Source organism: Ruegeria sp. CL3 (assembly GCF_056536505.1).
Genome location: NZ_JBQFPT010000012.1, coordinates 56085 through 111620, shown reverse-complemented (window position 1 = coordinate 111620; position 55536 = coordinate 56085). Strand labels below are relative to the sequence as shown.

58 protein-coding genes and 1 pseudogene (2 of these 59 running past the window's edge) are annotated in these 55536 nt (G+C 57.8%); 25 read left to right on the top strand and 34 right to left on the bottom strand.

What is annotated here, in order from left to right; all coding sequences use genetic code 11:
- The 4 genes from ACR0NO_RS17785 to ACR0NO_RS17770 form a co-directional block, all read left to right on the top strand.
- Positions 1-933: the 3' portion of a glycosyltransferase family 2 protein gene (locus ACR0NO_RS17785; protein ID WP_480724919.1), read on the top strand. It extends 114 nt beyond the left edge of the window; only the last 933 of its 1047 coding nucleotides appear in the window; the start codon falls outside the window, past its left edge; its stop codon occupies positions 931-933.
- A gap of 160 nt (positions 934-1093) precedes the next feature.
- Positions 1094-2080, top strand: coding sequence for a glycosyltransferase family 2 protein (locus ACR0NO_RS17780; RefSeq protein WP_480724918.1), 987 nt, complete (start codon positions 1094-1096; stop codon positions 2078-2080).
- The gene (locus tag ACR0NO_RS17775) at positions 2077-3777 is read left to right on the top strand and encodes a DUF5927 domain-containing protein (RefSeq protein WP_480724917.1); all 1701 of its coding nucleotides are present in this window, start codon (positions 2077-2079) and stop codon (positions 3775-3777) included. The genes ACR0NO_RS17780 and ACR0NO_RS17775 overlap by 4 nt, the downstream gene beginning before the upstream one ends.
- Positions 3778-3783: 6 nt before the next feature.
- Positions 3784-5205, top strand: a complete 1422-nt coding sequence (locus ACR0NO_RS17770; protein WP_480724916.1) for a nodulation protein NodH — start codon at positions 3784-3786, stop codon at positions 5203-5205.
- On the opposite strand, the gene ACR0NO_RS17765 is transcribed toward ACR0NO_RS17770, so the two are convergent.
- The 8 genes from ACR0NO_RS17765 to hslO all read right to left on the bottom strand — a co-directional run bounded on the left by ACR0NO_RS17765 (position 5202) and on the right by hslO (position 14432).
- On the bottom strand, positions 5202-5720 hold the full coding sequence (locus ACR0NO_RS17765) for a L,D-transpeptidase family protein (RefSeq protein ID WP_170380233.1): 519 nt from the start codon (positions 5718-5720) through the stop codon (positions 5202-5204). The two genes, ACR0NO_RS17770 and ACR0NO_RS17765, sit on opposite strands and share 4 nt — an antisense overlap.
- 57 nt (positions 5721-5777) lie before the next feature.
- Complete coding sequence (locus tag ACR0NO_RS17760; RefSeq protein ID WP_480724915.1) at positions 5778-6563, bottom strand: ion transporter; 786 nt, start codon at positions 6561-6563, stop codon at positions 5778-5780.
- 14 nt (positions 6564-6577) lie between these two features.
- Positions 6578-7807 (bottom strand): class I SAM-dependent RNA methyltransferase, encoded by a 1230-nt coding sequence (locus tag ACR0NO_RS17755; protein WP_480724963.1) that lies wholly within the window; start codon positions 7805-7807, stop codon positions 6578-6580.
- Positions 7808-7845: 38 nt separating this feature from the next.
- Entirely contained in the window at positions 7846-9678 is a 1833-nt protein-coding gene (locus ACR0NO_RS17750; RefSeq protein WP_480724914.1) for an ABC transporter ATP-binding protein, read from the bottom strand.
- A complete protein-coding gene (locus ACR0NO_RS17745; RefSeq protein WP_480724913.1) occupies positions 9675-11513 on the bottom strand; it encodes an ABC transporter ATP-binding protein in 1839 nt (612 codons plus the stop codon). Before ACR0NO_RS17745 ends, ACR0NO_RS17750 begins: the two co-directional genes overlap by 4 nt.
- A 192-nt stretch (positions 11514-11705) precedes the next feature.
- Complete coding sequence (locus ACR0NO_RS17740) at positions 11706-12860, bottom strand: CCA tRNA nucleotidyltransferase (protein ID WP_480724912.1); 1155 nt, start codon at positions 12858-12860, stop codon at positions 11706-11708.
- Complete coding sequence (locus tag ACR0NO_RS17735) at positions 12857-13453, bottom strand: CoA pyrophosphatase (protein ID WP_480724911.1); 597 nt, start codon at positions 13451-13453, stop codon at positions 12857-12859. The genes ACR0NO_RS17740 and ACR0NO_RS17735 overlap by 4 nt, the downstream gene beginning before the upstream one ends.
- A complete protein-coding gene (gene hslO, locus ACR0NO_RS17730) occupies positions 13446-14432 on the bottom strand; it encodes an Hsp33 family molecular chaperone HslO (protein ID WP_170480022.1) in 987 nt (328 codons plus the stop codon). Before hslO ends, ACR0NO_RS17735 begins: the two co-directional genes overlap by 8 nt.
- A gap of 76 nt (positions 14433-14508) precedes the next feature.
- Here hslO and ACR0NO_RS17725 point away from each other — a divergent pair, with 76 nt between their 5' ends.
- Complete coding sequence (locus tag ACR0NO_RS17725) at positions 14509-14952, top strand: NUDIX hydrolase (RefSeq protein WP_170667590.1); 444 nt, start codon at positions 14509-14511, stop codon at positions 14950-14952.
- 99 nt (positions 14953-15051) lie between these two features.
- Here ACR0NO_RS17725 and ACR0NO_RS17720 read toward each other — a convergent pair whose 3' ends face one another.
- Positions 15052-16323, bottom strand: a complete 1272-nt coding sequence (locus ACR0NO_RS17720) for a SpoIIE family protein phosphatase (RefSeq protein ID WP_170667588.1) — start codon at positions 16321-16323, stop codon at positions 15052-15054.
- A gap of 157 nt (positions 16324-16480) precedes the next feature.
- On the opposite strand from ACR0NO_RS17720, the gene ACR0NO_RS17715 reads away from it, so the two are divergent.
- Positions 16481-16810 (top strand): Hpt domain-containing protein, encoded by a 330-nt coding sequence (locus ACR0NO_RS17715; protein WP_170667586.1) that lies wholly within the window; start codon positions 16481-16483, stop codon positions 16808-16810.
- Here the strand turns inward: ACR0NO_RS17715 and ilvA are convergent.
- On the bottom strand, positions 16807-18033 hold the full coding sequence (gene ilvA / locus ACR0NO_RS17710) for a threonine ammonia-lyase IlvA (RefSeq protein WP_480724910.1): 1227 nt from the start codon (positions 18031-18033) through the stop codon (positions 16807-16809). The two genes, ACR0NO_RS17715 and ilvA, sit on opposite strands and share 4 nt — an antisense overlap.
- A 56-nt stretch (positions 18034-18089) precedes the next feature.
- Complete coding sequence (locus ACR0NO_RS17705; RefSeq protein ID WP_480724909.1) at positions 18090-18908, bottom strand: hypothetical protein; 819 nt, start codon at positions 18906-18908, stop codon at positions 18090-18092.
- A gap of 91 nt (positions 18909-18999) precedes the next feature.
- Here ACR0NO_RS17705 and ACR0NO_RS17700 point away from each other — a divergent pair, with 91 nt between their 5' ends.
- Both ACR0NO_RS17700 and ACR0NO_RS17695 read left to right on the top strand, forming a co-directional pair.
- On the top strand, positions 19000-20226 hold the full coding sequence (locus tag ACR0NO_RS17700; protein WP_170380221.1) for an argininosuccinate synthase: 1227 nt from the start codon (positions 19000-19002) through the stop codon (positions 20224-20226).
- Between the two features lie 139 nt (positions 20227-20365).
- Positions 20366-20647, top strand: a complete 282-nt coding sequence (locus ACR0NO_RS17695; protein WP_170380220.1) for an SCP2 sterol-binding domain-containing protein — start codon at positions 20366-20368, stop codon at positions 20645-20647.
- Here the strand turns inward: ACR0NO_RS17695 and ACR0NO_RS17690 are convergent.
- The 3 genes from ACR0NO_RS17690 to ACR0NO_RS17680 are packed head-to-tail and all read right to left on the bottom strand — an operon-like array spanning position 20644 to position 22505.
- Positions 20644-20985: a carboxymuconolactone decarboxylase family protein gene (locus ACR0NO_RS17690; RefSeq protein WP_170462857.1), complete on the bottom strand. Its 342-nt coding sequence runs from the start codon at positions 20983-20985 to the stop codon at positions 20644-20646. The genes ACR0NO_RS17695 and ACR0NO_RS17690 overlap by 4 nt on opposite strands.
- Positions 20986-20996: 11 nt before the next feature.
- Positions 20997-21755, bottom strand: a complete 759-nt coding sequence (locus ACR0NO_RS17685) for an amino acid ABC transporter permease (protein WP_170380218.1) — start codon at positions 21753-21755, stop codon at positions 20997-20999.
- 9 nt (positions 21756-21764) lie between these two features.
- Positions 21765-22505 (bottom strand): amino acid ABC transporter ATP-binding protein, encoded by a 741-nt coding sequence (locus ACR0NO_RS17680; protein ID WP_170380217.1) that lies wholly within the window; start codon positions 22503-22505, stop codon positions 21765-21767.
- A 122-nt stretch (positions 22506-22627) separates the two neighbouring features.
- Between ACR0NO_RS17680 and ACR0NO_RS17675 the strand changes: the two genes are divergently transcribed.
- Together ACR0NO_RS17675 and msrA are read left to right on the top strand one after the other, a co-directional pair.
- Complete coding sequence (locus tag ACR0NO_RS17675) at positions 22628-23398, top strand: transporter substrate-binding domain-containing protein (RefSeq protein WP_170380216.1); 771 nt, start codon at positions 22628-22630, stop codon at positions 23396-23398.
- 160 nt (positions 23399-23558) lie between these two features.
- Complete coding sequence (msrA, locus tag ACR0NO_RS17670; RefSeq protein ID WP_170643425.1) at positions 23559-24230, top strand: peptide-methionine (S)-S-oxide reductase MsrA; 672 nt, start codon at positions 23559-23561, stop codon at positions 24228-24230.
- Here the strand turns inward: msrA and ACR0NO_RS17665 are convergent.
- Both ACR0NO_RS17665 and ACR0NO_RS17660 read right to left on the bottom strand, forming a co-directional pair.
- On the bottom strand, positions 24227-25099 hold the full coding sequence (locus tag ACR0NO_RS17665; RefSeq protein ID WP_170689554.1) for a ribokinase: 873 nt from the start codon (positions 25097-25099) through the stop codon (positions 24227-24229). The two genes, msrA and ACR0NO_RS17665, sit on opposite strands and share 4 nt — an antisense overlap.
- On the bottom strand, positions 25096-27357 hold the full coding sequence (locus ACR0NO_RS17660) for an NADP-dependent malic enzyme (protein ID WP_480724908.1): 2262 nt from the start codon (positions 27355-27357) through the stop codon (positions 25096-25098). The genes ACR0NO_RS17665 and ACR0NO_RS17660 overlap by 4 nt, the downstream gene beginning before the upstream one ends.
- 161 nt (positions 27358-27518) lie before the next feature.
- Between ACR0NO_RS17660 and mutS the strand changes: the two genes are divergently transcribed.
- Positions 27519-30131, top strand: a complete 2613-nt coding sequence (mutS, locus tag ACR0NO_RS17655) for a DNA mismatch repair protein MutS (protein WP_480724961.1) — start codon at positions 27519-27521, stop codon at positions 30129-30131.
- A gap of 58 nt (positions 30132-30189) precedes the next feature.
- Here the strand turns inward: mutS and ACR0NO_RS17650 are convergent, their stop codons facing one another.
- A complete protein-coding gene (locus ACR0NO_RS17650) occupies positions 30190-30753 on the bottom strand; it encodes a nucleotide exchange factor GrpE (RefSeq protein WP_170470713.1) in 564 nt (187 codons plus the stop codon).
- Between the two features lie 10 nt (positions 30754-30763).
- Complete coding sequence (gene hrcA / locus ACR0NO_RS17645) at positions 30764-31828, bottom strand: heat-inducible transcriptional repressor HrcA (protein ID WP_480724907.1); 1065 nt, start codon at positions 31826-31828, stop codon at positions 30764-30766.
- Between the two features lie 112 nt (positions 31829-31940).
- Between hrcA and rph the strand changes: the two genes are divergently transcribed.
- From rph to ACR0NO_RS17625, 4 genes are read left to right on the top strand one after another with little or no spacing between them, the layout of a single operon-like run.
- On the top strand, positions 31941-32654 hold the full coding sequence (gene rph / locus ACR0NO_RS17640; protein ID WP_170412685.1) for a ribonuclease PH: 714 nt from the start codon (positions 31941-31943) through the stop codon (positions 32652-32654).
- Positions 32651-33265, top strand: a complete 615-nt coding sequence (gene rdgB / locus ACR0NO_RS17635; protein ID WP_475217086.1) for an RdgB/HAM1 family non-canonical purine NTP pyrophosphatase — start codon at positions 32651-32653, stop codon at positions 33263-33265. Before rph ends, rdgB begins: the two co-directional genes overlap by 4 nt.
- Positions 33255-34409, top strand: coding sequence for a radical SAM family heme chaperone HemW (gene hemW / locus ACR0NO_RS17630; protein ID WP_480724906.1), 1155 nt, complete (start codon positions 33255-33257; stop codon positions 34407-34409). The genes rdgB and hemW overlap by 11 nt, the downstream gene beginning before the upstream one ends.
- A gap of 3 nt (positions 34410-34412) precedes the next feature.
- On the top strand, positions 34413-34766 hold the full coding sequence (locus ACR0NO_RS17625; protein ID WP_170660972.1) for a YbaN family protein: 354 nt from the start codon (positions 34413-34415) through the stop codon (positions 34764-34766).
- Here the strand turns inward: ACR0NO_RS17625 and ACR0NO_RS17620 are convergent.
- From ACR0NO_RS17620 to ACR0NO_RS17590, 7 genes are all read right to left on the bottom strand, one after another.
- The gene (locus ACR0NO_RS17620) at positions 34756-35652 is read right to left on the bottom strand and encodes a ParB/RepB/Spo0J family partition protein (protein WP_480724905.1); all 897 of its coding nucleotides are present in this window, start codon (positions 35650-35652) and stop codon (positions 34756-34758) included. The two genes, ACR0NO_RS17625 and ACR0NO_RS17620, sit on opposite strands and share 11 nt — an antisense overlap.
- A gap of 20 nt (positions 35653-35672) precedes the next feature.
- Entirely contained in the window at positions 35673-36476 is an 804-nt protein-coding gene (locus ACR0NO_RS17615) for a ParA family protein (protein WP_170380205.1), read from the bottom strand.
- Positions 36469-37080 carry a 16S rRNA (guanine(527)-N(7))-methyltransferase RsmG gene (gene rsmG / locus ACR0NO_RS17610; RefSeq protein WP_480724904.1) on the bottom strand — a complete coding sequence of 204 codons (612 nt, stop codon included), beginning with the start codon at positions 37078-37080 and terminating at the stop codon, positions 36469-36471. The genes ACR0NO_RS17615 and rsmG overlap by 8 nt, the downstream gene beginning before the upstream one ends.
- Positions 37077-38945 (bottom strand): tRNA uridine-5-carboxymethylaminomethyl(34) synthesis enzyme MnmG, encoded by a 1869-nt coding sequence (gene mnmG / locus ACR0NO_RS17605; RefSeq protein ID WP_480724903.1) that lies wholly within the window; start codon positions 38943-38945, stop codon positions 37077-37079. The genes rsmG and mnmG overlap by 4 nt, the downstream gene beginning before the upstream one ends.
- A 12-nt stretch (positions 38946-38957) precedes the next feature.
- The gene (gene mnmE, locus ACR0NO_RS17600) at positions 38958-40244 is read right to left on the bottom strand and encodes a tRNA uridine-5-carboxymethylaminomethyl(34) synthesis GTPase MnmE (protein ID WP_480724902.1); all 1287 of its coding nucleotides are present in this window, start codon (positions 40242-40244) and stop codon (positions 38958-38960) included.
- A gap of 30 nt (positions 40245-40274) precedes the next feature.
- Complete coding sequence (gene rho / locus ACR0NO_RS17595) at positions 40275-41546, bottom strand: transcription termination factor Rho (RefSeq protein WP_170462843.1); 1272 nt, start codon at positions 41544-41546, stop codon at positions 40275-40277.
- 135 nt (positions 41547-41681) lie between these two features.
- On the bottom strand, positions 41682-42131 hold the full coding sequence (locus tag ACR0NO_RS17590; protein ID WP_480724901.1) for a CopD family protein: 450 nt from the start codon (positions 42129-42131) through the stop codon (positions 41682-41684).
- A 404-nt stretch (positions 42132-42535) separates the two neighbouring features.
- Here ACR0NO_RS17590 and ACR0NO_RS17585 point away from each other — a divergent pair, with 404 nt between their 5' ends.
- The 4 genes from ACR0NO_RS17585 to dnaQ are packed head-to-tail and all read left to right on the top strand — an operon-like array spanning position 42536 to position 45270.
- Entirely contained in the window at positions 42536-43135 is a 600-nt protein-coding gene (locus tag ACR0NO_RS17585) for a Maf family protein (protein WP_480724900.1), read from the top strand.
- Positions 43132-43965 (top strand): shikimate dehydrogenase, encoded by an 834-nt coding sequence (locus ACR0NO_RS17580; RefSeq protein ID WP_480724899.1) that lies wholly within the window; start codon positions 43132-43134, stop codon positions 43963-43965. The genes ACR0NO_RS17585 and ACR0NO_RS17580 overlap by 4 nt, the downstream gene beginning before the upstream one ends.
- On the top strand, positions 43962-44555 hold the full coding sequence (gene coaE / locus ACR0NO_RS17575; protein WP_480724898.1) for a dephospho-CoA kinase: 594 nt from the start codon (positions 43962-43964) through the stop codon (positions 44553-44555). Before ACR0NO_RS17580 ends, coaE begins: the two co-directional genes overlap by 4 nt.
- On the top strand, positions 44548-45270 hold the full coding sequence (dnaQ, locus tag ACR0NO_RS17570; RefSeq protein ID WP_480724897.1) for a DNA polymerase III subunit epsilon: 723 nt from the start codon (positions 44548-44550) through the stop codon (positions 45268-45270). Before coaE ends, dnaQ begins: the two co-directional genes overlap by 8 nt.
- A gap of 25 nt (positions 45271-45295) precedes the next feature.
- Here the strand turns inward: dnaQ and secB are convergent, their stop codons facing one another.
- Both secB and ACR0NO_RS17560 read right to left on the bottom strand, forming a co-directional pair.
- Entirely contained in the window at positions 45296-45805 is a 510-nt protein-coding gene (gene secB / locus ACR0NO_RS17565) for a protein-export chaperone SecB (protein WP_170380195.1), read from the bottom strand.
- Between the two features lie 54 nt (positions 45806-45859).
- Positions 45860-46360, bottom strand: coding sequence for an FxsA family protein (locus tag ACR0NO_RS17560; RefSeq protein WP_480724896.1), 501 nt, complete (start codon positions 46358-46360; stop codon positions 45860-45862).
- Between the two features lie 108 nt (positions 46361-46468).
- Here ACR0NO_RS17560 and ACR0NO_RS17555 point away from each other — a divergent pair, with 108 nt between their 5' ends.
- Genes ACR0NO_RS17555 through ACR0NO_RS17545 form a run of 3 tightly spaced genes read left to right on the top strand, consistent with a single transcriptional unit; the run spans position 46469 to position 48749 of the window.
- Entirely contained in the window at positions 46469-47128 is a 660-nt protein-coding gene (locus ACR0NO_RS17555) for a Tim44/TimA family putative adaptor protein (RefSeq protein WP_170380193.1), read from the top strand.
- Positions 47125-48162, top strand: a complete 1038-nt coding sequence (gene mltA / locus ACR0NO_RS17550) for a murein transglycosylase A (RefSeq protein WP_480724895.1) — start codon at positions 47125-47127, stop codon at positions 48160-48162. The genes ACR0NO_RS17555 and mltA overlap by 4 nt, the downstream gene beginning before the upstream one ends.
- Positions 48162-48749 carry a Smr/MutS family protein gene (locus tag ACR0NO_RS17545; protein ID WP_480724894.1) on the top strand — a complete coding sequence of 196 codons (588 nt, stop codon included), beginning with the start codon at positions 48162-48164 and terminating at the stop codon, positions 48747-48749. The genes mltA and ACR0NO_RS17545 overlap by 1 nt, the downstream gene beginning before the upstream one ends.
- Positions 48750-48801: 52 nt before the next feature.
- Here ACR0NO_RS17545 and ACR0NO_RS17540 read toward each other — a convergent pair whose 3' ends face one another.
- On the bottom strand, positions 48802-49830 hold the full coding sequence (locus ACR0NO_RS17540; protein ID WP_480672962.1) for an alpha/beta hydrolase: 1029 nt from the start codon (positions 49828-49830) through the stop codon (positions 48802-48804).
- A gap of 181 nt (positions 49831-50011) precedes the next feature.
- A complete protein-coding gene (gene hslU / locus ACR0NO_RS17535) occupies positions 50012-51319 on the bottom strand; it encodes an ATP-dependent protease ATPase subunit HslU (protein WP_480672960.1) in 1308 nt (435 codons plus the stop codon).
- Positions 51320-51522: 203 nt separating this feature from the next.
- Between hslU and ACR0NO_RS17530 the strand changes: the two genes are divergently transcribed.
- Both ACR0NO_RS17530 and ACR0NO_RS17525 read left to right on the top strand, forming a co-directional pair.
- Positions 51523-51921, top strand: coding sequence for a DM13 domain-containing protein (locus ACR0NO_RS17530; protein WP_480668747.1), 399 nt, complete (start codon positions 51523-51525; stop codon positions 51919-51921).
- A 105-nt stretch (positions 51922-52026) separates the two neighbouring features.
- Positions 52027-53268, top strand: coding sequence for an MFS transporter (locus tag ACR0NO_RS17525; protein ID WP_480724893.1), 1242 nt, complete (start codon positions 52027-52029; stop codon positions 53266-53268).
- Here the strand turns inward: ACR0NO_RS17525 and hslV are convergent.
- The gene (hslV, locus tag ACR0NO_RS17520; protein ID WP_480724892.1) at positions 53257-53817 is read right to left on the bottom strand and encodes an ATP-dependent protease subunit HslV; all 561 of its coding nucleotides are present in this window, start codon (positions 53815-53817) and stop codon (positions 53257-53259) included. The two genes, ACR0NO_RS17525 and hslV, sit on opposite strands and share 12 nt — an antisense overlap.
- 197 nt (positions 53818-54014) lie before the next feature.
- Here hslV and ACR0NO_RS17515 point away from each other — a divergent pair, with 197 nt between their 5' ends.
- Positions 54015-54209, top strand: coding sequence for a DUF1127 domain-containing protein (locus ACR0NO_RS17515; RefSeq protein ID WP_170380185.1), 195 nt, complete (start codon positions 54015-54017; stop codon positions 54207-54209).
- A gap of 58 nt (positions 54210-54267) precedes the next feature.
- Here ACR0NO_RS17515 and ACR0NO_RS17510 read toward each other — a convergent pair whose 3' ends face one another.
- From ACR0NO_RS17510 to addA, 4 genes and pseudogenes are all read right to left on the bottom strand, one after another.
- Entirely contained in the window at positions 54268-54630 is a 363-nt protein-coding gene (locus tag ACR0NO_RS17510; protein WP_480724891.1) for a Lin0512 family protein, read from the bottom strand.
- Entirely contained in the window at positions 54627-54977 is a 351-nt protein-coding gene (locus ACR0NO_RS17505; RefSeq protein ID WP_170470648.1) for a Lin0512 family protein, read from the bottom strand. The genes ACR0NO_RS17510 and ACR0NO_RS17505 overlap by 4 nt, the downstream gene beginning before the upstream one ends.
- Positions 54978-55057: 80 nt before the next feature.
- Positions 55058-55399: pseudogene (gene trxA / locus ACR0NO_RS17500) on the bottom strand (thioredoxin); the annotation flags it as partial.
- Between the two features lie 39 nt (positions 55400-55438).
- Positions 55439-55536, bottom strand: partial view of a double-strand break repair helicase AddA gene (gene addA / locus ACR0NO_RS17495; RefSeq protein WP_480724890.1) — the end only. The gene runs 3262 nt beyond the window's last position; the window shows 98 of its 3360 coding nt (coding positions 3263-3360); its start codon lies off the right edge, out of view; its stop codon occupies positions 55439-55441.

Below are 55536 nucleotides of genomic sequence, written 5' to 3'. Positions count from 1 at the left end.
TGTTTGCAGAACAGGACCGCGGATATTCAACTCGGAGGTATTCTGGCCTTCATCACCCTGCGCAACGAACTGGAACGTCTGCCGTGGTTCTTCCGGCACTACCGCGGCTTGGGTGTCGATCATTTTCTGATCGTGGATAACGGCAGCGACGACGGATCGACCGAGTTTTTGGCGCAGCAATCTGACGTATCGCTCTGGCAAACTCAGGCCAGCTACCGCGCCGCGCGTTTTGGGCTGGATTGGCTGACCTCGCTGCAAATCCGGTACGGCCACAGTCACTGGTGCCTGACAGTCGATGCGGATGAGCTGCTGATCTACGCGCATCACGACACCCGAGGTTTGCAGGACCTGACCCGCTGGCTGGAGAGGCAAGGCCGTGCCGGGTTTGGTGCTTTGATGCTGGATCTCTACCCGAAAGGCCCACTAGGGTCGCAAACCCATGACCCGGAAAGTGATCCGACCAAAACCCTGAACTGGTTCGATGCCAGCCCCTACCGCGCGCAGCGGCAGACCCAGATGGGCAATCTATGGGTCCAGGGCGGCGCGCGCGAGCGGGTGTTTTTCGCCAATACACGCCAGCGCTCACCGACTTTGAACAAGATCCCACTGGTTAAATGGTCCCGTCGCTATGCCTATGTAAACTCGACCCATTCCGCGCTGCCACGTCGCCTGAATGCGCTCTATGATGGGCCAAACGGAGACACGCCTTCCGGGGTGCTTTTGCACACGAAGTTTTTGCCCGAGATCACCACAAAGTCGCAAATCGAGAAACAGCGCCGCCAGCATTTTCATGATCCCGACCAATTCCAGACATACTATGATGGGATCATCGCGCAGCCGGATATGTGGACCAACCAGTCCGAGGCATATACCGGTTGGTTAAAACTACAGCAACTGGGGCTGATGAATGCGGGGGATTGGCTGGATCAGTAGGGTTAGGGTCACTAACCTGTTGTAAATGCATTGCCCCTCAAGATGAAAAAATGGCATAGTCGGCGGAACCCGGGTGTTTGACACTCAGCAATCAATCCGGGGAAGCTCGCGTCAATAACAAGGGTTGGGCAGTCGCGTGGGCCTTTTGGAATCTTATCGCATGAGGTTGCGGCGCAAGCGCCGTCTCGTGCGCTGCGTCAAAAGACGGCGTGAGCTGAAGCCCATCAGCGCGAATACCGCCGCCATCCGCCCGTACGATGTGTTGCTGATGAGCGTTGTCCGTAACGAGAAGATCCGCCTGCCCTTCTTTCTGGAATACTACCGCAAGCTGGGCGTGAACCATTTTCTGATTGTTGACAATGACAGCGATGACGGCAGTCTCGAGTTTCTGCGCGCGCAGCCCGATGTCTCGGTCTGGCAGACGAAAACCAGCTACAAAAAGGCGGGTTTTGGGTTGGATTGGTCCAACTATCTGCTGCGCAAATACGCGCATGGGCATTGGGTTCTGACCGTCGATCCTGATGAGTTCTTCATCTATCCGTTCTGCGACACTCGCCCGATCAGCGCGCTGACGGATTGGCTGGACAGCTGTGCGGTGCGCAGTTTCGGCACAATGCTGATCGACATGTATCCCGAAGGTCCTGTAGACGACGAACCCTATCACGAGGGTCAGGACCCGTTTGAAATCGCGCGTTGGTTCGATGCCGGGAATTACATGATTTCAAAGAACCCCGAATATAAGAACCTGTGGATTCAGGGTGGCCCAAGGGCCCGTGTTTTCTTTCAGGACAACCCCTCGAAGGCCCCGGCGCTGAACAAGATACCCTTAGTGAAGTGGGATCGGCGCTATGTCTATATCAGCTCGACCCATTCATTGCTGCCGAGGGGTTTGAACCAGGTTTATGACGAATGGGGCGGGGAAAAGACCAGTGGCGCGTTGTTGCATGCCAAACTGATCAACACCCTAGGCGAAAAGGCACGCGAAGAGATGCAGCGCAATCAGCACTATCGTGGGTCCGGTGAGTACAAGGCCTACGCCAAACAGCTAGAGGAGCAGCCCGTTTTCCGCTGTGATTGGTCCGAGCAATACATCAACTGGCGACAGCTTGAGATTCTGGGCCTCATGTCGAAAGGCAACTGGGCATGAGTTCGCTGGGCATCGTCATGCTTGTCCACACAGCTCTGGACCGGGCCGAGCAGGTCGCCCGCCACTGGACCGCCGCGGGCTGCCCGGTTGTAATCCATGTGGACGGCAAGGTCGCCGAAAAGACGTATTCAAACTTTGTCGCCTCATGCGCGGACAACCCCCTAATCAGTTTCTCGGAGCGTCATACGTGCGATTGGGGCCGTTGGGGTATCGTGGCGGCCTCGCAATCCGCATCCGAGCAGATGCTGGAGAGCTTCCCGGACGTGCGGCATGTCTTCCTATCGTCCGGCGCGTGTCTGCCTCTGCGCCCGGTGCAAGAGCTGATCGACTACCTGTCCGACCGTCCCCGCGTCGATTTCATCGAAAGCGCTACAACCGCTGATGTCAGCTGGACAATCGGTGGGCTGGACCATGAACGCTTTTCCCTGCGGTTCCCGTTTTCCTGGCGCAATCAGCGCAAACTGTTTGACGCCTATGTAAAACTGCAACGGGCGACCGGCATGCGCCGCCGCATCCCAGACGGTTTGACTCCGCATATGGGTAGCCAATGGTGGTGCCTGACGCGGCAGACCCTCTCGGCCATTTTGCAAGACCCCAGGCGTAAGGTCTATGACCGCTATTTCCGCCATGTCTGGATACCGGATGAAAGCTATTTTCAGACACTTGCGCGGCTCTATTCCACGCATATCGAAAGCCGGTCACTGACCCTGTCGAAATTCGACTACCAGGGGCGGCCCCACATCTTCTACGATGATCACCTGCAATTGCTGCGCCGATCGGACTGCTTTGTTGCCCGTAAAATCTGGCCCCGGGCCGAGAGACTTTATCACTCTTTCCTGACCGACCAGACCAGCGCGATGCGGCCGGCCGAACCTAACCCGGGCAAGATCGACCGTGTCTTCTCAAAGGCGGTCGAACGGCGCACTCATGGGCGCGATGGCCTCTATATGCAAAGCCGCTTTCCCCGCCACGGCAGCGAGAACGGTCTGACGGCTGCGGCTTATTCGGTGTTTCAGGGGTTCTCGGACCTGTTTGAAGAGTTCGAAACCTGGCTGGAAACTGCAACCAACACGCGGGTTCACGGGCACCTCTTTGCCGTAAACCGCGCCGAATTCGCGCAGGGTGAGACGATCACCAATGGCGCGCTCAGCGACAGTGCCACGTTGCGCGACTATAACCCCAAGGCGTTCCTGTCGAACCTGATCTGGAACACACGCGGCCAACGCCAATGTTTCCAGTTCGGCCCGCGAGACACGCAGGACATCAACTGGTTTCTGGCGCGGGACAAGAACGCGCAGATCTCGGTGATTACCGGGGCGTGGGCGATCCCGCTGTTCCGGTCAAACATGAACTTCGCCGATATCCGGTGCGAAGCTGCCCGCTTGCAACAGATCGAGAGCAAACAGCTTGAGGTGCTGAGCTCGGTTTGGACAAAAGCGCGTGTACGAAGCTGGACGTTGGCTGAGTTCATTGAGGCCCCGATGGAGCCTCTGCAAACCATACTGGACGAGATCGCGCCACAGACTGCCCGTCATCTGACCGAGGCCCCGCTGATGGTCGATCTGGCGGGTTTTGGGCAGTTCCTCCAGAACCTCAAGAACCAGGGCATGCATCCGCAACTGATGGGCGACTTCCCAGTCGACGATGTGTTTGGAACCCGCACCAAGCCTTTCCGCAAACCTTATCTGGTGCAGTGATCCCCGATGACCGGTCCCTTTGAATCCTTCGTGATCCTGGGTGCGATGCGCACCGGATCAAACCTGTTAGAGTCCAACCTGAACCGGATCGACGGGCTCACCTGCCATGGCGAGGCCTTCAACCCGCATTTCATCGGGCGGGTGAAATCCGAACAAATTCTGGGTCTAACACTGGATGAAAGAGACGAAGATCCGGACAGACTTCTGGCAGCCATACGCGCAGCCCCGAACGGGTTGCACGGGTTTCGGTATTTTCAGGAACACGACCCTCGTGTCTTGCCTGAGGTCCTGAACGATCCGCTCTGCGCCAAGATCATCCTCAGCCGCAATCCGCTGGACAGCTATCTGTCGCTGAAGATCGTCCGAAAAACCAAGCAATGGCAGTTGAAGAATATCAAGCGCCGGTTGGAGGAAACAGTCGAATTCGACGCGGCTGAGTTCTCGGACTATGTCGACAAACTCGCCTCGTTCCAGACGTCTTTGCTTAACCACCTGCAAAGATCGGGCCAGACCGCCTTTTACATCAACTATGATGACCTGGACGATCTTGAGGTTTTGAACGGTCTCGCCAAGTGGCTCGGAGCGGTCGGGCGGTTGGCTGCGCTGGACGATGCGCTCAAGCCGCAGAACCCGTCAGCCGCGGTGACCAAGGTTACCAACCCGGACGAGATGGCGCGTGCAGTGTCAGGGATGGACCGTTTCGCCCTGCACCGCACGCCAGATCTGGAACCACGACGCGCGCCAAAGCTGCAAAGACAAATAGCGGCTCCAACAACACCACTGCTATTTTTACCTGTTCCTGGCGGGTTAGAGCCTGTTGTTACCCAGTGGCTGGCGCGGATGGATGGATGCGACGAGGATGCTTTGCACGACACCCCGGACGCAGTCGAAAGCTGGATGCGAACCCATCCCGGGCACCGCAAATTCACTATTCTGCAACATCCGATCGCCCGCGCGCATACTGCGTTTTGCGACTATGTTCTGGCCAAGGACCATGACGACTATGCCGATATCCGCCACATGCTGCGCAATCGGTTTAAACTGCCGATCCCCGGACAGTTGCGTGAAAAGAACTACTCGAAGAACCAGCATCATGCGGCGTTTGCAGCTTTCTTGACCTTCCTGCATCACAATATGAACGGCCAGACCCCGATCAGGGTCGATGCGATGTGGTGCAGCCAGTCGAAGGTGATCGAGGCGATGGCGCCGATCGCCCCGCCCGACCTGATTCTGCGAGAGGATGACCTGCAGACCGCTCTGCCCGATCTCGCCACAAGCTTGGGGCACACAAATCCGCCAACGCCGGACAGCCGCACAGCGGATAAGCCCTACGAATTGGAAGAGATCTACGACGCACAACTCGAGGCGCTGGCAGCAAAAGCCTACCAGCGCGACTATGCGAAATTCGGGTTTGGGCCCTGGCGCTAGGGACGCAGAGTGATTAGCGTACCTTTGTTGACCATCGCATAGATCTCTTCGATCTCGTTATTCTTGACGGCGATGCATCCGGCGGTCCAGTCCGGGGTCTTCTTGGCGCGCTTCAGCTCGGACCGCAGACTGGGCTGACCGTGGATAAAGATATCACCACCCGGATCAACGCCCGCCGCCTTGGCCTGAGCTACATCCTGTGAGTTGGGATAGGAAATACCCAAAGACAGATGATAGCGGCTTCTCGGGTTGCGCCGATCGATAAGATAGCTCCCCTCGGGGGTCCGACCATCACCACGCTTGGTTTTGGTGCCATTGGGCGCAAAGCCCAGATCAACATCATATTCCCGCAAAACATGCTCATGATGCAAAAGGTACATCTTGCGCGCGCTCTTGTTGACGACCAGAGAGGTCACCTCGGGTCCATCATATGTCAGAAATCTGGGGCCGGCTGAGGCACAAGCCGAAAGGCTCAGCGTTGCCATTGCACCCAATCCAAATGCTCGACGATCCATGATTCACTGCCTGCTGCTTTTTTTTGGGTATTATGCCAAAAACTGAAAAAACTGAAATCACTTTTTGATGTTTGATTGCTCAATTAGTCGGCGCTCTATGGCTTCCAGCCGCTCTAGCACCTCATCTCGGTAGGCATCGGTCTTCACTTCGTCCTCGGCGTGGTGCGCATCCTGCATCGAATTCACGATCAGACCGACCAGCAAGTTCACAACTGCGAAGGTGGTGACCATGATGAAGGGCACAAAGAACAGCCAGGCGTAGGGGTAGACCTCCATCACAGGACGCACGATGCCCATGGACCAGCTTTCCAGCGTCATGATCTGGAACAGCGTATAAGCTGACAGGCCCAGATCCCCAAACCAAGCCGGGAAGGAATAAGAGAACAGCTTGGTCGAAATCACCGCGCCGATATAGAACAGGATCGCCATCAGAAGGAACACGCTGGCCATGCCCGGAAGGGCCGAGATAAAGCCCTCGACCACGCGGCGCAGGCGCGGGGCAACCGAGATCACGCGCAAGACTCGCAGGATTCGTAGGGCCCGCAGCACCGACAAACCGCCCGCGCTTGGGACCAGAGCGATGCCAACGATCGTGAAATCGAATAGATTCCAACCACTCTTGAAGAAGTTGCGACCTGAGACGATCAGTTTCATCGCGATCTCAAGCACAAAAACCGCAAGACATAGCTTGTCGAGAATGACGATCAGTGGCCCCGCTGCATCCATCAGCGTCGGTGAGGTCTCCATCCCCAGCAAGATCGCGTTGAAAATGATCACAGCCGTGATGAACTGCCCGAAGAGGGGGGCTTCGATAATGCTCTGCAAGCGTTGTTTGAACGCCATGGGTTGCTGTCTCCTTAACGTGCGGGGTTCAGCACAAACCGCGCGGCCAGTTCCGTATGGGACGACCACCGAAATTGGTCAACGACCTGTACCCATTCAAGGGCGTAACCTGCATCAACCAGCGTTTTTGCATCCCGCGCAAAGGTAACCGGGTTGCACGAAACATAAGCGATCACCGGGGGCTGCGCCTGCGCCAGTTCTGCCACCTGCGCTTCGGCCCCCGCACGGGGTGGGTCAAGGACCACAGCATCAAAGCCCTTGAACTCATCCGGCATCAGAGGGTGCCGGAACAGATCGCGGGCCTCACATGTGACGCGTTTCAGCCCTGAGGTCTTGCGCCATCCCTGATCCAGCGCCTGCGTCATCGCAGATTCACCTTCCACCGCGTGAACTTCGGCCTCCTGCGCGAGCGGGAGAGAGAAGGTTCCACTCCCGGCAAACAAGTCCACAACCCGCTTTGCACCTTGCGCGGCTTCCAAAACAGCCTGTGTTAGAGCCTGTTCTCCGTCCTTTGTCGCCTGCAGAAAGGCCCCCGGTGGCGGGATTACCCCGGCGGTTCCAAAACGCTGGACTGGCGGTTGCCGCATCGCGATCACCTCACCATCCCAGCTGAGGCGCGCAAGCCCGTGTTTCTCGGTCGCTTGCGCCAAGGCCAGCTCCAGCGGGCCGTCCAAGGGCTTGCCTCCAGACACCGCAATATCCAGACCACCCTCGGACAGGGTCAGCGTAACCGCAAGTACACCTTTGCGGCTGCCACCCAGCAGCGCCAACGCCTCGGCGACCGGGATCGCTTCGATCAAAGCCGGATCCAGAAGATGGCAATCCGGGATTTCGGTGATCGTGTCGGACGCGCGACCGTGAAATCCGGCCAGCGTGCCTTTCTTCGTCCGCCGCACGGCAATTGTTGCCCGCCGACGAGACCGCTCGGGCGAGGTGTGGATCGGTCGCATCGGGGCCTCGAGGCCCTGTGCTGACAAAGCTGTGCGGACGATTTCCACTTTCCAATCCGCTACAAAGGCGTCCGAGGCGTGCTGCAGCTGGCAGCCTCCGCACGCTTTGTAGTGGCGGCATGGGGCTTTAACCCGTTGATCCGACGGGGTTTCCACTCGCATGTCTTCCAGTAGCTGGCCGACCAAAGTTCCGCTGACCACTTCGCCCGGCAAAGTCCGGGGAATATAGACAGGGCCGTCTGCGATGCCGTCGCCCTGATGACCAAGACGATTTATGGTGAATTGCTGCGTCATGGGGGCCTGATAGCCGGGCTTTGCCATCAACAAAACCCTTATTCTGCGGCCTCGGCCTGAATGAAACCACCCGATTGGCGATGCCAGAACCGCGCATACAGCCCGCCCTGATCCAAAAGCGCCTCATGCGTGCCGGCCTCAACAATCCGCCCCTGATCCAGCACGACAATCCGGTCCATCTCGCTGAGGGTCGACAGGCGATGCGCGATGGCCAGCACGGTTTTACCCTCCATCACCCGATGCAGCGCAGTCTGGATTGAGGCCTCGACCTCGGAATCGAGCGCCGAGGTCGCCTCGTCCAGCACAAGGATAGGGGCATCTTTCAGAATGGCGCGCGCCAGGGCGATCCGCTGCCGTTGTCCGCCGCTGAGCTTCACGCCACGCTCACCCAGATGCGCGTCGTAGCCCTTCCGGCCTTGCGCGTCTTCGAGGCTCAGGATGAACTCATGCGCTTCGGCCTTCTCGGCGGCCTCGATCATCTCGGCCTCGGACGCATCAGGGCGGCCATACAGAATGTTCTCACGCGCCGAGCGGTTGAACATGGCGGTTTCCTGCGTGACCATCCCGATCTGACGGCGCAGGCTGTCTTGCGTCACTTGCGACACATCCTGCCCATCAATCAAAATCGCGCCTTTTTCCCCGTCATAGAGCCGCAATAGAAGCGAAACGAGGGTGGATTTGCCTGCACCAGAGGCTCCGACGATGCCCAGTTTTTGGCCCGGAGCGATCGTCAGGTTCAGATCAGAAACGCCGCCAATATCCCGACCATAGGCAAAGCTGACCGCCTCAAAAGCGATGCTGCCTTGAGACACGGCAAGGTCTTTGGCTGCTTCGGCATCCTCAACACGATCGCGCTTTGCCAGCGTTTTCATGCCGTTTTCGATCTCGCCAACATTGGCGTAGAGACCCATCAGCGTAAAGCTAACCCAGCCCGTCATCTGGGAAATGCGGATCGCAACCGCACCTGCCGCCACAATATCCCCAGCCGTTGCCATCCCCAGCTGCCACAGCCAAAGCGTTGCACCCAGCAGCATAACGGGCAGAACCCCTGCCAGAACCATCAGAATGAACCGGAAGGTGGCGGAGAGTTTGCCAAAATCCAGAGACCTTTCGCGCAGGTCGACCATCGCGTTTCGCGCTGTCTCGTCTTCATATGCGGAGTGGGCGAAAAGCTTGACGGTCTTAATATTGGTGATCGTATCCACCACCTGCCCCGACACCATCGCCCGTGCGCCCGCCCGTGCGGCCGAGCGTTTGCGAATGCGGGGAAGATACCAGCGGACTAGCATGAAGTAGACCACCAGCCAACCGGCAAACGGCAGCATCACCAACGGATGAATAGACCCTAACAAAAGCAAAGACCCCACAAGGGAAGCTAGCGCAAAGACAATCGCACTGATCGTTTCTGATACAACCGAGGCCATCGCATTCGAGGTTTGCATCTGCTTCTGGGCAATCCGACCGGCAAAATCGTCGTCGAAATACGTGACTGACTGGCCCAAGGTCCAACGGTTCAGCTTGGCTAGAACCAATGGCGGGATGTTCGGCATGACGATGTAGTTGTTCGACACCGAGGACAGGCCAAACAGGATCGGACGGATCACAATAAAGAACGCCGCCGCGCCGACAATCATCCAGATATTCTCAGCGGTCAGAAAATGCTCGGGCCCGCCCGAGGTCGCGACGTCGATGACTCGGCCTAGAATCCAGGCGGTGGCGGCCTCCATCGCGCCAGCGATCGCCGAGAACGCCGCCGCGACAAACAGCATGGGCCAGGCGCCTGACAGACTCCAGCGAATGAACGCCCCCAGCGTTTGTGGTGGGGGCGTCTCGATGTTCTTGAACGGGTTGATGAGGTCGGCAACCCTCATTCAGCGGCCTCCGGATTCATGAAGCCGCCAGATTGCCGCGCCCAGAACTGCGCGTAAAGGCCACCCTGCGCCAAAAGATCGGCATGCGCGCCCTCTTCCACGATCCGGCCCGCATCCATCACCAGAATACGGTCCATCTGAGCGATAGTGCTGAGCCTGTGGGCAATGGCGATCACGGTTTTTCCCTGCATCATCCCGTAAAGGGTTTCCTGAATGGACGCTTCAACCTCGGAATCTAGGGCGGATGTCGCCTCATCCAACAGCAAAATCGGCGCGTCCTTCAGAATGACTCGCGCAAGCGTCACTCGCTGCCGCTGACCTCCTGATAGCTTCACGCCACGCTCGCCCACATGCGCGTCATACCCGGTTCTGCCCTGAGGGTCCTGCAGGTCGAGGATGAACTCATGCGCTTCGGCCTTTTTGGCGGCGGCGATCATCTGATCCTCGGTCGCGTCCGGACGGCCATAGAGAATATTGTCGCGCACCGACCTGTGCAGCAAGGCGCTGTCCTGCTGGACCATGCCGATACGGCTGCGCAAACTGTCCTGCGTGACCTGCGCAATGTTCTGTTCGTCGATCAGAATGGCCCCTCGTTCAACGTCGTAAAACCGCAAAAGAAGCTTTACTAGGGTCGATTTTCCGGCCCCGGAGCGCCCGATCAGGCCAATCTTCTCGCCTGGTTGAATGGTCAGTTCGATATGGTCCAAACCTCCAGCCTCGCGGCCATAGTGGTGCGACAGATCGTTGATTTCGATCTTCCCCTTGCTCAGCTGCAAAGGCTTCGCCGTAGGTGCATCCAGCAGGTCGATGGGCTGGGCGATGGTCTCCATCCCTTCAGCGACAATGCCAAGCTGGCGGAAGAAGCTGGTCAGCGCCCACATGATCCACCCGGTCATCGCGTTCAGGCGCAGGGTCAAGGCCGTCGCCGCCGCAACAACACCAACCGAGGCCGTGCCCTGCATCCACAGGGAAATCGCCCAACCCACGACGCCCACGATCAGCAGGCCGTTCAGAGTGACCAGAACCGCGTCCATGATGGTGAAGATCCGCATTTCGATCTGGAATGTGCGGCGCGTCTCTTCGATGGCTTCGCGGGCATAGTCCATCTCTTGCCGACCATGGGCGAACATCTTGACCGAGTGGATATTGGTGTAGCTGTCCACCACACGCCCCGTCACGGTGGAACGCGCATCGGACGCCGCCTTGGATGCCGGGCCAACGCGCTGGATCGTCCAGCGCACCAACAGCGCATAAAGCGCAAACCAGATCAGCAGCGGGATCAGCAATCGTGGGTCTGCAGCATACAACAGAATGGCAGCGCCAATCAGATAGGCCAACGAGAACGAGATCGCGTCAAAGACCTGGAACACCACCTCGCCGGCAGCAGGAGGGGTCTGCATGATCCGGTTGGCAATCCGCCCGGCAAAGTCATTCTCGAACCAGCCAACCGACTGGCGCAAAACATGTTTATGCGCCCGCCAGCGGATCAGCGTGCCAAAATTCGGCAGGATCGTGTTGTTGAGCAGCAGCACGTCGATCAAATGCAGCAACGGACGCAGCAGTAGGACAAACGCAGCCATCAGCAACAGCTCAGTCCCGTGGTTATGCCAGACTTCGGCCGGAGTTCCACCCAGTAGATCGACCACGCGACCCATATAGGCGATCAACCCGATCTCAACCCCGGCAACGATGATCGATATCAGCGCCGCCCAGGCAAACACCCGATAGAACGGGCGCGAGTAGTCCAGCATGAACGGCCACAGCTTGGTTGGTGGCGCGTCGGCTTCTTTATAGGGGCCAAAAGGGTCAACGAGGTTTTCGAAATAGCGAAACATAGAGGAGTGCTCCGATTGAGCAGAAAATTAGACATGCGAAGAAGAATGGTGCCTGAACACCACCCTATACGGGGTAAGCGTCCCGGCTTTAGCCGAACCAGATCCCGTAATACATTCGCAGTCCTCCATCCATGTGACAGCCGCACGTAAGCACAAACGTTCTGATTTGTCATCCCCTTTTGAGACTTCGCGCTACCCGGCCAGCAAATCCTCGCGCGTCAGGGTAAAGTCAGATGCGATCCAGCTTGCTTCCAGATCGGCCAGTTTCTTGCCCAGCGCAGGGCCAGAAAAGCTGGGGATGAGGTCCGTCGCCTTGATCGGGAACTGCGCGGTGGCCCCGGAATGCAGCGCTGTGCGCAGATCCTCTGACCAGGGGCGCTCCAGAAACGCGCATCGCAGTAGTGTTTCGTGCAAGCCGCCCTCGTCGCCGTAGCGGTAGCCCAGTTCGGCCACACTGGTCGAGGCCTGCGCCTCATCCCGCATCCGGGTCAGGCGTTGCAATTGATTGCGGCTCAGGCGCAGCGTCTCCGCGTCCTCGGGCGTAGCAATGGCGGCCAACCGGCGCACTGCGTCCGGTTCGGCACCTGCGGCCTGCTCGATCGCAACCAAAGGCGCAAGGGCGCGATCATCCGCGCCCGGCAGAAGCTGCGCCAACACCCCTGTGCTGCGCATTGCGGCAACGGAAGGGGCCGGGTCGGGCGCACCCAAAAGCTTCAACAGCTCGGCCCCGACACGTTCCCGCGACAAGATGGACAAACCGTTCAGATTCGCTGCTATCGCGGCTAGAGCATCCGGATCGAACCCGGCCTCGACATCTCCGTACCAGGCATGAAACCGAAAATAGCGCAGGGATCGCAGGTAGTCTTCGCGGATGCGGTTTTCTGCAGTTCCGATGAACCGAACGCGGCGCGCCTGAAGGTCCGGCAGGCCCAAAAGCGGATCTAACACGGTACCATCTGGCTTTGCGTAGATCGCGTTCATGGTAAAATCGCGCCGGGCTGCATCCTCTTCCACCTTGTCCGAGAAGGCCACGACCGCGCGGCGGCCATCGGTTTCCACGTCACGGCGAAAGGTGGTGATCTCATGCGGGATGTGATTGCAGACCACAGTTATCGTTCCGTGATCAATCCCAGTAGGAATCGCCTTGAGCCCCGCGCTCTGCGCCAGCTCCAGCACCCTTTTGGGATGCGCATCCGTTGCGATATCAATGTCCGACACCGGCGCGCCCAAAAGCGCGTTGCGCACACATCCCCCCACAAACAGCGCTTGCGCACCGCCATCCGTGAGGGCCGCGCATACCTTTTGTGTCGCAGGGTTCGAAACCCAAGCCGCGCTGATTTGCTTCATTCACTCACCCGTGCTGCAAGCCCGCGCAATATGCGGGCGGTCGCGCCCCATATGTAATAAGGGCCATAGGGCACGGCAAAATACTTCCGTCTTGTCCCCTGCCAACGGCGCGACTCGATCACATAATTCGCAGGGTTCAGCACATGTGCAAGAGGAACCGAGAAAATTTCGTCGACTTCGCCGGGTTCGGGCACCGGGTCGAAGCCCTGCCGAATGATCGCCACCACCGGGGTGACCGAGAAGGAAGTGACGGTTTCATGCGTGGGCAGAAAACCCACAACCTCGGGCAGGTCAGTGGGCAGACCGACCTCTTCGCGCGCCTCGCGCAGGGCAGCGGCGGTGACATTCGCGTCACCTTCATCCTGCTTGCCGCCGGGAAAGGCGATCTGGCCGGGGTGATGCTTCAACGCCGAGGAGCGTTTGGTCAGGATCAGCCGTGGCATACCGTCCGCGACCGTGATCGGCACCAGCACCCCCGCCGGGCGCAGTTTGCGCCCCGGCGGCAACACGGTGTCTGGGTTCAAGTCAAAATCACTGGACCCATGGCCCGGACGACCCAAAGCCGTCCGGAGTTGTGTCTCTAACTCAGACACTTTTGCTGTCTTCGGCGTCAAACCCTACGGTGGCAGGGTCCAGCACGTAATGCGCACCGCAGAACTGACAATCGGCCGTGACCTGACCCTCAGAAGTGGTCATCTTTTCGATGTCCTTGGCCGAATAGATCGACAGGCTTTGGCGCACACGCTCTTCTGAGCAGGTACAGCCAAACTGTACCTGCTGCGCGTCATAGACCCGTGGGTTTTCCTCATGGAACAGACGCACCAGCAGATCTGTTGGCGCAATCGAAGGGCCGATCAGCTCAAGATCCTCGACCGTGTCCAGCAGGATATTGACGCGACCCCAGTTCTCACCCTCTTCACCATCGACGAGATCAGTGGCGGTCAGGATCTCTCCGGTACCTTCGCTGGACGCCGCAAAAGGCGAGGCTTTGGGCATATGCTGCAACATGATGCCGCCTGCGCGCCAATGCTCACCCACACCTGGCTCGGTCGATTTGCCGAAGCTCAGCGAGAACCGGGTCGGCAACTGCTCGGACTGCGCAAAATAGGCTTCGGCGCAGGCACTGATCGAGCCTCCGGCCAGCGGAGTGATGCCCTGATAAGGCTGCGTGCCTTCGCCCTGGTCGATCATGATCGCGAAATAACCCTCGCCCACTTGATCGAACGGCGCGCCATCGGTCAGACGATCGCGGTCGAAACTGGCGTAAGCGCGGATGCGGGCCGGCTCGCCCTCTTTCTGTGGCGCGTAGTAGTCGGTGGCAATCATACGCACCGGACCCTTGGACTGCACCTGCAACGACAGCTTCCAGCGAAGCGAGACCGTCTGGCCGATCAACGCGGTCAGCAGGGCCATCTCGGCCACCAGGGCCTCAACCTTTTCCGGATAGTCATGCTGTTTCAGGATACCGTCCAACACGCCATCCAGACGGGCCACGCGCCCGCGCATGTCCGATACATCGAGTTGAAAGGGCAGGACGGTATCGTCCCACGCGATTTTTGTTCCAAGAGACATGGGGTTTCCTTACACGCCAAGGGTTGGCATACCGGCACCATATAGGTCGCAGAGATTGGGTTGTAAGGGGCCATACATGATCAGACGGTTCGGCGAAAGCCCTGAACCCGGGCGCAAGTACACCCGGCGGGTCGGAGTCTACGCTTTGCTGCCCCGCTCAGGGCACCTTCTTCTGACCTGCCAGACCGAACCGGGGCCGGATCTGCAATTGCCCGGCGGCGGAATAGATCCGGGCGAATCACCCGCAACCGCTCTGCACCGCGAAGTGTTTGAGGAAACGGGCTGGCTGATCGCGGCACCCCGTCGTGTCGGCGCGTTCCGGCGATTTACCTATATGCCGGAATATGACCTCTGGGCCGAGAAGGTCTGCCTGATCTATAACGCGCGCCCGGTACGGCGACTGGGGCCACCGAGCGAACCGTTCCACGAAGCGCTCTGGATGCATACCCCCGACGCGGTTGAAACGCTGGGCAACGATGGCGATCGCCATTTCGCGATGCTGCATCTTCGCGGACTTTAGATCGTTTCGGGTTTAGCCTGCGACGCGAATACCCTGCCACGCTTTCAGCGTTTTCGGGACATTTGTTTCACTTGATGATTCAGGTAAATCCAAAACGCTTTAGGCCCCATTATATTCGAAGAACACGGCCGAGACATCGTCGCCCATACCGCTTTCAGGTGACATCACCTGTGTCAGGCGCCAGAACAGATCGTCCAAAAACTCAGGCCCACCGCGACCCGCGGCACAGTCGAGCGCCATGTCCCGCAAGCCGTCGTCATCCAGCATTCCGCCTTCAGCCAAAGCGCATTCCGTGAACCCGTCTGAATGCAGTAACAAACGGTCCCCCGGCTCCATCTTCGTCTCAATCTGCTGAAACTTCACATCCGGGATCAACCCGATGGGTAGCCCACCTTCGCCCAGAAACTCGGTCGTGCCATCGCGTCGCAGCATCAACGGATGTGGATGCCCGGCCTGAACCATCCTGATATGCCCGTTGCGCAGATCGACAATCGCATAGACCATCGTAAAATATTCTTCGATCCCGGCATCCGCCAGCAATCGGCAATTCAGCATTCCTGCGACCTCGTCCGGAGGAAGCAGGGCGTAGAATTTATCAAACCGCTTTTCCATGGCGACGTTCTGTTCGAAATGTTTGCTGGACAGATACCCGCCCAACCGTGCCGTCATCATCGCCGAGGTGATGCCATGCCCGGACACATCAATGCTGTAGAACCCAAGGCGGTTCGGACCGGGTGAGAACATCCCCACCAGATCGCCCCCGATATGCCCGCAGGGTTTCAACAACAGGCTGACACGCGATTTTCCGAACTCTTGCGTGAGGTCGGGCACCAGCGATTCCTGTATCTTGCGGGCTTGGATCAGGTCCTTGTCGATGGCCTCATGCGCCAGTTTCAGCTCTTGCAAGGCGGATTCAATCAGTCGGTTCTTCTGCGACAACTCACGCTGCATATCCAGAATACGCGCACCGGCCGAGATACGCGCGCGCAGCTCATCCGCCTCAAGCGGTTTGATCAGGAAGTCATCCGCGCCCGCGTCCAGACCCCGCGCAACCTCCTGCTTTTCGCTTTTGGAGGTGAGCAGGATGAAATAGCTGTAATGCTCCGCTTCAAGCGCACGGAAAGCGCGGCAGAACTCAAGCCCGCTCATCCCCGGCATGACCCAATCGCTGAGAACAAGGTCTGGCACGGCTTCGGTGCAGATATCTATCGCCGCCTCGCCATTGTCGGCCTCAAGAACCTCAAAACCCCATTTCTTGAGCGAAGCCACCAGAATGCGCCGTTGCAGGCGGCTGTCATCCACAACCAGCACCCTCCGGATTGCACCGAAGTCCAGATCGGGTCTGGTTTCATCAAGACTTGCCGCTGGCACTCTGCAACCCCACACGCTTCCTTTTCTCGGGATGGTGCGACCCTACGCGTCTGGGGTTTAACATCGAGTGAAGGCCAATTGAGGCCGACGCTTAACCCGACATTTACTCAAGCCGGGCTACCTAGGATCCATTCAATTCCGACGCAGGACAAGACTCATGATCCACTGGCCCCGAGTTCGACAGCTACGTGACGAAGTTGGCGCTGATGAATTCGATGAGGTTGTCGAGATCTTTCTGGACGAAGTGCAAGAGGTCATCGCCCGCGTGCATGCAGACACCGCGCGGCAGGATCTTGAACAAAACCTGCATTTCCTGAAAGGCAGCGCCCTGAGCCTTGGGTTCGAGGTGTTCTCGAAGCTCTGTCAGGATGGCGAAAGGCTGGCGGCCTCGGGTGAGGCGGCAAAAGTCGATCTATCCGAAATCCTCGCCGTATTTGCTGCGTCGAAATCAGTGTTTCAAGCCGAACTTAAAGACAATCTGCACTAGATCACAAACTGTGCCAGCGTCTCATCCTCGGTGATGTCGGTATAGGTGAACCCGGCCTCATCCAGATGCGCAAAGAGGCGGGCGAAGTTCTCAGGCTTGCGAGTCTCGATCCCGATCAATACCGAGCCGAAATTGCGCGCCGATTTCTTCATGTATTCGAACCGGGCGATATCGTCTTCGGGTCCGAGGATGTTCAAGAACTCTTTCAACGCGCCGGGGCGCTGCGGCAGGCGCAAGATGAAGTATTTCTTGACCCCGGAATAGCGCTGCGCGCGCTCCTTGACCTCGGGCAGACGCTCAAAATCGAAATTGCCGCCAGAGGTGACGCAGACAACCGTCTTGCCACGGATAAAGCTCTGCACATCGGCAACCGCCTCAATCGCCAATGCGCCAGCGGGTTCCAGCACGATGCCTTCCACATTCAGCATCTCGATCATTGTGGTGCAGATGCGATCCTCAGACAGGACCAGCACATCTGACAGGTGGCGGTCTTTTAACAGCTCAAAGGGTTTTGCGCCGATCTTGCCGACCGCCGCGCCATCGACGAAATTATCTACGTGATCCAAGGCAACCGGATGTCCTGCAGCCATCGCCGCGTGCAAACAGGCCCCGCCCTGGGGTTCGACAAACAGACAATGGGTCCGATCGCCGAACCAGGTTGCCACGCCGGACGACATGCCACCTCCACCGACCGGCAAAATGACATGATCGGGTACGCGGCCAAGCTGTTCCTCGATCTCGACCGCAAGCGAAGCCTGCCCCTCGATCACATCCTCATCATCGAAGGGCGATAGGAAATGCCCGCCTTCCTTTGCGCACCAGGCTTGTGCTGCGGCAAGTGTGTCGTCAAAATAGTCACCGCTGAGGTGAACCTCGATATTGTCGCCACCGAAAATACGAGTCTTCTGGATCTTCTGCTGAGGCGTGGTGACCGGCATGAAGATCACCCCCTTCACACCCAGATGCTTGCACATGAAGGCTACGCCCTGCGCGTGGTTGCCGGCGCTGGCACAGACGAACAGATCCTGCCCCTGCTGCTTGCGCATGGCATTGAAGGCGCCTCGGATCTTGTAGGAGCGTACCGGGCTGAGGTCCTCTCGCTTGAGCCAGATATCAGCACCGTAGCGGTCAGACAGATGGGCATTCCGCTGCAAAGGCGTTGCCGGAAACACAGAGCGCATCGCCTGTTCGGCAGCGCGGGCACGGGTCATGAAATCGCTCATGCCGGTTTCAGTGGCTTATCCTAAGCAAAAGGGCAAGGAATACATGTGTGTACGAATTAGGACAGCGCGCGTTTTTCGATGAAGACGCCATAGAACGTTGTCAGGATGCTGACATTAATCAACGGCACGATCAGCATGCTGGCGAAAACCACCACCAAAGCGCCAATCACTGGGATGATCAGAAGCGCAGCGAACAGAAGCTGAAGCCCCATCTGGAACAACACCAGCAACACAACCAGCGCCACTATGGTTCCGTTCGCCCCGTCAGTTGCCCGCCACGCGTCCGACAGTTTCAACGGTTCGCCTATTGCTGCGGCTGGCATGATCGGGGCCACCCGGTAAAAGGCCACGGATAGGCCCACAACAACCAAAAGCCACGCCAAAATGCCCATCACGGCCGAGGCTTGCGTCAAAAATCCGATGACAAGCATTGCCGGGATCAGGACGACCACACCCAGCAAGGCCAGCATCACCATCCGCCCAATGTAAGCGAGCATTCGATCCGATCTGAACGCGGGCAGAAAACCGGCCGGGTATTCTTCGAGCAGCACAAAGCGGTGCCAGGACACGATAATCCAAACCATGATCGCAAACAGGGATGCCAGCACGCAGAACAGGAACGCTGTGACCGCGCCTGGCGATGCTGCATCCGGCAGACCGTTTGGCTCGGTCGAGATATCTTCGAACGAAATACCAAAAAGAAGGCTGAATGCGATGATGGCCAAACCGCCGATCAGTGCGGGGATCAGCGTGATCTGAATCGCCTGTTTCAGGTTCCGCAAAACCATCTTGATCGAATGCATGAAAATCTCGAACGCCAACATATGGAAATGCCCCTGCTCAACCATCTCTTGTTCTTTGTCCGGCCGTTTCACCGCAATTCCCGGCCTGCGTCAATCCACACAGCTTGCCCCCGCCCACAAAACCCGTTAGGGGCCAATCGTCTTGCGAATAAGGGGAAGTCAGATGTCCGCGCCCAAGAAAGTTGTTCTGGCCTATTCCGGTGGCCTTGATACCTCGATCATTCTGAAGTGGTTGCAGACCGAGTATGGTTGTGAGGTCGTCACCTTCACTGCCGATCTGGGTCAGGGTGAGGAACTGGAGCCCGCCCGCCAAAAGGCTGAGATGCTGGGGATTAAACCCGAAAACATCTATATCGAGGACATCCGCGAAGAGTTCGTGCGCGACTTCGTTTTCCCGATGTTCCGTGCAAATGCACAGTATGAAGGCCTGTACTTGCTGGGCACTTCGATTGCGCGGCCCCTGATCTCGAAACGTCTGGTAGAGATCGCTCAGGAAACCGGTGCTGATGCCGTAGCACATGGCGCGACCGGCAAGGGCAACGATCAGGTTCGCTTTGAATTGGCCGCCTACGCACTGAACCCCGAAATCAAGGTCATCGCCCCGTGGCGCGAGTGGGATTTGACCAGCCGTACTCGACTGATCGAATGGGCCGAAGCGCATCAGATCCCGATCGCCAAGGACAAGCGCGGCGAGGCGCCCTTCTCGGTAGATGCCAACCTGCTGCACACCTCCTCCGAGGGAAAGGTTCTGGAAGACCCCGCCGATATGGCACCCGACTATGTCTATCAGCGCACCGTCCACCCCGAGGACGCGCCCGATCAGCCCGAGTTCATCGAGATCGGTTTCGAAAAAGGCGACGCGGTCAGCATCAATGGCGAGGCGATGAGCCCAGCCACCATCCTGACCAAGCTGAACGAATATGGCGGCAAGCACGGCATTGGTCGTCTGGACCTTGTCGAAGGCCGGTTCGTAGGCATGAAGTCGCGCGGCATCTACGAAACTCCGGGCGGCACCATCCTGCTGGAAGCACACCGTGGTATCGAATCCATCACCATGGACCGTGGCGCGATGCACCTGAAAGACCAGCTGATGCCGCAATATGCCGAGCTGATTTACAACGGTTTCTGGTACTCGCCCGAACGCGAGATGCTGCAGGCCGCCATCGACAAAAGCCAAGAGCATGTCACCGGCACCGTGCGCGTGAAACTGTATAAAGGTCTGGCCTCGACCGTTGGCCGCTGGTCCGATCACTCGCTGTATTCCGAGGCGCATGTGACCTTCGAGGAAGACGCTGGTGCCTATGATCAAACCGACGCGGCGGGCTTTATCCAGCTGAATGCACTGCGTTTGAAACTGCTGGCGGCGCGCGACAAACGTCTGTCCAAGTAACCTGACAATCAGTCTAGAATTCAAAACCCCGGCAATCACTCGGTTGCCGTGGTTTTCTTTTGCCCACCGGACCCAGCGTCATGCTTGCCGGATGTGGGGCAATGTCTTTACGCATACGTCAAGTTTGAAAGGACTGACCATGCTGCAAGAGATCGCCGACGGAATTCAAAAAGGGCTGAATGGCAAAAGCTTTGACGGATCGCTCAAGTTCGATTGCGGCGACGCGGGTGTGATCGTGCTGGCCGACAATCAGGCGACCACGCAGGATCAGGATACCGATTGCACCATCCGCATCTCGCAGGACAACCTGACCAAACTGCTGACCGGCAAGCTGAACCCAATGACAGGCGTTGCGTTGGGCAAGCTCAAGATCTCGGGCAATATGGGTGTGGCGATGAAGCTGGGGCAGCTTCTGGGTTAATCGCCTTCCGAGAACACATCAAACGCCTTCAGCGCCTTTGCGCTGTAGGCAAAAGACGGGCCTCCGCCCATATAGGTCGCCATTGAGAGCGCCTCGCACAGTTCCTCGCGGGTGGCACCGAGACGCACCAGTGATTTCACGTGAAACCCGATGCAGCTGTCGCAACGTGTGGCGATGGCAATGCCCAGCGCGATGAACTCTTTGGTTTTTTCGCTCAGGGCGCCGTCGGTTTTGGCCGCCTTGCCCATCATCCCGAAGCCGCGCACCGTTTCGGGGACCTCTTTCGAGAGGGTGCCGATATTGGCCTCGGTCTCGGCCATGAAGTCTTTCCAGTCCATACTGTGCCTCCTTATCCGCGTTCGTCTGCGCCCATGCGGCGTTCCAGCCAGCGTACCCCGGCGCTGATGATCAGAACCAGGATCAGGTATTCAAATATCAGCAAGGTGTAGATTTCCAGCGGGCGGTATTCCGTCACCACCAGCTCATTCGCGCGGCGGGTCAGTTCCTGCATGCCGATGACGCTGGCAAAGGCGCTCATCTTAACGATGTAGATGAACTGGTTGGCCAAGGGCGGCAGGATACGTCGGATTGCTTGCGGCAGGATCACGTAGCGCATGGTTTGCACATAGTTCAGCCCGATGGTCTGCGCCGCCTCGCGCTGACCGCGTGCGATGGATTGGATGCCGGCGCGGTAGATCTCGGCCGTGAAGGCACTGTCGGAAATCGCCAGGGTGATGATCGCGCCCCAGAATGGGTCAATCGGGATGTTCAGACCCATCGACTGGAACACGATCGGCAGTCCGTAGAACACCCAGAACAGCATAGGCAACAGCGGAATGGCGCGAATGAACTCGACATAGACCCTGTTCAGCAGCCGCCAGCCGCGTTTCTCGGACAGTCCGGGCAAGGCAACCAACAGGCCGATCACAATCGACAGCGCCGCCGCGATCAGAGAGATCAGGATCGTCGCGCCCATGCCCGAGATCAGGAATTTCACATTGGTCCAGCCCGAGTCAGTCCTCGGGTCGATAACATACCAGCCCCATGTCTGGGATGAGGAACAGCCTGCCAGCAGCAGAAGCGGTATGAGGAGAAGTGCTTTTTTCATCGTACCCACTCAGTGCTGCAATATCTGGCTGAGGAACTTGCGGCACCGCTCCGAGGTCGGATTGGTGAAGAAATGCTCTGGCTTGCCCTGCTCCACGATCTCGCCCTCATCCATGAAGATCATCTTGTCGGCGACCTTGCGGGCAAACCCCATCTCGTGAGTGACCACGACCATGGTCATGCCTTCATTCGCCAGCTCAACCATCACGTCCAGCACCTCGGCGATCATTTCCGGATCAAGGGCCGAGGTCGGCTCATCAAACAACAGAACTTTCGGCTCCATGCACAGGGATCGGGCGATGGCGACGCGCTGTTGTTGGCCGCCGGACAGTTGGATCGGGCGTTTATCGGCCTGATCTGGGATGTGAACACGCTCAAGATAATGGCGCGCGCGCTCTTCGGCCTGCGCTCGGCTCAGGCCCCTCGCCTTGATGGGGCCAAGCGTCAGGTTGTCTAGAACGCTCAGATGCGGGAACAGGTTGAACTGCTGAAACACCATGCCGACCTCGGACCGGATCGTGGCTGCGGATCTGGCGTCATCCTTCAGCTCGACGCCGTCAATGCGGATGGTGCCTTTCTGGTGTTTCTCCAATTGGTTGATACAGCGCACGACCGTGGACTTACCCGAGCCTGACGGCCCGCAGATCACAACCTTTTCACCACTATTAACCGTGAGGTTGATATTCTTGAGGACATGGAACGTATCGAACCACTTGTTCACATCGACAAGCTCGATGGCGGGGTCTGGCATTGGTCGATCTGTCCCTAGTTTGCGCGGGTGGATTGATTTATTGGGCCTGCGCCCCCTATCCCGCTTAAAACAACGAACTATATATGGCAGCAAGTCCCAGCTGCCACCAACAGGAGAATTAAATGAACACAATCTGGAGAGCAGCCGCTGCCGCTGCGCTTGGTCTGGTCTTGTCAGGCGCAGCCCAGGCGCAATCGGCACTGAACGAAATCCTGGATTCCGGTGTGTTGAAGGTCGGCACGACCGGTGACTGGAACCCGATGTCCCTTCGGGATCCGGCCACCAACAGCTACAAAGGCTACGACATCGACATCATGAACGAACTCGCCGCCGATTTGGGAGTTGAGGTCGAATACGTCCCGACCGATTGGAAAACACTGGTGAACGGCGTTGTGGCGAAGAAATACCACCTGACCGGCTCGGCCTCGATCTCGCCGCCGCGGATGAAGGTTGCCGGATTCTCGGACAGCTATATCTCGGTTGAGCTGTTCCCATACACGACCAAGGACAAGGCCGACAAATTCGACGGCTATGAGTCGATCAACCAGCCGGGTGTGACGGTCGCAACAACGCTGGGCACAACCTTTGAGAAGCGCGTCCGCGAGTGGTTTCCGAATGCCGAGATCAAAGTGGTCGAAGCCCCCGCACGTGGTTTTCAAGAAGTGATCGCCGGACGGGCCGATGTGTTCATCACATCGAACATCGAAGGCTCCACCTTGGAAGAGAAGTTCCCGATCGAGCGTGTTAAGAACGCCGGACCACGTTCCCCTTCACCCATCGCGATGATCCTGCCGCAGGATGATCAGGTCTGGATCAACTACGTGAACAACTGGATTGAGGTGAAGAAAGCCCAGGGCTTCTTTGAGGAAAACCAAAAGAAATGGGGTCTGTGAACCTGCCAACGCCCGGCCCCACGGCCGGGCGTTTTCTTGCCGGTCGCGTGGGTAAACAGGTCAGTCAATAAACTCAGGTCACCAGCGCGTGACATTCCATGTCAGGCAATTGCAACTTGTTAGAACACCGGTCACCTTGAGTCTCGGAAGGAGACATACCATGACCCGGACTGCATATCTCGACTACCTAAAACCCGCCCTGTTGTTCACCTTGATTGCACTGGCCGCAACCTTGCGCGCCGTTCCGGCCCCGGCTGCAGGGACCGAGACCCTGACGGTTGCCGGCGGATGTTTCTGGTGTGTTGAATCCGATTTCGAATCCGTACCCGGCGTCATAGGCGCCGTGTCCGGGTTCACGGGTGGTTCTGTCTCGAACCCGACATATGATCAGGTGACCAAAGGCGGCACGGGCCACTACGAGGCGGTTCAGATCACGTTTGATCCCGCGCGCGTCTCACGTGAAACGCTTCTGAACATGTTCTTCCGCTCGGTCGACCCCACAGATGCAGGCGGTCAGTTTTGCGACCGTGGAGAGAGCTACCGAACGGCAATTTTCGTGTCTAACGCAGGGGAAAAAGCGCTTGCGCAACAGGCAAAGACCAACGCGCAACGAGCGCTTGGCCAAACGGTCGTCACCCCGATCCTGCAGGAGGGCGCGTTTTATCCGGCCGAGGCATACCATCAGGACTACTACAAAGGCGACAAGCTGGTGTTCACCCGCTTTGGCCCCAAACGCCAGAAGAACGCCTATAAAGCCTACCGCAATGCCTGCGGTCGGGATGCACGGGTGAAGCAGCTTTGGGGAAGTGATGCGCCCTTTGCCGGATCTTAATCCAACTGCGCGTCACGGACTTCCCTCAGATCCGGAATGACATCTGCAGTGCCGTGCCGCGTGACCATCAGGGCCGCGGCGCGGTTCGCTTGTAGAATGGCCTGCTCCATCGGCATGCCACGGTCCATCCCGGCCAGAACGTAGCCGGTAAACGTATCCCCTGCGCCCGTTGTATCCACCGCCTGCACCTTATGCGCGGCGAAATCCACGGGATCACAACCCTGCTGCAGATACCGCGCGCCCCTCGACCCAAGCGTAACGATCACATGGCGCACCGGCAGTTCCGCTGCATCCAACCCGGTTTCCTGCCGCAATTGCTCGGCCTCGACCTCGTTGAGGATCAGGAAATCCAGATAAGGCAGAACCTCTTGTACCGATTGCGCCTGAAACGGCGCGGCGGCGTAGCAGACGGTCAGGCCAAGCTCATGCCCCAGACGGGCCGCTTCGACCTGAGCGTTGGTTTCGTTCTGCAAAACCAGAATATCTCCGGTATTGGCCGAGGCCAGCGCCTGCCCGATCTGCGCGCTGTCCAACGCGTGGTTAGCGCCGGGGTAGAGGATGATAAGGTTCTCGCCCTGCGCGTCCACAGCAATGATCGCGTGACCGGTCGGCACATCCACCTCAGCGATGAACCGCGTGTCGACACCATATTCCGTCAGCCGATCCTTGGCCCAGCGCCCATCCGGACCGACAGCACCGATATGGCTGACACGGGATCCCGCGCGCGATCCGGCAACGGACATATTGGCCCCTTTGCCGCCCAGAAAACGCTCAAGACCGTCTGCCGCCAAGGTCTCACCCGCCGCAGGCAGGTGCGGCAGGCCGTAAACCATGTCGGCATTGATCGAGCCCAGGTTCCAGATCGTCATGACTTGCCAATATCGCAGGAGGCCAGAATGGCCATGTTGAGGATATCATTGGCCGTCGACACGGTCGAGCAGATCTGGATTGGCTTGTCGACGCCAGACAGGATCGGGCCGATCACTGTGGCGCCGCCCATTTCCTGCATCAGTTTGGTCGAGATCGAGGCCGAGTGCCGGGCGGGCACGATCAGGATATTGGCCGGCCCGGTCAGGCGCTGGAACGGGTATCCGGCCTGCTGATCCACGTTCAGGGCAACATCGACGGTCATCTCGCCTTCGTATTCGAAATCTACGCCACGCTGGTCCAGAACCGCTGGCGCACGGTGCATCTTTTCGGCCCGCTCTGAAACCGGGTAGCCAAAGGTCGAGAAGCTGACAAAAGCCACGCGAGGTTCAAGCCCCATATGGCGGGCCACGTCGGCCGATCGTTCAGCGATATTGGCCAGATCGTTCTCATCCGGCCATTCATGCACCAGAGTATCACCGATCAGAACAATGCGCCCCTTGTGCAGCAACGCCGTTACGCCCGCCGCGCCATGGGCGGCATCGGCGTCGAACACATGGTTGATCCGGTCCAACACATGGGCCGATTTGCGTGTCGCCCCCGTCACAAGGCCGTCGCCATGCCCATGCGCCAGCATGAGGGATGAGAACACATGCCGATCCCGGGCCGCCAGACGGTGGATATCCTTGGGGTCAAAACCTTTGCGTTGCAAACGGTTGTACAGGAAATTCGAATAGGTCTCGAGATGCGCGGTGTTGGCGGCGTTCACCACCTCAAGCTCGCGCACGGCGTCGCCCAGACCAGCCTCTTCCAGCTTGGTTTTCACGTCATCTGGACGGCCCACAACCAGCGCCTTGCCAAAGCCCGAGCGCTGATAGGTCACCGCAGCGCGCAACACGCGCGGATCGTCGCCCTCGGCAAAGATCATGCGGCTTTGTGCCTGGCGGGCACGGGCGTTCAGGCCGCGCAGGATGCTGGCGGTCGGGTCCATGCGGGACTTGAGGCTCAGCTCATAAGCCTCCATGTCGATGATCGGACGGCGGGCCGCTCCGGTATCCATCCCGGCCTTTGCGACCGCCGGAGGGATGCGGTGGATCAGGCGCGGGTCAAACGGCGTCGGGATGATGTAGTCGCGGCCAAAGGTCAGCGATTTGCCATAGGCCATGGCGACCTCATCCGGCACATCCTCACGCGCCAGACGGGCCAGAGCATGGGCGCAGGCAATCTTCATCTCGTCATTGATGGCGCGCGCATGGATATCCAGCGCACCGCGGAACAGGTAGGGGAAGCCCAGAACGTTGTTCACCTGGTTCGGATAGTCGCTGCGGCCTGTGGCAACGATCGCGTCAACGCGAACTTCATGCGCCTCTTCCGGAGTAATCTCAGGATCCGGGTTCGCCATCGCGAAAATCACCGGATTATCGGCCATGCTTGCAACCATATCCTGCGTCACAGCCCCCTTGACCGACACGCCCAGGAATACATCCGCACCCTTCATGGCATCTTCAAGCGACCGCAATTCGGTTGAGATCGCATGGGCCGATTTCCACTGATTCATGCCCTCAGTCCGGCCCTGATAGATCACGCCCTTTGTGTCACAGACGATGCAGTTCTCATGCCGTGCGCCCATCGACTTGAGCAGTTCGATACAGGCAATGCCCGCAGCACCCGCACCGTTCAGAACGATCTTAACGTCCTCAATTTTCTTGCCCGAAATATGAAGCGCGTTCAGCAGACCCGCCGCACAGATCACCGCCGTGCCGTGCTGGTCATCGTGGAAGACCGGGATGTCCATCTCTTCTTTCAGGCGCTGTTCGATGATGAAACATTCTGGCGCCTTGATGTCTTCGAGGTTGATGCCACCAAAAGTCGGCCCCATCAGACGCACCGCGCGGCAGAACTCATCCGGGTCTTCGGTGTCCAACTCGATATCGATCGAGTTCACGTCGGCGAACCGTTTGAACAGAACGGATTTCCCCTCCATCACAGGTTTCGAGCCGAGCGCGCCAAGATTGCCAAGACCCAAAACAGCCGTCCCGTTCGAGATCACAGCAACAAGATTGCCCTTGTTGGTATAGTCATAGGCGGTCTCGGGCGCTTCGGCGATTGCTTCACATGGAACGGCGACGCCGGGGCTGTAGGCCAGCGAAAGATCGCGCTGCGTGGTCATGGGAACAGTGGCCTGCACCTCCCACTTGCCGGGGGTCGGGTCGAGGTGAAAGGCCAGCGCCTCTTCTTTGGTGATCTTCGCTTTGGGCATCTTAAATGTCGTTTCCATGACTTCGGGGCTGATGCGTCATAGCGCAGCCACGCGCGGGCCTCAACGAGAATGAGTTTTCGGCTTTTACAGAAGATGGGGGATTTGTAAGGTCACGTCCGGAACACGCCAGAAGGGGGCCGCTTTTGTCCACAGTCACGCCGATGATGGCGCAGTATCTCGAGATCAAAGAGGCCCATGCCGACGCCCTGCTGTTCTACCGCATGGGCGATTTCTACGAGATGTTTTTTGAGGACGCCGTCAACGCCGCCGAAGCGCTGGACATCGCCCTGACCAAGCGCGGCAAACACAATGGTAACGATATCCCGATGTGTGGTGTTCCGGTGCATGCGGCCGAGGGCTATTTGCTGACCCTCATCCGCAAAGGGTTTCGCGTGGCCGTCTGCGAACAGATGGAAAGCCCAGCTGAAGCGAAGAAAAGAGGCTCTAAATCGGTGGTAAGGCGCGATGTCGTGCGTCTGGTAACGCCCGGCACGCTGACCGAAGACGCCCTGCTGGAAGCCCGCCGCCACAACTTTCTGGCCACATATGCCGAGGTCCGTGATGAGGCCGCACTCGCCTGGGCCGATATCTCGACCGGGGCGTTTCACGTGATGCCTTTGACCTCCGTGCGCCTCAGCCCAGAGTTGGCACGTTTGGCGCCATCCGAGTTGATCGTTGCCGATGGGATGGAGCAATCGCTAAACGAAACCGTCCGCGATCTGGGAATCTCGCTGACGCCTGTTGGACGGGCCAGTTTCGACAGTACCGCGGCGGAAAAACGCATCTGCGGGCTGTTTCACGTGGGCGCGCTGGAGGCGTTCGGCTCCTTTGGACGGGCCGAAGTGTCGGCCATGGGTGCCCTGATCGACTATCTTGAGATCACGCAGAAGGGCAAACTGCCCCTGCTGCAAACACCCTTGAAGGAATCCGAAGACCGCGTGGTGCAGATCGACGCCGCCACGCGGCGTAATCTGGAGTTGACCCGATCCCTGTCGGGCGGTCGCGCCGGATCGTTGTTGTCGGTTGTTGACCGCACAGTCACGCCGGGCGGGGCACGGTTGCTGGAACAGCGCCTCTCAAGCCCGTCCCGCAATTTGGATGTGATCCATGCCCGTCTCGACGCGGTCGGCTTTACCGCCGAAGACAGCCTGATCGCCTCGGACCTGCGCGAGGCCCTGCGCAAAACCCCCGATCTGGACCGCGCCCTGTCTCGCCTGTCGCTTGAACGTGGCGGGCCTCGCGATCTGGCCGCCATCCGCAACGGCCTGACCCAAGCCGCTGCAATTGCAGGCATTTGCGAAGGGCAGAATCTTCCGGTCCTGCTGGCAACTGCCTTGCAAAACCTTGTTGGCTTCGACGACCTCCTGAACCTGCTGGATGAGGCTTTGGTGGCCGAACCGCCCCTGCTGGCCCGCGACGGAGGTTTCATCGCCCCCAGCTTTGACCCCGAACTGGACGAAGCACGCACCCTGCGCGACGAAGGACGATCCGTCATCGCCGGGTTTCAGCAGAAATATGCGGAACACACCGGCATCACCTCGCTGAAGATCAAGCACAACAACGTGCTGGGCTATTTCATCGAAACCACGGCCACCCATGCCGAGAAGATGCTGAACCCGCCATTCTCCGAGACCTATATCCATCGTCAAACCACCGCCAACCAGGTGCGGTTTACCACCGTCGAACTCTCGGAAATCGAAAGCCGTATCTTGAATGCTGGAAACTTGGCGCTTGAGATTGAAAAGAGGCTTTATAAAAGGCTTTCTGACGAAATTTTGGCCCTCGCCGCCCGCCTCAACCAAGCCGCCAGAGGACTGGCCGAGCTGGATCTAACCACCGCGCTGGCCGATCTTGCGCGCGGTGAGAATTGGTGTCGCCCACAGGTCGACACCTCGCGCGCCTTTGAGGTTCAGGGCGGACGTCACCCGGTGGTCGAACACGCGCTGCGCCAGCAAAGCGGCGACGCATTCGTCGCAAATGACTGCGATCTCAGTGCCGAAGACGGAGCCGCCATTTGGTTGTTGACCGGTCCCAACATGGCCGGTAAATCAACCTTCCTCCGCCAGAACGCTCTGATCGCCCTACTGGCCCAAATGGGCAGCTACGTCCCTGCGGAACAGGCCCATATCGGCCTTATCAGCCAGCTTTTCAGCCGCGTCGGAGCCTCTGACGATCTGGCCCGAGGTCGCTCGACCTTCATGGTCGAAATGGTCGAAACTGCCGCCATTCTGAACCAGGCCGACGACCGCGCCCTGGTCATTCTGGATGAAATCGGTCGCGGCACCGCCACCTATGACGGCCTCTCCATCGCCTGGGCCACATTAGAGCACCTGCACGCCGCCAACCAATGCCGCGCCTTGTTTGCCACGCATTACCACGAACTCACCGCGCTTGCTGGAAAGCTTAAAGGCGTCGAAAACGCCACCGTCGCCGTGAAGGAATGGGAAGGTGAGGTCATCTTCCTGCACGAGGTCCACAAAGGCGCCGCCGACCGGTCCTATGGCGTACAAGTCGCCCAGCTGGCGGGTCTGCCCGCCTCAGTCGTCGAACGTGCCCGCATCGTATTGGATCAACTGGAAAAAACCGAGCGTGAGGGCGGTAAACAAAAAACCCTAATCGACGACCTGCCCTTGTTCTCAGCCGCGCCACCGCCTCCGCCAGCCCCCAAAACATCACCGGTCGCAGACATGCTAAACGACATCCTGCCAGACGAGCTGACCCCCCGCGAAGCACTAGACCTGATCTACAAACTGAAAGAGGCGGCCAAATCCTGACCGCCCCTTCATCTTTTCAAAAATACTCTCGCCGAAGGCTTGGCCTCGCAGAGGCCAATCAGCTCGCAGGTGTCGACGACACCCCAACCTGCGCCGGGCGCAGCAAGCGATCATGCAACATAAACCCTTCAGCAGACACCTGAATAATGTCCCCAGCGCGCGTTCCCGGTACTGGCGCTTCAAACATCGCCTCATGCACATTCGGATCGAACCGATCCCCAACCTCAGGCGTGATCACTTCGATCCCGTGCTTCTGGAATACGTCCTTAAGTGCGCGCATGGTCAGCTCGACACCTTCCAGTAGACCGGCGGCAACCTCTTTCTGCTCATCGGTCGCGGCCTCAAGCGCGCGTTTCATGTTGTCATAAACCGGCAGCATGTCGCGGGCCAGCTTCGACCCACCATATTGTTCCGCGTCCCGGCGGGCCTTGTCGCCACGCTTGCGCGCGTTCTCTGCATCAGCCAAAGCGCGCATGAACTTGTCTTTGTAGTCATCCCGCTCGGCGCGCAGTTCATCCAGTTCCAGCGCCTCGTCGCTGATCTCAGCGAACTCTTCGGCCAGTTCTTCCGCTTCAGCCGCCATGATGTCGTCCAGAAATTCTTCGTTCTTGGGCTCTGCCATCTCTTACCCTCTAGCTCCGGTCGGATATCAGCTTGCCGACCAGTTGCGCCGTATAATCCACGATCGGTACGATCCGTCCATAATTCAAACGTGTGGGCCCGATGACCCCAACCGCACCAATTATCTTACGATCAGCGTTCATATAAGGAGACACCACCAAAGAGGAACCCGAAAGTGAGAAAAGTTTGTTCTCGGAGCCAATAAAAATGCGTACACCCTCGCCTTCCTCGGTCAATTCAAGGAATTCGGCAATGTCGCGCTTGCGTTCCAGATCATCGAACAAGGTGCGAATGCGGTCCAACTCCTCAGCCTCACCCGAATCTGCAAGAAGATTCGCCCGACCACGCACGATCAGACGGGCCGAGTCGCTTCCATCCCCGTCCCAGGCCGCAATCCCGCTTTCCACCATCTCTCGGGCCAGAATGTCGATCTCTTGTTTGCGGGCATCAATCTGCGACAGCATCTGACGGCGCACTTCGCTGAGCGTTCGCCCCTCGATCAGCGCATTCAGGAAATTCGCGGCCTCTCGCATCGAACTGGGCGTCTGACCCGGTGGCGGCGTGAACAGCCGATTTTCGACATGCCCATCCGAGAAAACTAGAACCACCAGCGCCCGATCATGCGCCAATGAGACAAACTCGATATGCTTGATCTCGGCCTCGTGTTTTGGCGTCAAAACCAGTGATGCGCCATGTGTCACGTGTGACAAGGCCGAGCCCACGCGATCCAGCATTCCGCCTACATCACCCGCGTTAGAGCCTAAAGTCTCATCCAGTTTCTGCCGATCATCGGCGCCCAGATCTCCAATCTCAAGCAAACCGTCCACGAACATCCTTAGCCCCTGCTGCGTCGGAATTCGTCCTGCAGACACATGAGGGCTGTCGAGCAGACCCAGAAACTCAAGATCCTGCATCACATTGCGCACGGTCGCTGCGCTGACTTTTTCTGAGAGAGTCCGCGTCAAGGTGCGGCTTCCCACCGGCTCACCGCTTTCCAGATAGCTTTCGACGATCAGCCGAAACACCTCACGCGACCGGTCGTTCATCTCTGACAGAATTCTGCTGGCTTCGCTCATTCTCGGTCCCCTGCTGGACTGCCATTAAATCGCAGGTAAATGAAAGGTCAATCGGGGTTGCATCGTAATGCCGCAGGACGTTATCCCCAACCCAGCAAACAAAGGAATTCCCATGCGACCCTCAGGACGTGATCTAAACGAAATGCGCGCCGTTTCAATCGAGACAGGCTTCACCAAACATGCCGAAGGGTCTTGCCTGATCAAGATGGGCGACACCCACGTGCTGTGTACTGCCACGATTGAGGATCGCGTGCCGCCCTTCATCAAGGGTTCGGGCCTTGGTTGGGTCACTGCCGAATACGGCATGCTGCCCCGCGCAACCAACACCCGGATGCGGCGTGAGGCAGCCTCGGGCAAGCAAGGCGGTCGTACCGTAGAAATCCAGCGCCTGATCGGCCGCGCCCTGCGCGCCGGCGTCGACCGGGTTGCATTGGGTGAGCGCCAGATCACCGTCGATTGCGATGTCATCCAGGCGGATGGCGGCACCCGCTGCGCTTCGATCACCGGCGGCTGGGTCGCGCTGCGGCTGGCCGTGAACAAGTTGATGAAAGCGGGTGACGTGATCTCAGACCCCTTGGTAGACCCTGTTGCAGCCGTTTCTTGCGGCATCTACGCGGGTCAGCCGGTTCTGGACCTCGACTACCCCGAAGACAGCGAGGCGGGCGTGGATGGCAACTTCATCATGACCGGCTCGGGCAAACTAATCGAAGTACAGATGAGCGCCGAAGGCTCGGTCTTCAGCCGCGCGCAGATGGATCAACTGATGGATCTGGCCGAAAAAGGTGTGGGTGAGCTGGCAGCCGCCCAAAAGGCCGCCACAGCATGACCCGCAAGTTCGACGGCGACAGGCTACTGGTCGCCACACACAACAAAGGCAAGCTTGAGGAGATGGCGCATCTCCTCAACCCCTTTGGCGTGACCGTGGTTGGCGCGGCAGAAATGAACCTGCCCGAACCGGACGAGACTGAAGATACCTTTGTCGGCAATGCCCGGATCAAAGCGCATGCTGCCGCCAAGGCCACCGGTCTGCCCGCCCTGTCGGACGATTCCGGGATCACCATCGACGCGCTGGACGGTGCGCCGGGCGTCTATACGGCCGATTGGGCCGAAACCGACAATGGCCGCGATTTCATGATGGCCATGACCCGTGCACATGACGAACTGGAGGCCAAGAACGCAGCGCATCCGCGCACCGCGCAATTTCGCTGCACGCTGGTTCTGGCCTGGCCCGACGGTCATGACGAAGTGTTCGAAGGCATCGCACCCGGTCATCTCGTCTGGCCAATCCGAGGTAAGGACGGCTTCGGGTATGACCCTATGTTTGTCCCCGAAGGTCACGACATTACCTTTGCCGAGATGGATCGTTGGGAAAAGAACAAGATCAGCCATCGCGGCCGCGCGGTGGAGATGTTCGTGAAGGGCTGCTTTGGCGGATGATTGGCGCAATGGGGGCTTTGGCCTGTATGTGCATTGGCCCTTTTGCGAGGCCAAGTGTCCCTATTGCGATTTCAACAGCCATGTTTCTAAAAGTATTGATCAAAAACAATGGCTTGATGCTTATCTAGCCGAACTGCGCCGATCAGCCGGTGAAACGCCCGACAGGGTTCTCAATACGATCTTCTTTGGCGGTGGCACCCCGTCACTGATGAACCCCGACACCGTTGTTGCCGTCATTGACGAAGCCCGCAGCCTCTGGCGGCCCGCCAACGACATGGAAATATCGCTCGAGGCCAACCCCGGCTCGGTCGAGGCCGGGCGCTTTGCCGCCTATCGTGACGCGGGCGTCAATCGGTTATCGATGGGTTTGCAGGCACTGAACGATGAAGACCTTCGACGCTTGGGTCGCATCCATACGGTCGCCGAAGCACGCGCCGCTTTCGACATCGCCCGCGCCTGTTTCGACCGCGTCAGTTTTGACCTGATCTACGCGCGCCAACATCAAACCCTTGAATCTTGGCAAGCCGAGTTGATCGAGGCCCTGTCGATGGCTGTCGATCACCTGTCGCTCTATCAACTGACCATCGAAGAAGGCACCGCCTTTGGGGATCGCTATGCGGTCGGTAAATTACGCGGTTTGCCCGAGGATGACCGCGCCGCCGATATGTATCTGGCCACGCAAGAGATCTGCGAGGCGCACGGACTGCCAGCCTATGAAGTCTCCAACCATGCCCGCCCCGGGTCCGAGTCTCAGCACAACCAGATCTATTGGCGCTACGGCGACTATGTTGGCATCGGACCCGGCGCGCATGGCCGTGTCACTTTGAACGGACGTAAATTCGCGACGGAGACTCATTTGTCGCCAAATACCTGGCTAAATGCGGTTTCAAACGGATCCGGAGAAAGTGATCGAACCGAGGTTTTTCCGCTGGAACAGGCAGCTGAATACCTTATGATGTGTTTGCGATTAACTGAAGGTCTAGATATGGAGAGGTTTAGCACTCTCTCCGGTTATCCTCTCCCCAAAGGCAAGCTCGAATCTCTCACCGACCTTGGCATGGTAGAGCTGTCAGACACGCATCTGAAGGCAACCAAAGACGGGCGTGCCGTTCTGAATGCAGTCATCCGCGAGTTGTTGGAGTAACCGATGCAGTACCTTTGGGCCGGTCTTGGTTTGCTCTGCGTCGCGCTTGCCATGGTCGGAGTGGTTTTGCCCCTACTCCCAACCGTTCCCTTTCTGCTGCTGGCGGCGTTTTTCTTTGCCCGCTCATCGTCCCGGCTTCACAATTGGCTTCTAACACATCAGGTGTTTGGTCCGATGATTATCGATTGGCAAAGCTCCGGTGCGATCCGCCCGAGCGCAAAAAAGGCGGCCACCGTGTCGGTCGCCGCCGTATTTGGCATCTCGGTTCTGCTGTCTTTACCGTCCTACGTCCTGATTATTCAGGCCGTGGTTCTGAGCGGCGTCATGATCTTTATCTGGACCCGCCCTAACGGCTGAGCTTAGCGCAAAGATCGTCCAACTGATCCAGGTTTTCATAGGTCAATACAACTTGGCCCGATTCTGTCCCGGCCTTGTGATTGATCGAAACCTTCATCGCCAAGATGGCTGAGAGGTCTTTCTCCAACGCGCGGGTATCTGCATCTTTACCTGCGTTCAGATCCCGTGTCCTCGGTGCGGGCCGATCTCCTGTATCCTGCTGTTGCTTTTTCACCAGGGCTTCTGTGGCTCGCACCGAAAGCCCCTCTTTCACGACCTGCTTGGCCAGCTCGGATGGATTCTCGGCTGTGATCAAAGCTCGTGCATGGCCCGCGGACAATTTCCCTTCGATCACAAGGGCTTGCACATCCATCGGTAGAGATAAAAGCCGCAAGAGGTTAGCGATATGGCTGCGACTTTTACCCAAAGCCTCGGCCAGTTTCTCCTGCGTGTGGCCGAAACGATCCATGAGCTGCTTGTAACCAGCCGCTTCTTCGACGGAATTGAGGTCCGCCCGTTGGATATTCTCGATAATCGCGACTTCCAGAACTTCGGTATCATCAAAGTCACGAATAATAACTGGAATATCATGCAGTTGCGCCATTTGCGCAGCGCGCCAACGACGTTCCCCCGCGACGATTTCATACTCTCCAGCACCGATCGACCGCACGATCAACGGCTGAATGATTCCCTTTTCCTTGACCGAGGACGCCAACTCGTCCAACTGCTCAGGCTGGAATGTCCGGCGAGGCTGGTTCGGGTTCGCCTTCAGCTTTTCGATGGGAACCGTCATGTCCGGCCGGCGCGGCTCGGCCGGTGAGCGCCCATCGGTTTCCTGCGTGACATCCGCCATAAGGGCCGAAAGACCGCGGCCAAGACCCCTGGGTTTCGCTTTTTTGGCGCTCATGTCGCCCTCCTCATTGTCGCTTAAGCGGCGACTTTGTTGTTCTTGTGCATGACTTCGCGGGCCAGATGACGATATGCCATCGCCCCAAGCGAGCCCGAGTCATATTGCAAAACTGGCAACGCGTAAGACGGTGCCTCACTGACCCGCACATTTCTGGGTATCTTGGTCTTAAAAACCATCTCACCCAAATTGTCACGTGCGTCTTTCTCGACCTGACGGGACAAGTTGTTGCGGTTATCATACATAGTCAACACAATACCTTCGATTCTCAGATCTGGATTCGCAGTTTGGCGAACCTCTCGGATCGTCAGCATCAATTGAGATAAACCCTCCAGAGCAAAGAATTCACTCTGCAATGGAACGAGAACCGAATGCGAGGCTACCATCGCGTTCACCGTCAGCAGGTTCAAGGACGGTGGGCAGTCAATCAAGACGAAATCCAGCTCGAATCCATCTATTGAGGTTTGTCGCAACGCGTCATGCAATAAGTAGCTGCGTTTTTCGTTTGAAATGAGTTCGATATCCGCCGAACTCAGATCGACAGTGGCCGGAATGACGAAAAGACCACCTATCTCTGTCTCTTGTATGACCGCCTCTAGCGGTGCGTCGTCCAAAATAAGATCATAAGTGGTCCAATCTCGGTCTTCGACACCCAATCCAGTCGACGCGTTGCCCTGCGGATCGAGATCAACAACCAGAACCCGGCAGCCAGCTTCGGCCAAACCCGCAGCCAGATTTATCGCCGTCGTAGTTTTCCCAACTCCGCCCTTCTGATTGGCAACCGCAATTATCCGGGGCCCTGAAGGACGAGAAAGATCAACCACGAGATACTCCTTTGATTTTAAGGATTACGGCTTGGGGCTCTGTTAAACTTGTAATCGGCTCAACATCGAATTTCCATTCTTCCTGAGCCTCTGACAGTTCTTTTTTCCAGTTCGCGCCTTTCGGCAACAAAGCAGTACCGTTCTCGCTTAAATGCCTGTCACAAAAGGACAATAATGTGCGCAGATCTGCCAAAGCACGGGCCGATAGAATATCAGCTTCAAGTGGATCAACGGATTCGATTCGTTTTGAAATAACCTGACACGTCACCCCACATTCACGTGCAACGTTCCTCAGGAATGCTGATTTTCTCTGATCACTTTCGACGAATTGGAAACGGGTGTTTGGCGACTCTTCCAGTGCCATAATCGCACACACCATCCCCGGAAATCCGCCTCCGGCTCCGATATCAACCCATGTGTTTGCGGTGGTTGCACATCGGAATACCTGGACGGAATCCAGAATATGTCGATCCCAGATATCCTCCAGACTGTTTCTTGAAACCAAGTTGATCTTGGCATTCCAGCGTTTCACCAGCTCTACATACGTATCCAGCCGGTCGAATGTTTCACGTGAAACATCAAACTTGGAAAATTCAGGCTTCATGCTTGTTTAACTTTTTGATCACGCCGAAGTTTTGCCAAAACCAAGGTCAAGGCCGCGGGTGTAACACCTTCTACCCTACTGGCCTGAGCAATATTTCCGGGTTTTGCCTGAGACAGCTTTTGCTTCATTTCAGATGAAAGCCCATCCAAAGCAAAATAGTCGAAATCCCTGGGAATCTGATAGGCTTCGTCCCTCTTCATCGCTTCGACATCCCGCTGCTGCCGTGCGATGTAGTTTGCGTATAACGCATCCCTAGCGACCTGAAGCCGGATTTCTGGCGTCACCGTGTCCAGTTCGGGTATCAAGGGGAGCAGGTCCTCAAAAGCCACATCCGGAAAAGCCAAAATCGCCATTCCATCACGCCTATTCCCATCCTGATTGACATTGATACCGGCGGCCAAAACCTCTTTTGGCGTATAGGTTCTATCGCTCAGAAGAGATTTCGCGTCGCTCAATTGATCCATCTTTTTTGTGAAAGCGTGTCGGCGCCTGCTTCCAACGCAACCCAACTGCAATCCAATAGGCGTCAAACGCTGATCTGCATTATCTGCTCGAAGTGACAATCTGAACTCTGCACGAGAGGTGAACATCCGATACGGTTCTGCAACGCCACGGGTGGTAAGATCATCTATCATAACACCGATATAGCTATCGGCGCGGGTGAAATGGATCGGTTCCCGACCCTGAACAGCCAAAGCCGCATTGAGGCCAGCAACCATACCCTGGGCGGCAGCCTCCTCATATCCTGTGGTTCCGTTTATCTGACCCGCTAGATATAGGCCTGGAATCTCGGGCAAGGCCAAAGAAGCTGATAAGACACGGGGGTCTACATAGTCGTACTCGATGGCATAACCGGGTTGCAGAATATCAGCATTCTCCAGACCTTTGATCGAACGAACATATTGCAGCTGCACATCCTGCGGCAGAGACGTTGAAATACCGTTGGGGTATATAGTGTGATCATTCACCCCTTCGGGCTCAAGGAAGATCTGATGCGAATCTTTCTCTGCAAACCGAACAATCTTGTCTTCGATTGAAGGGCAATATCTTGGGCCGACTCCATCTATGTGGCCGCCATACATTGCTGACTTGCTTAGGTTTTTTTCAATAATTTCATGTGTCCGAGCGTTCGTATGCGTAATCCCACACGAAATCTGAGGCGCAACAACCGACGTCGACAGGAAGGAAAACAAGGTTGGTTCGTCGTCGCCGTCCTGACGTTCCAACCCTGACCAGTCTATTGTGCGCCCATTCAGCCTCGGTGGGGTTCCCGTTTTCAAACGTCCAGTCGGAAGGTCATGCGAGTCCAAGCGCTCCGCCAATTTGACGGAAGGGCGATCTCCCATGCGACCTCCGGGTCGTGAGACATCTCCGATGTGAATCACACCTCGAAGGAACGTACCTGATGTAAGAATGACTGACTTTGCCGAGATTTCTGACCCGTCGCCCAACCTAACGCCGGCTACTCGATCCTGATTCATCAGAAAGTCTACGACTTCGCCAACAATAACAGATAGGTTTTCTTGCCTATCCGTTTCCTTTTGCATCGCTGCTCGGTAAAGCGCCCTGTCCGCTTGCGTCCTTGGGCCTTGAACCGCTGGCCCTTTTCGGCGGTTTAGCAGCCGGAACTGGATCCCTGCTTGGTCTGCAACACGTCCCATGACGCCGTCCAAAGCATCTATCTCGCGAACCAAGTGGCCTTTACCCAATCCTCCGATTGCAGGATTACAGGACATTACACCGATATCTGCGGCAGATAGCGTGACCAATGCTGTCGAAACACCCATTCGGGCTGCAGCATGCGCAGCCTCGGTGCCCGCGTGCCCCGCGCCAATGACGACTACATCGAAGTCTGAATGTTTCACGTGAAACACTCCCTATTTTCCCAAACAGAAGCTCGAGAATATTTCATCTAACAGATCCTCAACGCCTATTCTGCCCACCAAAGATTCAAGTGCACGGATCGCAGTGCGCATCTCTTCTGCTGCTATATCATACAGGTCTGGACCCGATTCCAGAACCGACATTGCCGCAGTCAGAGCTTCCAAAGCTTTAATCAAAGCAGTACGATGACGTTCTCGTGTCGCAATACCATGACTAGTGGTACGATCACTTAGTACACGCGATATGTTGAAGATAAGTTGATCAATCCCCTGACCCGTTTTCCCGGAAACCCCACCGTCTTCTGAGTTTCGAAGGTCCGCTTTCGGTGCCACCTGAATATCATCTGGCTGAATATCAACACCAAGATTCAACGGGTCGTCAGAAAGAAAAACACGCAAATCAGCAGATTCAGCGCGTTTCTTAGCCAATGCGATACCAAGGCTTTCAACGTGGTCGTCCGTATCACGCAGCCCGGCAGTGTCCAGTAGTGTCACTGGGAGTCCTGCCAGATCCATACGAACCTCGATGACATCACGCGTTGTCCCGGCATATTCTGATGTTATCGCGGCATCTCGACCTGCCAGAGCATTCAGCAAGGTGGACTTGCCCGCGTTGGGAAGGCCGACGATTGCAACTTCAAAGCCGGTTCTGATGCGTTCCGCGATCTGAACGCCATCTGCTTCGCGCTTCAAATCAGCCATAACGCCCGAGATCAGGTCGCGCACCTCAGGGGTAACGTCGGTTGGAACCTCTTCATCAGCAAAGTCGATCACTGCCTCCAACAGAGAGGCAGCGCGGATCAGGTCCCTCCTCCATCGCTCGGCCAGGTTTCCCAACTCACCAGCGAGAATCGTTTGCGCCTGTTTGCGTTGGGCTTCCGTCTCGGCGTCGATCAAATCGGCAAGGCCTTCGACCTGGGCCAAATCCATCTTGCCGTTTTCCAACGCTCGGCGGGTGAACTCTCCGGGTTCGGCAAGGCGCAGACCGTTCGTGTCCGACAAGCAGCGCATGACGGCATTGACCGAGGCCGTACTTCCGTGAATCTGCAGCTCAGCCACATCTTCACCGGTGAAGCTGGCGGGAGCCTTGAAAGTCAACACCAACCCATCATCGAGACGAGCCCCGTCAGCATCCCGCAAAGTCCGCAAAGACATCCCACGCGCCGGAAGGACGCGGCCGCTCATCCCAGCCGCCGCACGATGCGCGTCAGGACCAGAGAGGCGGATGACCGCCACACCGGCTTTGCCTTGCGCGCTGGCCAAGGCGAATATCGTATCCATTCGAAGGCCTCGCTTGGATTAAGACCTGTGTCAGGTGTTCATCGAATCGAAGAACTCGCCGTTGGTCTTCGTCTGTTTCAACTTGGACAACAGGAACTCGATTGCGTCGGTGGTGCCCATCGGGTTGAGGATGCGGCGCAGAACAAAGGTCTTCGCCAGATCGCCCTTGTCGACCAGAAGGTCCTCTTTCCGCGTACCGGACTTAAGGATGTCAATCGCCGGAAATACGCGCTTGTCTGCGATCTTCCGATCCAGAACGATTTCCGAGTTACCCGTGCCTTTGAATTCTTCGAAGATGACTTCGTCCATCCGGCTGCCGGTATCGATCAGCGCGGTGGCGATGATGGTCAGCGAGCCACCCTCTTCGATGTTCCGCGCCGCACCAAAGAACCGCTTGGGCCGTTGCAGAGCATTCGCGTCCACACCACCGGTTAGAACTTTACCCGAGGATGGGACCACAGTGTTAAATGCTCTACCAAGTCTTGTGATCGAGTCGAGGAGAATAACAACATCTCGTTTATGTTCAACCAAACGCTTGGCTTTTTCGATCACCATCTCGGACACGGCGACGTGGCGCGTTGCAGGTTCATCGAAGGTCGAGGACACGACCTCACCCTTCACCGAGCGCTGCATGTCGGTCACCTCTTCCGGGCGTTCGTCGATCAGCAGGACGATCAAGTAGCACTCCGGGTGGTTCTGTTCGATCGAGTGCGCGATATTCTGCAGGATCACCGTCTTACCGGTCCGCGGAGGTGCCACGATCAGCGACCGCTGGCCTTTACCGATGGGTGAGACCAGGTCGATCACACGGGCCGACTTGTCCTTGATGGTTGGGTCCTCGATCTCCATCTTCAGGCGCTCATCCGGATAGAGCGGCGTCAGGTTGTCGAACAGGATTTTGTGCTTGGCCTTCTCAGGATCTTCAAAGTTGATCTTGGTGACCTTCGTCAGCGCAAAGTAGCGCTCGCTATCGTCGGGCGCTTTGATTTCGCCTTCAACGGTGTCACCGGTCCGCAGCGAATGCTGGCGGATCATGTCAGGCGAGACATAGATGTCGTCCGGACCCGGCAGATAGTTCGCCTCAGGCGAGCGCAGGAAGCCGAAGCCGTCTTGCAGGACTTCCAGAACGCCATCACCGCCAACGGTCCAGCCCTCATCCGCGCGTTCGCGCAGAATCTGGAACATCATCTCGCCTTTACGCATGGTCGAGGCGTTTTCGATCTCCAGCTCTTCGGCCATTGCCAGAAGGTCTTTGGGGCTTTTGGCTTTCAGGTCGGCCAGATTCAGGGATTCATTGGACATGATGCATACCTTCACCGCGGATTGCGGTTCGAAGTGGAATTTCAGTACGGAAAAGACGCCGCCCGGACGGGCGTGTTGACTCCTACATAGTTGTGTCAATCTGCGGAGTCAAACAGGCCCTTGCTGGAACGGCCCTCAGAACTTCAGAATGACCGCGAGAACGATGATAACCATCAGAACGGTCGGAACCTCGTTCATCATGCGATACTGCCGCCCAGTGAGCTTATTTCGCCCCTCAGCGAAATCTTTGCGGCGGGCCATCAGCCAATGATGAAACCAGGTCATGCCAATCACGGCTGCGCCTTTGAGCCAGGGCCATGCAAAATCCCAGCCGACGATACCCGGCGTGAACACCATGATCAGACCACAAACCCAGGCCACGATCATCGCGGGGCGCATGATCACGCGCAGCAGCTTCTCTTCCATTTCAAAGAAGATAGTCTCGGCCCCGTTAACCGCTTGCGCTTTTTCTACGTGATAGACGAACAGACGAGGAAGGTAGAACAGTCCTGCCATCCACGAAATCACCGCCATGATATGAAGGGACTTCACCCACGGGTAAATCGTGAAAAGAAGATCAGTCATCTTGGCTCCGGGTGCTTCTCGGAACTCTCCCTAATAAAAAAATAAGAAAGAAGAAAGGAAGATGGTTTTGTAGGGTAGGTAAAATCCGTGGATTACTTTTTTACCCATTGGTTTTCCCCAAGTGGACAGTTTTGCACGAGATTTGAGCGATTCTGTGAATTTCAAAAATAATCAAATTAAAACATATAGTTAGTTCTGAATTCCGAGGATGTATCTGGGGATAACACCTTGAATAAATCCAGATTTCCCGGTTATCCGCTGTTTCGAAGTTATCCTTACCCCGGCTGGATGATGTTTGAGCGACTCAGGGAAGTTTCTCGCGAAATTCCCGGGCTTGCGTGTCAATCTGAAAACCATACAAAGCGTCCAAGACCGCTCAACGATTTGCCCACGGGGTTGTCCACATGTCTGTCCCCATCGTCCTGGCCTCAGGATCCTCCATTCGCGCGCAGTTGCTGGAAAATGCAGGCGTGCCTTTCTCTGTTCAGATCGCCCGCGTGGACGAGGATAGCATAAAGCGCGCCTTGCTGACTGAGGGCGCCTCGCCGCGTGATATTGCCGATGCGCTGGCGGAAATGAAAGCGCGCAAGGTGAGTGACAAAACACCCGGAGCGATGGTGCTGGGCTGCGATCAGGTGCTGGATTTCGATGGGCAGCTGTTGTCGAAACCTCAGACGCCCGAGGATGCCTTTGCCCAGTTGAAGATGATGCGGGGCAAGCGGCACATGCTGCTCTCCGCAGCGGTGATTTATCAGGACGGAGAGCCGATCTGGCGCCATGTCGGTCAGGTGCGCCTGCGGATGCGGATGAGCTCGGATGCCTACCTGCGAGACTATGTCGACCGCAACTGGGACAGCATCCGCCACGCGGTGGGTGCATATAAGCTCGAGGAAGAAGGCGTCCGCCTGTTCGCCACCATTGACGGTGATTACTTTAACGTTTTGGGTATGCCACTGTTGGAGCTGCTCAACTATCTGGCTGTCAAAGGGGTGATTGATCAATGACGGACCACAAGATTCCTCTGGCCGGAGTGATCGGGCACCCGGTGGGCCATTCCCGCTCGCCCAAATTGCATGGGCACTGGCTGAAGACCTACGGGCTAGAGGGGCACTACGTCCCCATGGACGTCGCCCCGGCTGATCTGGAGACCGTCCTGCGCACCCTGCCCAAGGCCGGTTTTGTGGGAACAAACGTGACGGTACCGCATAAAGAGGCTGCCTTGCGTATTGCAGACCACGTCTCAGACCGGGCGACCGTGATCGGGGCCGCGAATACGCTGGTATTCCGCGAGGATGGCTCGATCCATGCGGACAACACCGATGGGTATGGGTTCATGGAGAACCTGCGTGCCGGCGCACCGGATTGGAACGCCAAGGATGGCCCCGCCGTGGTCTTTGGTGCAGGCGGAGCGGCACGCGCGGTGTTGCAAGCGCTGGCGGATGCAGGTGTGCCCGAGATTCTGCTGACCAACCGCACCCGCGCCCGTGCCGATCATCTGAAAGAAGAATTTGGCCAGCGCATCACAGTTGTGGATTGGGTGCAGGCCGGCAACGTGATCGAGAACGCGGAACTTGTTGTGAACACGACATCTCTAGGCATGCAGGGCCAGCCTGAGCTGCGGGTGCCATTGGATGGGTTGCAGCCGGGCGTGGTGGTGACCGATCTTGTCTACGCGCCGCTCAAGACCAACCTGTTGGAAACGGCGGAAGAAGCCGGATGCACCGTGGTCGATGGGCTGGGCATGTTGCTGCATCAGGCAGTTCCGGGCTTTGAACGTTGGTTCGGCCTGCGCCCGGAGGTCAATGACGATTTGCGCGCGGCCGTTCTGGCATGAGGTTTGCGCTTGGTCTGACAGGCTCGATCGGGATGGGCAAAAGCACCACGGCGCAGATGTTCGTCGATGAAGGCTGCGCGCTTTGGGATGCGGATGCGGCGGTGCATCGTCTCTATGCCAAAGGTGGCGCGGCAGTTGGGCCGATGGGTGAGGGTTTTCCGTCGGCTGTCGTGGAAGGCGCAGTTAGCCGCGACGCTTTAAAACGGATTATTTCCGAAGACAGTTCTGCGTTGAAACAGATTGAGGCGATCGTTCATCCTCTGGTCGCCGCAGATCGCGCCGCGTTTCGCGAAAGTGCCGCGGCCGATATTCTGGTGTTCGACATCCCCCTTCTGTTCGAAACGGGCGGTGATGCCGCGATGGATGCGGTCGCCTGCGTTCGGGTATCGGCTGACGAACAAAAACGCCGGGTGATGGAACGCGGCACGATGTCCGAGGCGCAGTTTGAGCAAATCCGCGCCAAGCAGATGCCGAATGACGAGAAATGTGCGCGCTCGGACTATGTGATAGACACCGACACACTGGACCATGCCCGCGCGCAGGTGCAGGATGTGGTCAGACAGATACGGGCGGGGATGGCTGATGCGTGAGATTGTACTCGATACCGAAACCACGGGCTTTGATCCTGAAAGCGGTGACCGGATTGTCGAGATCGGCGCGGTTGAGCTGTGGAACCATGTGGCCACGGGCGAGACCTATCATGTCTATATCAACCCGGAACGCGGTATGCCGGAAGAGGCGTTTGGCGTACATGGCATCGGTCCCGACCTGCTGGAAACCCCGCGCCCACCCGAAAAGGGCGAGGTTACGCTGAAAGACAAACCGGTTTTTGCCAAGGTCGGTCAAGGGTTTCGCGAGTTTGTCGGCGACGCGAAACTGGTGATCCACAACGCTTCCTTCGACATGAAGTTCCTGAACGCCGAGCTGAAATGGATGGGCCTGCCACCGATTCCGATGGACCAGGCGCTCGATACACTCGCCATCGCGCGCAAACGGTTTCCGGGCTCTCCGGCATCGTTGGATGCGCTGTGCCGGCGGTTCAATATCGACAACTTGAACCGGGTGCTGCACGGCGCGCTTTTGGACTCGGAGATCCTGGCCGAGGTCTATCTTGAGCTGATCGGAGGACGCCAACCGGATTTCGGCCTGTCCACTTCCGCCGCGTCCGGCGCGGGGGGTGCAGATGACTGGCGTCCGACACCGCGCACAACGCCTCTGCCATCCCGGATCACCGAGGATGAGCGCGCAGCGCATGAGGCATTTGTCGAGAAACTGGGCGCAAGCGCCCTGTGGACCCGCGCCTGATCCGGTCAGGCACGGGTCAAGGGATTTAGGCGTCGGTCTGCTCGGCCTGTTCCGCCTGAGCGGCCTGACGGCGCATCAGCTCGTTGCGGTAAAGTGCAACGAAATCAATGTTGTCCAGATTCACCGGCGGATAGCCACCGTCACGAGTGACGTCGCTTACGATACGGCGCAGGAACGGGAACAGCATGCGCGGGCATTCGATCATCAGGAACGGGTGCAGCTGATCTTCTGGCACGCCTTCCACGTGGAACAGCCCGCAATAGTCCAGCTCGCACAGGAACAGGACATCGTCCATGCCTTTGGCTTTCGAGGTCAGCTTCAGCTTGATTGAAACTTCGTACTGATGCTCGACCTGACGCTTTTTCGCGTCCAGGTTCACCTGAACCTGAATCTCGGGCTGTACGTCACCGGACACGCCTTTTTGCGCCATGACGTTTTCAAAGGACATATCGCGAATGAACTGTCCCAGAACGCGCATCTGAACCTGAGGGGCGGCTTGGGCCGCAGTGTTTTCTGCAGCGTTTTCTTCGGCCATGGATCTACTCCAAAAATGAAATTCGACACTGCTTAGCAAGTTGCGCGCGGCACCTCAATGCTGGTGGGGGCCTTCCACCCATTTAGACGGTTTCGAGGGGTCCTTGCGCGGGCGAACCTCGGTAAACTCGCCGTCAATCACGTCGCCCTGATCAAACGGTTCGCGCGGTTGTTGAAAGCCCGCGCCGGGCCCCATCTGGAACTGGGTCACGGTCACCTTGGACTTCAGATAGCGGAAAACCGCGATCCGCACGCCGGGGATTAACAGTGCAAACCCAACGGCATCGGTGAAAAAACCAGGTGTCAGCAGCAACGCGCCGGACAAAAGGATCATTGCGCCATGTGCCAAGGGCTCGGTCGGGTCGTCCAGAGTGGCGAAGGATTGCTGCAATTGCCCAAGCGCCATGCGACCTTGTGTCCGTACCAATGTGGTGCCCAAAACTGCCGTCAGAACCACGATGGCAAGGGTTGGCCACAGGCCGATAAGACCGCCAACCTGAATGAACAGGGCGATCTCGAGGATCGGAACCAATAAAAATGCCAAGAACAGGTACATTTGCGTTATCCTTTACCTATGGCCGAACTGTGGACTTGCCACCAACTGTCACCTACATAGTGGCAGGAGGCCGCGTACACAAAGTCTCGGTTCTGAAAAGAGGATGAAATGAACGAACCCATGATCCAGTTGCTGGTACTGGCCGGAATTGCCGTTTTCCTGATCCTGCGTTTGAAAAGCGTGCTGGGAACGCGTGAAGGTTTCGAAAAACCCCCTGTTCCGCATCAGCCCGATGCGGGCGCGTCCCGTCGTGATTTCGAGGTGATCGAAGGCGGTCCGGATCATGACATCACCGATCACGTCCCCGAAGACAGCGAGCAAGCGCAGACCCTGGCCGCGATGAAGCGGGTTGAGCCCAGTTTCTCGGTCAGTGAATTTGTTCAGGGTGCCCGTGGCGCCTATGAGATGATCGTGATGGGTTTTGAGAAGGGCAACCTGGATGAGATCCAGCCCTTCCTTGCCGAAGATGTGTTCGAGACCTTCGTCTCGGTTGTATCCGCCCGCGAAGATCAAGGCCTGACAATCGAGGCCGAGTTTATCGGCGTGCGTGAAACTACCCTGACCGATGTATCCTTTGACAAGGATACGAATGAGGCCGAAATCACAATGAAATTCATTGGTGAGCTGACCTCGGTCGTGCGGGATCGTGGTGGTGACATCATCGAAGGCAACCCGAATACCGTGAAACGCCAAAAGGACAGCTGGACCTTTGCCCGCGTGATGGGCAAGGACGATCCAAACTGGCTGCTTGTTGCCACGGACGCATGATTGCCACGCTCCGGTCGCTTATTCTGGTGGGTGCGATGACCACTGCCAGCGCCGCCGGAGCCGAGGCGACGCGATCCGTTCTGTCGTTTGACGACTTGCAGGGCTGGGCCGAGGATGACCACGGCGCGGCCCTTTCCGTTTTTCTGAACACTTGCGGCGATCTGAACGACCCGGATTGGCGTGCGCTTTGCGGTGTCGCCCGGACCTATGAGGGGGATGCCGCGCGGTCTTTCTTTGAACTCTTCTTCCGGCCCGTTTTGGTCGAAGATGGTAAGGACGGTCTTTTTACCGGGTATTTTGAGCCAGAGCTTGACGGCTCCAGAACCCGGACGGATCGTTTCAAGTATCCGATCTACAAGATGCCGCCCGAGGCGCGGGACGGGCCGTGGCTCAGCCGGCGCGAGATCCTGACCAGCGACGTGATGCAGGGCCGCGGGCTTGAGATCGCCTGGGTCGATGACCCGGTTGAGCTGTTCTTTCTGCAAATTCAGGGCTCTGGCCGGGTGCGACTGCCGGACGGCGGTGCCTTGCGTGTGGGATATGGTGGCGCGAACGGGCAGCCCTACCGTTCCATCGGGGTTGAGCTGGTCCGGCGCGGCGCTTTGGGTGCCCATGCGGTCAGCGCGCAGATGATCCAGGCTTGGGTACGCAAGAACCCCGAAGCCGGGGCAGAGCTTTTGTTCCACAACCCATCATACGTGTTCTTTCGCGAGGTCAGCCGGGTTGCACCGGAACTGGGACCTTTGGGTGCCATGAACCGGTCGATCACGACTATGCGCAGCATCGCGGCCGATCCGGCCTATACGCCGCTCGGTGCCCCGGTTTGGGTTGAGAAAGACGGCAAGAAGCCCTTGCGCCGCCTGATGATCGCGCAGGATACTGGCGCTGCGATCAAGGGTGCGCAGCGGGCCGATATCTTCTTTGGAACGGGCGACGAGGCCGGGCAAGCTGCTGGCCGGTTGAAAGACCCCGGTCGCATGGTCGTGCTGTTGCCTATCCAACGCGCCTTTGCCATGGCGACGGATGACTACTGATGACCCGGCGCAAACTGACCAGCGATGAGATCGAGCTGTGGCGCAAGGTCGCCAAACAGGCTGAGCGGCTGCACCCCGAGATCCCTCAGACCGTGCATCCGACAACTCTGCCCAAACCCACGCCCAAGAAACTGCCAAAAGCCCGGATCGAGGCGTTCGAGTTAGGGCAGAACCAACCTTCCAAGCCTTCTTCCAATCGCTTGAAGCCGTCGATCACCGAGACGCTGCGCGCCGCCCCCGTTCAGATGGACACAAAGGCCTTTGGCCGCATGAAGCGTGGTAAGCTAAAGCCCGAGGGCAAGCTTGACCTGCACGGGATGCGGATAGACACCGCGCATCCGGCACTTGTGCGATTTGTGCTTACAGCGCAGGCGCAGGGCAAACGCCTGGTTCTGGTGATCACCGGCAAGGGAAAAGACCGCGATGAGCCAGGGCCGATCCCGACCCCGCGCGGTGTGTTGCGCAATCAGGTGCCACATTGGCTGTCCATCCCGCCTCTGGCGCAGGCGGTGATGCAGGTGACACCTGCGCATATCAGTCACGGTGGGGATGGTGCCTACTACGTCTATCTGAGACGGGTCCGCTAGGCTCAGCCCGCCGACCGAAATAGTTAGAGACCCTCTGGCAAACCCTTGAATCCTACTGAGTAGCGACCTGCGCCTGTCCGGTCTCAGACAGAACAACCTCGGTCGCACCCGAGGGGTTGCGTTGACTGTTGGGGATCAAATAGTCGATGCCCCGGCGTCGGTTTCCAAGGGTGTTTCCAACACGCCGGGCCGAACTGAGCAGCGACAGCAAGGCGGGTGAAGTTGCAGCAACGAAATGCGAGGACTCGGCATCGCTGTTGAACGCGGTCGCGTCGATCACCTCGATCGGATACTCGGCCAACGCCTCGATGGTGCTGATATTGCCCAGCCGTTCACTCCCCGGTGTACCGCGAATCCGGGCCGAGATATTCAGGATTTTGTCCTTTTGCGATATCATCACGACAAAGGGATCGGGCGGAGTTTTTATGCTGTCCATTTGCGAACGAAACACGTCAATATCTAGATCGGGCGAGATCAGGAACACGCCATCAAGGTTGCGCCGTGACCAGCCGGGGGAGCGAAGCTCGGCCTGACGCATCATCTCCATCGACAGGGCACCGCCCATAGAGTGGGCGACCAGCACAACCCGTTTCACGCCGATGGATTTCAGATCCCGGATTGTCTTCTCCAACCCGTCGCGGGCAAACAGCATGCTGTCCAGATCATAGGCATACCCTGCCCCGCGCGCCTGACTGGGCCAGGAGTAAATCAGGACCGATCCGGGAATATCCAGATCATGCGCCAACTGCGCCGCGCGAAACGCGGTCTCGGTATGGGTCGAGTTATACCCGTGCACAAAGATCGACACATCGTCCTCTCCGCGCAGCTGGTTTGCCAGCTCACGCGGTCCGGACAGGTCCGTTGTGTTGGCCAGAACAAACTGCTTTTCCGGTTTCGGATTTGCGTAAGAAAACTCCAGCGTGCCCGGCGTGCGGTTTGGCGGGATCGAGACCGTCATTTTGTGGTACTGAACCCGCTCGCCGCGATCGGCGTTGAACGTCCCGTCGGGGTTCCGCCCCCGGGTTGTGGCCGCATAGACGGTTTCTGCGGACCCCACATTCAACGCGGATGGCACTGTCACCTGCGCAGTTCTGTCGACGCAAGCGCTCAGTGTAGCAACAGCAAGAAAGGCAATACTCAAACGCAACACGGCTCAACCCTCAAAGAAACAGAGTTTGAGTCACGGTTACCAGTTTCTGGTGCAAGGTCCAGCCGGAACGGAAATTCGCCGCCAAATCGGCGGCGAAATACAGCTAGATTTGTTACAATACGTAACGGCTGAGGTCAGCTGATTTCGTCAACTCACCCAGATTGTCATCTACGAATTGCGCGTTCACCGTGATCTCGGTTCCGGCCTGATCGGGCGCGGTGAACGAGAGTTCTTCGAACACACGCTCCATCACCGTGTAAAGCCGCCGCGCGCCGATGTTTTCTACGGTTTGGTTCACATCCGCTGCAATCTTGGCCAGCGCCGCGATGCCGTCATCGGTGAAGCTGACGGTGACCTCTTCGGTGCCCATAAGGGCGGTGTATTGGAGGGTCAGCGCGTTGTCCGTCTCGGTCAGGATGCGGACGAAATCCTCTTCTGTCAGCGCGCGCAACTCCACCCGGATCGGTAGACGACCCTGAAGCTCGGGCAACAGGTCCGAGGGTTTGGCGATATGGAACGCGCCCGAGGCAATGAACAGGATATGGTCGGTTTTCACCGGGCCATGTTTTGTGGACACGGTCGTGCCCTCGATCAGAGGCAGCAGATCGCGCTGCACCCCTTCGCGACTGACATCGCCGCCGCGCGCTTCTGCGCGCGCGCAAACCTTGTCGATCTCGTCCAGAAACACGATGCCGTTCTGTTCGACCGACTCCAGTGCCACGCGGTTGACGGTTTCGTCGTCCAGCAGCTTGTCGGCCTCTTCCCCGATCAACAGGTCATAGCTTTCGGCCACTGTTACTTTCTTTTTAACCGTGCGGCCGCCAAACGCCTTGCCGAAGATATCGCCTAGATTCATCATGCCCATCTGGCTGCCGGGCTGGCCGGGTACGTCGAACATCGGCATCGGGTTTGAGGTGTCCGAGACTTCAAGTTCGATCTCTGTGTCGTCCAGCTCACCCGATTTCAGCTTTTTGCGGAACATTTCACGGGTCGCTTCGCGGGCATCGGTGCCAGCAATCGCTTCGATCACGCGATCCTCGGCGGCCTGATGGGCGCGGGCTTTCACGTCTTCACGCATGTATTCGCGGGTCTGGATGATCGCGGCATCGGCCAGATCGCGCACGATCTGTTCCACGTCGCGACCGACATAGCCGACTTCAGTGAACTTGGTGGCCTCGACCTTGATGAAGGGCGCGCGGGCCAGTTTGGCCAAACGGCGGCTGATTTCGGTTTTTCCGACGCCGGTGGGGCCGATCATCAGGATGTTCTTGGGGTAGACCTCATCCCGGATATCATCGGCCAACTGCTTGCGTCGCCAGCGGTTGCGCAGAGCCACGGCCACGGCGCGTTTGGCGTCTTTTTGCCCGATGATGAAGCGGTCCAGTTCCGAGACAATCTCGCGCGGGGTCAGGTCGGTCATATGTGTTTTATCCGTCTGTTTCGAAGCGGAACCTAATCATACGTCGCGAAAACACAAGCCGATCACGAAAACATCACGACAACTCACAGAAGACACACGGATATTCGTAGTGATGTGAATCGCCATGCGAGGGTCGCGTGCGGCATAAAAAATGGCGACGGGCACACAGGCCCGCATCTATCTTATGGAGATACCGCATCATGATGACTCGTCGTTCTCTTTTTGTGAAAGCTGCTGCCACCGGCGCGGCCCTTACCTTGGCTAGCACCACCAGTGCTGTGGCCGGTGGAGCCAAAAAGAAAGGCACGTTCGAGGGCCGTTCGAACCACATCACCACCGGTTCGGTAAAACTGGTCAAGGATGGCGACCGCTACATCGTTGAACTGGGCGAGGACTTTTCGCTGGACAACGGCCCCGACCCGCGCGTCGCATTTGGGAAAGACGGCACTTACGCCCCTGACAGCAAACTCGGCGCGCTGCTGCACCTTGCAGGTAAGCAATCCTATGCAGTCCCGCCGACCATGGATGTGTCGGGATACAACGAAGTATACATCTGGTGCGAGGTCGCCGGAGTACCTCTGGGCGTAGCATCGCTGAAGTAATCGCGCCGTCAGAGGTCGGGTTCTCCGGCCTCTGACACATCGTTAGGTAACGGCACAACTGTCTGTTACACTCGCCCCAAGTTATTGGAACCGGGGGCGTTTTTCATGACCAAGATTGCCAAGATCACCCTGCTGTTTGTGGTGTTTGTGGACCTGATCGGACAGGGGCTTGTCTTTCCGATCATCAACTCTCTGATTATGGAGACGAAATCCGGTTTTCTGCCTGAAGGCACACCCGACGGCCGTCGCCATTTCTACTATGGGCTGGTGATTGGGTGTTTCTTCCTGTCGTGGTTTCTGGGGGTCGTTTACGTCTCGAAAGTCTCGGATTCCATTGGGCGCAAGAACGCGCTTCTGGTCTGTCTGGGCGGAGCGTTGGCAGGCTACGCGATTACGATCGCCTCGCTCTACCTCGATAGTCTGTTGCTGCTGATCCTGGGCCGGTCGATCACTGGTTTTACGGCTGGCAATCAGCCCATCGCTCAAGCGGCGATGATTGACGGTAGCACCGATGCTGCCGATCGTGACCGCAATATGGGGTATATCGTGACCGGCGTCAGCTTTGGCCTTGTCGGAGGGCCGATCATCGGCGCCGTCCTGTCGGACTCTGCCCTACTGGGCAGCTTTGCCACGCTGAGAACACCCTTCTACGGTGCCTTCGTTCTGGTGCTGATCGCCATTTTCCTCGTGCTGGCCTTCTTCAAGGACACCCGCAGCGAACGCGCGCCCTTTGTCTTTCGTCCGCGCGATATCACCGACAGCCTGATCGCTGTGCGCGGTCACCCGATGGTCCTGAAAATTCTGCCGGTCTACTCGTTCTTCATGATCGCCAACGTCACCTTTTATGTGTTCGTCGACAATTTCCTGACCAGCCGTTTCGGCTATGGCGTAATCGGAGGCAGCATGGCTATGGTCGTCATCGGCTTTGCGCTGGCCTTTTCCAGCACCTTCCTTGTGAAACCCGCGCAAGAGAGGTTCAGCAAGCACAAGATCATCTATGTCTCACTGATCACAATGGTGATCTGCGGCTTTGCGTTCGCCTTCAGCCCCAGCGGCGCGCTGAGTTACGTTCCGGTCTTCTTCTTCTACTTCTTTTTCGGTGTTTCATACCCGACCCTTCTGGGCCTGTTTTCGTCCAGCGTCAGTGAGGCGGATCAGGGTTGGGTCATGGGTGTGACCACCGCAGTCTTCTGCCTGGCCGGAGGGATCATGTCCCTGATCGGCGGCGGGCTGATGAGCATTGACATCCGCGTGCCCTACTACATCGTGATCATCGCCGCGATCTTCGGCCTGATCGGAATGCACCGTCGCTGGAAAGGCAAAGAGATCAAGGCACTACTGACCTGAGATCTCCTCGACCGTCAGGTTGCCGTTGGTATAGACGCAAATATCTGCGGCAATCGCCATGGCTTCGCGTGCAACTGTTTCGGCGGGCTTGTCGCTGTCCATCATCGCGCGCGCAGCGGCGAGGGCGAAGTTGCCGCCCGATCCGATGGCGGCCACGTTGTGCTCCGGCTCCAGCACGTCCCCTGCCCCGGTGATCACCAGCAAGTCCTTGCCATCGGTGACGATCAGCATCGCTTCCAGCTTTTGCAGGTATTTGTCGGTGCGCCAGTCCTTTGCCAGCTCGACTGAGGCGCGCGCCAGTTGGCCCGGGGTGGCCTCAAGCTTGGCCTCCAGCCGCTCGAGCAGAGTGAACGCATCCGCCGTCGATCCGGCAAAGCCTGCCACAACCTCGAATCCACCGGGTGACAGGCGGCGGACCTTGCGGGCGGTGCCCTTGATCACGGTCTGACCCAGGCTGACCTGTCCGTCCCCGGCAATCACCACCTGGCCGTCTTTCTTGACGCCAATGATCGTTGTGCCATGCCAACCGGGAAAATCGCTGTCTGCCATCAGGGCCTCCGTTCATCACTGGGACCCTATATGGGCCGGAGCCAGCGCCAACGCAACTGTTCACAAACTGCCCAAAAGATATGCAAGAAACGCAGATCGGGTCTACCAGACTGGCAATTGTGAGACTCAGACCCCTGCACTACATGAGGCTTACAACCGACATTGGGTCGGCTGTTTCAGTTTGAAGGACTGCGCAAATGGCAAATACTGCACAAAACACTGCGCCGCTCGGAGCAGCTACCATCCTGCACGTAGTGGACGCGTTCACTGTGGCTTTCGAAAAAGCGGTTGAGTGGAACGAAACTCGTAAGACACGCAAGGCGTTGTCGCAACTGAGCGACGCTCAGCTGGAAGATATCGGTCTGACCCGCAAAGACATCATCACCATCTGATCCGTTTCAGATCAGCCGTAGTAAAGATGAGCCGCTCGTCCGAGCGGCTTTTTCTTTTTCATACTAGCCTGTATTTCCCCGACATATCAGGCAAATAGGCCTCAACCGCTGCGGTTGCGATAACGTGACGGGTGCCTGCATCGCTATCCTCGACGTCCAGCCCACCAAACACAGCCCGCACCTCGGCCCTGCCCCGCGGCAAATCCAGCGCGACCAGATCGCAATCCACGGCCTCGGGCTCTTGCACGCCAATTGTCACCACGACGCGCATCTCTTTGTGGTCCACGCCCAAGCGCGAAAACAGAGTGATCGAGGAATGATGCAGCGCATCCTGTACTGCCCGCCGCGCGGCCTTGGTATAGTCCTGCCCATAGAGGTCGTTGCCGGTGCCCATCTCAAGAATGATACGTTTCTCACTCATTGCACGGGCTCCATGTCGAATGAAACGATGATGGCGGCGCTTGCGATCACCGTGTGGCCATCGGCATGCGGTTTGTCGATGTCCAGCCCACCTCGGGTGACCGTGATGTTCGGTTGACCATAAGGGAACACGGCCTTCAGCGCCTCACGGTCCACTTTATCGGGTTGCTGCACGCCGATTTCGGCATCAATGATCATCGCCTCTTTGGGAAAATCGAACAGCTCAGCCATATTGACCGAGTTGTGCCACAGCGCATCCTTGATCGCGCGCAAGGCGGCCTCGGTATAATCCTCACGCCGCAGGGACGTGCCCATACCAAACTCCACAAGTACTCGTGTTTTTGCCATCAAAACCTCAGGGTCAAAAAAGGGTCATAAAAAAGGCGCCCGGTTCGGGGCGCCTTTGAATATTCGCATTCCAATCCTGATCAGATGGATTCGTCGATCCAGCTTTGCAGCGCCGCTTTGGGTGCTGCGCCCGCGCGGTTCGAGACAACCTGACCGTCCTTGAAGATGAACAGCGCGGGGATGCCGCGCACGCCCATCGCAGCGGCTGCGTTCGGGTTGCTGTCCACGTCCACCTTGGCGATTTTCACCTTGTCGCCATACTCAGCGGCCAGTTCTTCCAGTGCGGGGCCGATCTGTTTGCAAGGACCACACCATTCCGCCCAGAAGTCCACAACCACGGGAACGGTCGAGTTCTTGACTTCGGCATCAAAGGTATCGTCGGTAACGGCTACGGTCGACATATTCTGTCTCCTGAATGGGGTAAACTCGGGAAAGGAACGTAGGTGCCGCGTCGGGTAAGGTCAAGATATCTGGGCGCGGGTCAGCGATTGCGTCACAAGATCGTGTGGCAGCCACATCAACGCGGCCGTCCGCGTCCACAGGATGGCGGTACGGATGG

Coding starts and splice junctions, on each gene's coding strand:
- ACR0NO_RS17780 (WP_480724918.1), top strand. CDS start 1,094: ATGAGGTTGCGGCGCAAGCGCCGTCTCGTGCGCTGCGTCAAAAGACGG.
- ACR0NO_RS17775 (WP_480724917.1), top strand. CDS start 2,077: ATGAGTTCGCTGGGCATCGTCATGCTTGTCCACACAGCTCTGGACCGG.
- ACR0NO_RS17770 (WP_480724916.1), top strand. CDS start 3,784: ATGACCGGTCCCTTTGAATCCTTCGTGATCCTGGGTGCGATGCGCACC.
- ACR0NO_RS17765 (WP_170380233.1), bottom strand. CDS start 5,720: ATGGATCGTCGAGCATTTGGATTGGGTGCAATGGCAACGCTGAGCCTT.
- ACR0NO_RS17760 (WP_480724915.1), bottom strand. CDS start 6,563: ATGGCGTTCAAACAACGCTTGCAGAGCATTATCGAAGCCCCCCTCTTC.
- ACR0NO_RS17755 (WP_480724963.1), bottom strand. CDS start 7,807: ATGACGCAGCAATTCACCATAAATCGTCTTGGTCATCAGGGCGACGGC.
- ACR0NO_RS17750 (WP_480724914.1), bottom strand. CDS start 9,678: ATGAGGGTTGCCGACCTCATCAACCCGTTCAAGAACATCGAGACGCCC.
- ACR0NO_RS17745 (WP_480724913.1), bottom strand. CDS start 11,513: ATGTTTCGCTATTTCGAAAACCTCGTTGACCCTTTTGGCCCCTATAAA.
- ACR0NO_RS17740 (WP_480724912.1), bottom strand. CDS start 12,860: ATGAAGCAAATCAGCGCGGCTTGGGTTTCGAACCCTGCGACACAAAAG.
- hslO (WP_170480022.1), bottom strand. CDS start 14,432: ATGTCTCTTGGAACAAAAATCGCGTGGGACGATACCGTCCTGCCCTTT.
- ACR0NO_RS17725 (WP_170667590.1), top strand. CDS start 14,509: ATGATCAGACGGTTCGGCGAAAGCCCTGAACCCGGGCGCAAGTACACC.
- ACR0NO_RS17715 (WP_170667586.1), top strand. CDS start 16,481: ATGATCCACTGGCCCCGAGTTCGACAGCTACGTGACGAAGTTGGCGCT.
- ilvA (WP_480724910.1), bottom strand. CDS start 18,033: ATGAGCGATTTCATGACCCGTGCCCGCGCTGCCGAACAGGCGATGCGC.
- ACR0NO_RS17700 (WP_170380221.1), top strand. CDS start 19,000: ATGTCCGCGCCCAAGAAAGTTGTTCTGGCCTATTCCGGTGGCCTTGAT.
- ACR0NO_RS17695 (WP_170380220.1), top strand. CDS start 20,366: ATGCTGCAAGAGATCGCCGACGGAATTCAAAAAGGGCTGAATGGCAAA.
- ACR0NO_RS17690 (WP_170462857.1), bottom strand. CDS start 20,985: ATGGACTGGAAAGACTTCATGGCCGAGACCGAGGCCAATATCGGCACC.
- ACR0NO_RS17685 (WP_170380218.1), bottom strand. CDS start 21,755: ATGAAAAAAGCACTTCTCCTCATACCGCTTCTGCTGCTGGCAGGCTGT.
- ACR0NO_RS17680 (WP_170380217.1), bottom strand. CDS start 22,505: ATGCCAGACCCCGCCATCGAGCTTGTCGATGTGAACAAGTGGTTCGAT.
- ACR0NO_RS17675 (WP_170380216.1), top strand. CDS start 22,628: ATGAACACAATCTGGAGAGCAGCCGCTGCCGCTGCGCTTGGTCTGGTC.
- msrA (WP_170643425.1), top strand. CDS start 23,559: ATGACCCGGACTGCATATCTCGACTACCTAAAACCCGCCCTGTTGTTC.
- ACR0NO_RS17665 (WP_170689554.1), bottom strand. CDS start 25,099: ATGACGATCTGGAACCTGGGCTCGATCAATGCCGACATGGTTTACGGC.
- ACR0NO_RS17660 (WP_480724908.1), bottom strand. CDS start 27,357: ATGCCCAAAGCGAAGATCACCAAAGAAGAGGCGCTGGCCTTTCACCTC.
- mutS (WP_480724961.1), top strand. CDS start 27,519: ATGATGGCGCAGTATCTCGAGATCAAAGAGGCCCATGCCGACGCCCTG.
- ACR0NO_RS17650 (WP_170470713.1), bottom strand. CDS start 30,753: ATGGCAGAGCCCAAGAACGAAGAATTTCTGGACGACATCATGGCGGCT.
- hrcA (WP_480724907.1), bottom strand. CDS start 31,828: ATGAGCGAAGCCAGCAGAATTCTGTCAGAGATGAACGACCGGTCGCGT.
- rph (WP_170412685.1), top strand. CDS start 31,941: ATGCGACCCTCAGGACGTGATCTAAACGAAATGCGCGCCGTTTCAATC.
- rdgB (WP_475217086.1), top strand. CDS start 32,651: ATGACCCGCAAGTTCGACGGCGACAGGCTACTGGTCGCCACACACAAC.
- ACR0NO_RS17625 (WP_170660972.1), top strand. CDS start 34,413: ATGCAGTACCTTTGGGCCGGTCTTGGTTTGCTCTGCGTCGCGCTTGCC.
- ACR0NO_RS17620 (WP_480724905.1), bottom strand. CDS start 35,652: ATGAGCGCCAAAAAAGCGAAACCCAGGGGTCTTGGCCGCGGTCTTTCG.
- rsmG (WP_480724904.1), bottom strand. CDS start 37,080: ATGAAGCCTGAATTTTCCAAGTTTGATGTTTCACGTGAAACATTCGAC.
- mnmE (WP_480724902.1), bottom strand. CDS start 40,244: ATGGATACGATATTCGCCTTGGCCAGCGCGCAAGGCAAAGCCGGTGTG.
- rho (WP_170462843.1), bottom strand. CDS start 41,546: ATGTCCAATGAATCCCTGAATCTGGCCGACCTGAAAGCCAAAAGCCCC.
- ACR0NO_RS17590 (WP_480724901.1), bottom strand. CDS start 42,131: ATGACTGATCTTCTTTTCACGATTTACCCGTGGGTGAAGTCCCTTCAT.
- ACR0NO_RS17585 (WP_480724900.1), top strand. CDS start 42,536: ATGTCTGTCCCCATCGTCCTGGCCTCAGGATCCTCCATTCGCGCGCAG.
- ACR0NO_RS17580 (WP_480724899.1), top strand. CDS start 43,132: ATGACGGACCACAAGATTCCTCTGGCCGGAGTGATCGGGCACCCGGTG.
- coaE (WP_480724898.1), top strand. CDS start 43,962: ATGAGGTTTGCGCTTGGTCTGACAGGCTCGATCGGGATGGGCAAAAGC.
- dnaQ (WP_480724897.1), top strand. CDS start 44,548: ATGCGTGAGATTGTACTCGATACCGAAACCACGGGCTTTGATCCTGAA.
- secB (WP_170380195.1), bottom strand. CDS start 45,805: ATGGCCGAAGAAAACGCTGCAGAAAACACTGCGGCCCAAGCCGCCCCT.
- ACR0NO_RS17560 (WP_480724896.1), bottom strand. CDS start 46,360: ATGTACCTGTTCTTGGCATTTTTATTGGTTCCGATCCTCGAGATCGCC.
- ACR0NO_RS17555 (WP_170380193.1), top strand. CDS start 46,469: ATGAACGAACCCATGATCCAGTTGCTGGTACTGGCCGGAATTGCCGTT.
- mltA (WP_480724895.1), top strand. CDS start 47,125: ATGATTGCCACGCTCCGGTCGCTTATTCTGGTGGGTGCGATGACCACT.
- ACR0NO_RS17545 (WP_480724894.1), top strand. CDS start 48,162: ATGACCCGGCGCAAACTGACCAGCGATGAGATCGAGCTGTGGCGCAAG.
- hslU (WP_480672960.1), bottom strand. CDS start 51,319: ATGACCGACCTGACCCCGCGCGAGATTGTCTCGGAACTGGACCGCTTC.
- ACR0NO_RS17530 (WP_480668747.1), top strand. CDS start 51,523: ATGACTCGTCGTTCTCTTTTTGTGAAAGCTGCTGCCACCGGCGCGGCC.
- ACR0NO_RS17525 (WP_480724893.1), top strand. CDS start 52,027: ATGACCAAGATTGCCAAGATCACCCTGCTGTTTGTGGTGTTTGTGGAC.
- hslV (WP_480724892.1), bottom strand. CDS start 53,817: ATGGCAGACAGCGATTTTCCCGGTTGGCATGGCACAACGATCATTGGC.
- ACR0NO_RS17515 (WP_170380185.1), top strand. CDS start 54,015: ATGGCAAATACTGCACAAAACACTGCGCCGCTCGGAGCAGCTACCATC.
- ACR0NO_RS17510 (WP_480724891.1), bottom strand. CDS start 54,630: ATGAGTGAGAAACGTATCATTCTTGAGATGGGCACCGGCAACGACCTC.
- ACR0NO_RS17505 (WP_170470648.1), bottom strand. CDS start 54,977: ATGGCAAAAACACGAGTACTTGTGGAGTTTGGTATGGGCACGTCCCTG.